This window comes from Epilithonimonas arachidiradicis (assembly GCF_003610695.1).
GTDB classification, from domain to species: domain Bacteria; phylum Bacteroidota; class Bacteroidia; order Flavobacteriales; family Weeksellaceae; genus Epilithonimonas; species Epilithonimonas arachidiradicis.
Window position 1 is genome coordinate 288358 of the sequence record NZ_RAQH01000004.1, and the last position, 57671, is coordinate 346028.

62 protein-coding genes (2 of these 62 only partly in view) are annotated in these 57671 nt (G+C 36.0%); 28 read left to right on the forward strand and 34 right to left on the reverse strand.

Annotated elements, in window-relative coordinates:
* The 10 genes from BXY58_RS09055 to BXY58_RS09100 all read left to right on the forward strand — a co-directional run.
* A protein-coding gene (locus BXY58_RS09055; protein ID WP_120213534.1) for a hypothetical protein crosses the window boundary here: on the forward strand, positions 1-200 show its final stretch. 373 nt of this gene lie to the left of the window's left edge; the window shows 200 of its 573 coding nt (coding positions 374-573); its start codon lies off the left edge, out of view; the stop codon is at positions 198-200.
* 169 nt (positions 201-369) lie between these two features.
* Positions 370-936, forward strand: a complete 567-nt coding sequence (locus tag BXY58_RS09060; protein WP_120213535.1) for a YceI family protein — start codon at positions 370-372, stop codon at positions 934-936.
* An 88-nt stretch (positions 937-1024) separates the two neighbouring features.
* A complete protein-coding gene (locus tag BXY58_RS09065) occupies positions 1025-1666 on the forward strand; it encodes an alpha/beta hydrolase (protein ID WP_120213536.1) in 642 nt (213 codons plus the stop codon).
* Between the two features lie 351 nt (positions 1667-2017).
* Complete coding sequence (locus BXY58_RS09070) at positions 2018-3436, forward strand: L-serine ammonia-lyase (protein WP_120213537.1); 1419 nt, start codon at positions 2018-2020, stop codon at positions 3434-3436.
* A gap of 137 nt (positions 3437-3573) precedes the next feature.
* Positions 3574-5268 (forward strand): DEAD/DEAH box helicase, encoded by a 1695-nt coding sequence (locus tag BXY58_RS09075; protein WP_120213538.1) that lies wholly within the window; start codon positions 3574-3576, stop codon positions 5266-5268.
* A 150-nt stretch (positions 5269-5418) separates the two neighbouring features.
* Positions 5419-6057, forward strand: coding sequence for a DUF47 domain-containing protein (locus tag BXY58_RS09080; RefSeq protein ID WP_120213539.1), 639 nt, complete (start codon positions 5419-5421; stop codon positions 6055-6057).
* Between the two features lie 24 nt (positions 6058-6081).
* A complete protein-coding gene (locus BXY58_RS09085; protein ID WP_120213540.1) occupies positions 6082-7221 on the forward strand; it encodes an inorganic phosphate transporter in 1140 nt (379 codons plus the stop codon).
* 305 nt (positions 7222-7526) lie between these two features.
* A complete protein-coding gene (locus tag BXY58_RS09090) occupies positions 7527-8498 on the forward strand; it encodes a polyprenyl synthetase family protein (RefSeq protein WP_120213541.1) in 972 nt (323 codons plus the stop codon).
* 99 nt (positions 8499-8597) lie between these two features.
* Complete coding sequence (locus BXY58_RS09095) at positions 8598-9548, forward strand: GSCFA domain-containing protein (RefSeq protein ID WP_120213542.1); 951 nt, start codon at positions 8598-8600, stop codon at positions 9546-9548.
* 70 nt (positions 9549-9618) lie between these two features.
* Complete coding sequence (locus BXY58_RS09100; RefSeq protein WP_120213543.1) at positions 9619-10383, forward strand: TatD family hydrolase; 765 nt, start codon at positions 9619-9621, stop codon at positions 10381-10383.
* A 28-nt stretch (positions 10384-10411) separates the two neighbouring features.
* Here BXY58_RS09100 and BXY58_RS09105 read toward each other — a convergent pair whose 3' ends face one another.
* The 6 genes from BXY58_RS09105 to hpt form a co-directional block, all read right to left on the reverse strand.
* A complete protein-coding gene (locus BXY58_RS09105) occupies positions 10412-11662 on the reverse strand; it encodes a DEAD/DEAH box helicase (RefSeq protein ID WP_120213544.1) in 1251 nt (416 codons plus the stop codon).
* Between the two features lie 85 nt (positions 11663-11747).
* Positions 11748-12233 carry a DUF6438 domain-containing protein gene (locus BXY58_RS09110; protein ID WP_120213545.1) on the reverse strand — a complete coding sequence of 162 codons (486 nt, stop codon included), beginning with the start codon at positions 12231-12233 and terminating at the stop codon, positions 11748-11750.
* Between the two features lie 42 nt (positions 12234-12275).
* Positions 12276-12911 carry a porin family protein gene (locus tag BXY58_RS09115; protein ID WP_170144214.1) on the reverse strand — a complete coding sequence of 212 codons (636 nt, stop codon included), beginning with the start codon at positions 12909-12911 and terminating at the stop codon, positions 12276-12278.
* 25 nt (positions 12912-12936) lie between these two features.
* Positions 12937-13920, reverse strand: a complete 984-nt coding sequence (gene obgE, locus BXY58_RS09120) for a GTPase ObgE (protein WP_120213547.1) — start codon at positions 13918-13920, stop codon at positions 12937-12939.
* Positions 13921-13993: 73 nt separating this feature from the next.
* Positions 13994-14572, reverse strand: coding sequence for an adenylate kinase (locus BXY58_RS09125; RefSeq protein ID WP_120213548.1), 579 nt, complete (start codon positions 14570-14572; stop codon positions 13994-13996).
* Between the two features lie 46 nt (positions 14573-14618).
* The gene (gene hpt, locus BXY58_RS09130; protein ID WP_120213549.1) at positions 14619-15173 is read right to left on the reverse strand and encodes a hypoxanthine phosphoribosyltransferase; all 555 of its coding nucleotides are present in this window, start codon (positions 15171-15173) and stop codon (positions 14619-14621) included.
* Positions 15174-15301: 128 nt separating this feature from the next.
* Between hpt and BXY58_RS09135 the strand changes: the two genes are divergently transcribed.
* From BXY58_RS09135 to murI, 5 genes are all read left to right on the forward strand, one after another.
* Positions 15302-16351, forward strand: a complete 1050-nt coding sequence (locus tag BXY58_RS09135) for a PASTA domain-containing protein (RefSeq protein ID WP_120213550.1) — start codon at positions 15302-15304, stop codon at positions 16349-16351.
* Between the two features lie 44 nt (positions 16352-16395).
* A complete protein-coding gene (locus BXY58_RS09140) occupies positions 16396-17460 on the forward strand; it encodes an RluA family pseudouridine synthase (protein WP_120213551.1) in 1065 nt (354 codons plus the stop codon).
* A 19-nt stretch (positions 17461-17479) separates the two neighbouring features.
* Entirely contained in the window at positions 17480-18448 is a 969-nt protein-coding gene (locus BXY58_RS09145; protein ID WP_229728416.1) for a PorP/SprF family type IX secretion system membrane protein, read from the forward strand.
* Between the two features lie 97 nt (positions 18449-18545).
* The gene (hemW, locus tag BXY58_RS09150) at positions 18546-19655 is read left to right on the forward strand and encodes a radical SAM family heme chaperone HemW (protein ID WP_229728418.1); all 1110 of its coding nucleotides are present in this window, start codon (positions 18546-18548) and stop codon (positions 19653-19655) included.
* Between the two features lie 209 nt (positions 19656-19864).
* The gene (gene murI, locus BXY58_RS09155) at positions 19865-20695 is read left to right on the forward strand and encodes a glutamate racemase (protein ID WP_120213553.1); all 831 of its coding nucleotides are present in this window, start codon (positions 19865-19867) and stop codon (positions 20693-20695) included.
* A gap of 112 nt (positions 20696-20807) precedes the next feature.
* Here the strand turns inward: murI and BXY58_RS09160 are convergent, their stop codons facing one another.
* Positions 20808-21704: a LysR family transcriptional regulator gene (locus BXY58_RS09160; RefSeq protein WP_120213554.1), complete on the reverse strand. Its 897-nt coding sequence runs from the start codon at positions 21702-21704 to the stop codon at positions 20808-20810.
* Between the two features lie 101 nt (positions 21705-21805).
* Here BXY58_RS09160 and BXY58_RS09165 point away from each other — a divergent pair, with 101 nt between their 5' ends.
* A complete protein-coding gene (locus BXY58_RS09165; protein WP_120213615.1) occupies positions 21806-22423 on the forward strand; it encodes an NAD(P)H-dependent oxidoreductase in 618 nt (205 codons plus the stop codon).
* 2 nt (positions 22424-22425) lie between these two features.
* On the forward strand, positions 22426-22713 hold the full coding sequence (locus tag BXY58_RS09170; RefSeq protein ID WP_120213555.1) for a putative quinol monooxygenase: 288 nt from the start codon (positions 22426-22428) through the stop codon (positions 22711-22713).
* A 32-nt stretch (positions 22714-22745) separates the two neighbouring features.
* Here BXY58_RS09170 and abc-f read toward each other — a convergent pair whose 3' ends face one another.
* From abc-f to BXY58_RS09190, 4 genes are all read right to left on the reverse strand, one after another.
* Positions 22746-24332, reverse strand: a complete 1587-nt coding sequence (gene abc-f, locus BXY58_RS09175) for a ribosomal protection-like ABC-F family protein (protein WP_120213556.1) — start codon at positions 24330-24332, stop codon at positions 22746-22748.
* A gap of 139 nt (positions 24333-24471) precedes the next feature.
* On the reverse strand, positions 24472-24918 hold the full coding sequence (locus BXY58_RS09180) for a glucosaminidase domain-containing protein (protein WP_120213557.1): 447 nt from the start codon (positions 24916-24918) through the stop codon (positions 24472-24474).
* A 13-nt stretch (positions 24919-24931) separates the two neighbouring features.
* A complete protein-coding gene (locus tag BXY58_RS09185; protein ID WP_120213558.1) occupies positions 24932-25498 on the reverse strand; it encodes an RsmD family RNA methyltransferase in 567 nt (188 codons plus the stop codon).
* 178 nt (positions 25499-25676) lie between these two features.
* Entirely contained in the window at positions 25677-26393 is a 717-nt protein-coding gene (locus tag BXY58_RS09190) for a DUF3822 family protein (protein WP_120213559.1), read from the reverse strand.
* A 339-nt stretch (positions 26394-26732) separates the two neighbouring features.
* On the opposite strand from BXY58_RS09190, the gene BXY58_RS09195 reads away from it, so the two are divergent.
* The 7 genes from BXY58_RS09195 (at position 26733) to BXY58_RS09225 (ending at position 31729) form a co-directional block, all read left to right on the forward strand.
* The gene (locus BXY58_RS09195; RefSeq protein ID WP_120213560.1) at positions 26733-27902 is read left to right on the forward strand and encodes a thioredoxin family protein; all 1170 of its coding nucleotides are present in this window, start codon (positions 26733-26735) and stop codon (positions 27900-27902) included.
* Between the two features lie 2 nt (positions 27903-27904).
* Positions 27905-28525 carry a DUF3575 domain-containing protein gene (locus BXY58_RS09200; RefSeq protein WP_120213616.1) on the forward strand — a complete coding sequence of 207 codons (621 nt, stop codon included), beginning with the start codon at positions 27905-27907 and terminating at the stop codon, positions 28523-28525.
* A gap of 4 nt (positions 28526-28529) precedes the next feature.
* Entirely contained in the window at positions 28530-28727 is a 198-nt protein-coding gene (locus BXY58_RS09205; protein WP_120213561.1) for a hypothetical protein, read from the forward strand.
* 21 nt (positions 28728-28748) lie between these two features.
* Positions 28749-29513 (forward strand): UDP-2,3-diacylglucosamine diphosphatase, encoded by a 765-nt coding sequence (locus BXY58_RS09210; protein ID WP_120213562.1) that lies wholly within the window; start codon positions 28749-28751, stop codon positions 29511-29513.
* 15 nt (positions 29514-29528) lie between these two features.
* On the forward strand, positions 29529-30512 hold the full coding sequence (locus BXY58_RS09215; protein ID WP_120213563.1) for a LuxE/PaaK family acyltransferase: 984 nt from the start codon (positions 29529-29531) through the stop codon (positions 30510-30512).
* A 66-nt stretch (positions 30513-30578) separates the two neighbouring features.
* Positions 30579-31172: a DUF5715 family protein gene (locus BXY58_RS09220; RefSeq protein ID WP_120213564.1), complete on the forward strand. Its 594-nt coding sequence runs from the start codon at positions 30579-30581 to the stop codon at positions 31170-31172.
* An 11-nt stretch (positions 31173-31183) separates the two neighbouring features.
* The gene (locus BXY58_RS09225; RefSeq protein ID WP_120213565.1) at positions 31184-31729 is read left to right on the forward strand and encodes a hypothetical protein; all 546 of its coding nucleotides are present in this window, start codon (positions 31184-31186) and stop codon (positions 31727-31729) included.
* Between the two features lie 48 nt (positions 31730-31777).
* Here BXY58_RS09225 and aqpZ read toward each other — a convergent pair whose 3' ends face one another.
* Positions 31778-32491 carry an aquaporin Z gene (gene aqpZ, locus BXY58_RS09230; RefSeq protein ID WP_120213566.1) on the reverse strand — a complete coding sequence of 238 codons (714 nt, stop codon included), beginning with the start codon at positions 32489-32491 and terminating at the stop codon, positions 31778-31780.
* 164 nt (positions 32492-32655) lie between these two features.
* Here aqpZ and BXY58_RS09235 point away from each other — a divergent pair, with 164 nt between their 5' ends.
* Positions 32656-33648 (forward strand): LLM class flavin-dependent oxidoreductase, encoded by a 993-nt coding sequence (locus BXY58_RS09235; RefSeq protein WP_120213567.1) that lies wholly within the window; start codon positions 32656-32658, stop codon positions 33646-33648.
* A gap of 34 nt (positions 33649-33682) precedes the next feature.
* Here BXY58_RS09235 and BXY58_RS09240 read toward each other — a convergent pair whose 3' ends face one another.
* The 20 genes from BXY58_RS09240 to BXY58_RS09335 form a co-directional block, all read right to left on the reverse strand.
* Positions 33683-35536 carry a CocE/NonD family hydrolase gene (locus tag BXY58_RS09240; RefSeq protein ID WP_120213568.1) on the reverse strand — a complete coding sequence of 618 codons (1854 nt, stop codon included), beginning with the start codon at positions 35534-35536 and terminating at the stop codon, positions 33683-33685.
* A 291-nt stretch (positions 35537-35827) separates the two neighbouring features.
* Positions 35828-37210, reverse strand: a complete 1383-nt coding sequence (locus BXY58_RS09245) for an NADH-quinone oxidoreductase subunit N (protein ID WP_120213569.1) — start codon at positions 37208-37210, stop codon at positions 35828-35830.
* Positions 37211-37304: 94 nt separating this feature from the next.
* Positions 37305-38798, reverse strand: coding sequence for a complex I subunit 4 family protein (locus BXY58_RS09250; protein WP_120213570.1), 1494 nt, complete (start codon positions 38796-38798; stop codon positions 37305-37307).
* Positions 38799-38800: 2 nt separating this feature from the next.
* Entirely contained in the window at positions 38801-40714 is a 1914-nt protein-coding gene (gene nuoL / locus BXY58_RS09255; protein WP_120213571.1) for an NADH-quinone oxidoreductase subunit L, read from the reverse strand.
* A gap of 8 nt (positions 40715-40722) precedes the next feature.
* Positions 40723-41049, reverse strand: a complete 327-nt coding sequence (gene nuoK / locus BXY58_RS09260) for an NADH-quinone oxidoreductase subunit NuoK (RefSeq protein WP_074233208.1) — start codon at positions 41047-41049, stop codon at positions 40723-40725.
* A gap of 4 nt (positions 41050-41053) precedes the next feature.
* On the reverse strand, positions 41054-41551 hold the full coding sequence (locus BXY58_RS09265) for an NADH-quinone oxidoreductase subunit J family protein (protein ID WP_120213572.1): 498 nt from the start codon (positions 41549-41551) through the stop codon (positions 41054-41056).
* Positions 41551-42108 carry a NuoI/complex I 23 kDa subunit family protein gene (locus tag BXY58_RS09270; RefSeq protein ID WP_120213573.1) on the reverse strand — a complete coding sequence of 186 codons (558 nt, stop codon included), beginning with the start codon at positions 42106-42108 and terminating at the stop codon, positions 41551-41553. Before BXY58_RS09270 ends, BXY58_RS09265 begins: the two co-directional genes overlap by 1 nt.
* A gap of 134 nt (positions 42109-42242) precedes the next feature.
* Positions 42243-43307 (reverse strand): NADH-quinone oxidoreductase subunit NuoH, encoded by a 1065-nt coding sequence (nuoH, locus tag BXY58_RS09275; RefSeq protein ID WP_120213574.1) that lies wholly within the window; start codon positions 43305-43307, stop codon positions 42243-42245.
* A gap of 40 nt (positions 43308-43347) precedes the next feature.
* Complete coding sequence (locus BXY58_RS09280; RefSeq protein WP_120213575.1) at positions 43348-44376, reverse strand: NADH-quinone oxidoreductase subunit G; 1029 nt, start codon at positions 44374-44376, stop codon at positions 43348-43350.
* Positions 44377-44421: 45 nt separating this feature from the next.
* Complete coding sequence (locus tag BXY58_RS09285; protein WP_371868469.1) at positions 44422-45147, reverse strand: hypothetical protein; 726 nt, start codon at positions 45145-45147, stop codon at positions 44422-44424.
* A 188-nt stretch (positions 45148-45335) separates the two neighbouring features.
* Complete coding sequence (nuoF, locus tag BXY58_RS09290) at positions 45336-46688, reverse strand: NADH-quinone oxidoreductase subunit NuoF (RefSeq protein WP_120213577.1); 1353 nt, start codon at positions 46686-46688, stop codon at positions 45336-45338.
* A gap of 2 nt (positions 46689-46690) precedes the next feature.
* Complete coding sequence (locus BXY58_RS09295; protein WP_120213578.1) at positions 46691-47317, reverse strand: DUF3226 domain-containing protein; 627 nt, start codon at positions 47315-47317, stop codon at positions 46691-46693.
* On the reverse strand, positions 47317-48342 hold the full coding sequence (locus BXY58_RS09300) for an AAA family ATPase (protein WP_120213579.1): 1026 nt from the start codon (positions 48340-48342) through the stop codon (positions 47317-47319). The genes BXY58_RS09295 and BXY58_RS09300 overlap by 1 nt, the downstream gene beginning before the upstream one ends.
* A 5-nt stretch (positions 48343-48347) precedes the next feature.
* Positions 48348-48857 carry an NADH-quinone oxidoreductase subunit NuoE family protein gene (locus tag BXY58_RS09305; protein ID WP_120213580.1) on the reverse strand — a complete coding sequence of 170 codons (510 nt, stop codon included), beginning with the start codon at positions 48855-48857 and terminating at the stop codon, positions 48348-48350.
* A gap of 136 nt (positions 48858-48993) precedes the next feature.
* Entirely contained in the window at positions 48994-50217 is a 1224-nt protein-coding gene (nuoD, locus tag BXY58_RS09310) for an NADH dehydrogenase (quinone) subunit D (protein ID WP_120213617.1), read from the reverse strand.
* Between the two features lie 75 nt (positions 50218-50292).
* The gene (locus BXY58_RS09315; RefSeq protein ID WP_120213581.1) at positions 50293-50787 is read right to left on the reverse strand and encodes an NADH-quinone oxidoreductase subunit C; all 495 of its coding nucleotides are present in this window, start codon (positions 50785-50787) and stop codon (positions 50293-50295) included.
* A 6-nt stretch (positions 50788-50793) separates the two neighbouring features.
* Positions 50794-51354, reverse strand: a complete 561-nt coding sequence (locus BXY58_RS09320; protein ID WP_120213582.1) for an NADH-quinone oxidoreductase subunit B — start codon at positions 51352-51354, stop codon at positions 50794-50796.
* A 96-nt stretch (positions 51355-51450) separates the two neighbouring features.
* Entirely contained in the window at positions 51451-51822 is a 372-nt protein-coding gene (locus BXY58_RS09325; RefSeq protein WP_120213583.1) for an NADH-quinone oxidoreductase subunit A, read from the reverse strand.
* A gap of 120 nt (positions 51823-51942) precedes the next feature.
* A complete protein-coding gene (locus BXY58_RS09330) occupies positions 51943-52128 on the reverse strand; it encodes a hypothetical protein (protein WP_120213584.1) in 186 nt (61 codons plus the stop codon).
* A 60-nt stretch (positions 52129-52188) separates the two neighbouring features.
* The gene (locus BXY58_RS09335; RefSeq protein ID WP_120213585.1) at positions 52189-53319 is read right to left on the reverse strand and encodes a GNAT family N-acetyltransferase; all 1131 of its coding nucleotides are present in this window, start codon (positions 53317-53319) and stop codon (positions 52189-52191) included.
* 99 nt (positions 53320-53418) lie between these two features.
* Here BXY58_RS09335 and BXY58_RS09340 point away from each other — a divergent pair, with 99 nt between their 5' ends.
* Positions 53419-54129 (forward strand): zinc metallopeptidase, encoded by a 711-nt coding sequence (locus BXY58_RS09340; protein WP_120213586.1) that lies wholly within the window; start codon positions 53419-53421, stop codon positions 54127-54129.
* 3 nt (positions 54130-54132) lie between these two features.
* Here BXY58_RS09340 and BXY58_RS09345 read toward each other — a convergent pair whose 3' ends face one another.
* Positions 54133-54732, reverse strand: a complete 600-nt coding sequence (locus BXY58_RS09345) for an IMPACT family protein (protein ID WP_120213587.1) — start codon at positions 54730-54732, stop codon at positions 54133-54135.
* A gap of 170 nt (positions 54733-54902) precedes the next feature.
* On the opposite strand from BXY58_RS09345, the gene BXY58_RS09350 reads away from it, so the two are divergent.
* Both BXY58_RS09350 and BXY58_RS09355 read left to right on the forward strand, forming a co-directional pair.
* Positions 54903-55982: a 3-oxoacyl-ACP synthase III family protein gene (locus BXY58_RS09350; protein ID WP_120213588.1), complete on the forward strand. Its 1080-nt coding sequence runs from the start codon at positions 54903-54905 to the stop codon at positions 55980-55982.
* A gap of 82 nt (positions 55983-56064) precedes the next feature.
* The gene (locus BXY58_RS09355) at positions 56065-57270 is read left to right on the forward strand and encodes a metallophosphoesterase (protein ID WP_120213589.1); all 1206 of its coding nucleotides are present in this window, start codon (positions 56065-56067) and stop codon (positions 57268-57270) included.
* Positions 57271-57434: 164 nt separating this feature from the next.
* Here BXY58_RS09355 and BXY58_RS09360 read toward each other — a convergent pair whose 3' ends face one another.
* Positions 57435-57671 carry the final stretch of a polysaccharide deacetylase family protein gene (locus tag BXY58_RS09360; protein ID WP_120213590.1) on the reverse strand. 516 nt of this gene lie beyond the right edge of the window, so 237 of the gene's 753 nt are visible here — the last part of the coding sequence; its start codon lies off the right edge, out of view; its stop codon occupies positions 57435-57437.

Here is a 57671-nt window from a genome sequence, read left to right on the forward strand (position 1 = left end):
TAGCAAGTAATGTTGATGTTAACAGACCAGACGGTGGTTTTTATATCAGACCGGAGATTGGCTATCACAATCGTGACTGGAACTTCTTTGTACAGTACAACAAAACATTTACTGGAGACAAAGGACAGATTGCGGACCAAAAATACAATGCCGGTGCAATCGGTGTAGGTTTCGCTTACAACATTCCGTTAGGTAAATAATCAGAATTTTTGGTTTTCTAAGAAAATCTAAAAATATTAATCAAACTATGACACATAATTAACGTCTCCATTAATTTGGAGGCGTTAATTTTTTTTAAAACTTATCATACATCAATTTTTATTTTGAACGATTCTAAGTAGATTTGCATCATTAAAATTATTTAAAACAATGAAAAAGGTATTATTACTAGCTGTATTGGTAAGCGGATTAGCTTTCGGACAAACTAAAAAATTAACAAGCTCAGACGTACACTGGTGGGGTTATAAAATCGCAAAAACGGAAGCATCTTCTCACGATGGGACTGTGAATGTAAAATCTGGAAACCTGGTTCTTAAAAACGGAGCAGTTGTAGGTGGAGATTTCGTATTGGATATGACGTCTATCAACGCAACAGACCTTTCCGGAGAATACCAAGGTAAATTGAACGGTCACTTAAAAAACGGAGATTTCTTCGAGGTTGAAAAATATCCGACTGCCACTTACGTAATCACGTCTGTTAAGAAAAACTCTAATAAAGATTACAATTTTGTAGTAAACGGAAAGTTGACTGTAAAAGGAAAAACAAATCCAGTTTCTTTCCCTGCAAAAATCACTGCTGCAAACGGCGTTGTGACTTTGGAATCTGATAAATTCTCTTTCGACAGACAAAAATTTGACGTAGCTTACAAATCTACAATGCAAGACGTTTTGGTAAAAGACGATGTTGATTTGAAGGTTAAAATCAGCGTAAAATAATTACCACAGTAATACATAAATATCAAGAGCAGAATTTTTTCTGCTCTTTTTGTTTTAAATTTGAATCTCAAAATCCAAACCTCAAATTTTGAAATTATACACCATAAGCGGTCTCGGAGCAGATGAAAAAGTTCTGGAAAAACTGACTTTCAATCCAAATATAGAAGTCGTTCACATTCCTTGGCTCATTCCGGATTTGAATGAGGATTTCCATCATTATGTTGCAAGAATGTCAGAAACCATATATGATTCCGAAGATTTTTATTTGTTGGGATATTCCTTTGGTGGTATTATAGTTCAGGAGATTCATAAATTGAAGCCAGCAAAAAAAGTTGTCATCTTAGGAAGTATCAAATGTGACAAGGAAAAGTCCAAACTCATAAAAGCCGGCGAAAAAATGAATGCTGTAAAATATATCCCGAGACAATTTTTTGGAAGTAGCGGTTCGGTTTTATATATGTTTCTGAAAAAAATATTTGATTCCAAAAACGCCAATCTTTTACAGTACTTCCGTTTCAAAGATCCATATTATCTCAAGTGGTCTATGGACAAAGTGGCGCATTGGAAATTCGATAAAATGCCGGATGTTATTCAGATTCTGGCAGATAAAGACATTGTTTTTCCAGTTAAAAATTCGCAACCTGATTTCGTGATTAAGAATGCCACCCATCTTTTCCCATTAACCAAAGCAAGACAAGTTTCCGAGATTCTAAAGAATATTTTTGTTTAAATTATTTGGGCAGCTTAATCCGTCTTCCGCTCCCAATTTTCACTCCACTTCGTTGCGTAAAAAGGATTTCCGCTCAAGCCGGGCTGCAGACTCAATAAACAATTAAAATTTCTATAAACTTCACGATTTGTCATTCCGTTGGAAATTAATCTGCAAAATTTGCCTAATCTGCGAGAACCTCAAAACCTTATTTGAGTGAAGCGCTTTTGTGAACCCTAAAAATATCTTCAATAATTTCAAAAAACTTTGCACTCTTTGCGTTCAAAAATATCATAAACTAATGCTAACAATATAAAGTTGCGCCGATTTCAAAAATCAATTACATTTACAAACGATAATTTTTTACAATTAATGGAATCTATCAGTGTTTTTGATATTATAAAAATAGGAATCGGACCATCTTCTTCCCACACAATGGGACCGTGGAATGCAGCAAAGATGTTTCTGGATTTGGTCAAACGAAATCATTCTTTACAAGATGTAAAAGAAGTTTTTGTAGAATTCTTTGGCTCGCTGGCAAAAACGGGTGTTGGTCACGGAACTGATATTGCAGGAATGCTTGGCTTAAGCGGAGAAAATTTCCGAACAATCGATACCAATAAGATTGATGAGAAAATTGAAAAAATAAAATCAGAACAAAAAATCCATCTTGGTGGAGAAGTTTGGCTGCCATTTATCTATGGACATCATTTGATTCTTAACAAAGAAAAATCCCTCGATTTCCACCCCAATGGAATGATTTTTAAAATTGTTTTTGAGAACGGTGAAGAGTTTAGTCAGGATTATTATTCAGTTGGAGGTGGATTTGTCGCAACCAAGGAAGATAATTCTATGGAAGACAGATGTGTAAGAACTTTATATCCTTGTCATCACGGTAGTGATATTCTAAAATATTGTGAAAAACTGAATATTGATAAGATCTCCGATTTAGTTTTCCTAAACGAAGAATCTTGGAGAACGCATGAAGAAACGCGTGAAAAAGCCTTAGAAATTTGGGATAATATCAAGGATTGCGTTTATAAAAGCATCAACAAAAAAGGAATTCTTCCAGGCGGTTTGAACGTTACAAGACGTGCTTCCGAAATGAATGAAAAACTACTCGGAACTCAGATTTACAAAAATAAAAATGAGTGGTTCGAAATGGTAAAGAACGAGCAAAAAACGTTCAGTTCGGTTACCAAATGGGTTTCTTGTTTCGCTCTTGCTGTAAACGAGGAAAATGCATCTTTCGGAAGAATTATTACAGCGCCAACCAACGGTGCCAGTGGAGTAATTCCTGCCGTTTTGATGTACGCTCAAACTTTTACAGAGTTCAATTCTGAAGAAGATATTATTAGATTTCTTTTGGTTGCAGGAGAAATTGGAACTTTATTCAAAAAGAATGCAACGATTTCCGCGGCTATGGGCGGTTGTCAGGCAGAAGTTGGTGTTTCGTCAGCAATGGCCGCGGCTGGATTGACCGAGATTTCTGGTGGAACTCCTGGACAGGTTCTGATGGCAGCAGAAATAGCAATGGAACATCATCTTGGACTGACTTGTGATCCGATTGGCGGTTTGGTTCAGATTCCTTGTATTGAACGAAATTCTATGGGCGCAATGAAAGCGATTACTGCAGCATCATTAGCTCTGGACGGTGATCCAACAAAAGCAAAAGTGTCTTTGGATAGTGTCATCAAATCGATGTGGGAAACCGCTTTGGATATGAATTCTAAGTATAAAGAAACTTCCGAAGGTGGCTTAGCCGTAGCCGTGAATGTGGCAGAATGTTAGACAATTTATAGTTTTAAATCTTAAAATTATTTAACTTTCCAATATTAATTTTCCGTAATAAAGAATCGTTAAAAAAGAAGCCTGATTGTTATCAAAAATAAAAATTGTATCTTTGCAGCAAATTAGACGATCTTTAAATGAATTTATTTACGGAATCCAATCTTAGCGCTGAAGTTCTTCAGGCGATTGGCGACCTCGGCTTCGTAGAGCCGACAGAAATCCAAAAACAGACTATTCCTTTTATCTCTACAGATACTCGCGATCTCATCGCACTTGCGGCAACAGGAACAGGCAAAACAGCAGCATTTTCGCTTCCGATTTTGGATATGATAGACGACAATAGTCGTAAAATCCAATTATTGGTGCTTTGCCCGACTCGTGAACTTTGCCTTCAGATTACCAAAGACATCAAAAATTATACAAAATACCTAAAAAACATCAAAACTACAGCAGTTTATGGTGGTAGCAGTATTATGGATCAGATCCGATCTTTGAGAGACAAACCGCAGATTATTGTGGGAACTCCGGGTCGTGTGATCGATATGATTGGCAGAAAAGCTTTAGATTTTTCTGAAGTACAATGGGTTGTTTTGGATGAGGCTGATGAAATGTTATCAATGGGTTTCAAAGATGATTTGGAAACTATTCTTAGCGAAACACCAGAAACCAAGCAGACTTTCTTGTTCTCAGCAACGATGAACAAAGAAGTGGAGCGTATTTCTAAAAACTATTTGACCAATCCACACAGAATTTCTGTTGGATCTATCAATGCGGTTAAGAAAAACATCAAGCACGAATATTATGTAGTTGGCTACAGACAGAAAAAAGAAGCGTTGAAGCGATTGATCGACGCCAATCCGAATCAATATTCAATTATCTTTTGCAGAACCAGAATGGAAACTCAAGAAGTTGCAGACTTCTTGATGCAGAATGGTTATGCGGCTGATGCTCTTCACGGAGATCTTTCGCAAGCACAGAGAGATACGGTGATGAAAAAATTCAGACTGAAAAACATTGATATCCTGGTTGCGACTGATGTTGCGGCGAGAGGGTTAGATGTTGATTCTTTGACGCACGTGGTTCATTTTTCTTTACCAGATGATCCGGAAGTTTTCGTTCACAGAAGTGGTAGAACAGGACGTGCAGGAAAAGACGGGATTTCTATGGCTTTGATTAAACCAGAAGAGTCTAGAAAATTGAAGCAAATCAAATCCGAAACAAAAATCGAGATTGAGGAGAAGAAAATCCCGACTGGAAAAGATATTATCAAAGCTCAGGTTGGTGGTGTTTTCGAAAAATTATTAACGGAGCACGAAGATTTCTTCGAATTTGATGATTCTTTGATTCCGGATCTTTCCAGCTTTACAAAAGAAGAATTGGTTCATCAGTTACTACAATTCCAATTGAAAGATCTTGCGACTTATTATAAGGATAGAAATGACATCCAGCAGCAAGAATTCAATACTAGAGGGGACGACAGAGGTAGCAGAAGAGAGAGAGGAAGAGAGCGTGAGAGAAATGGTGAAAAGAGAGAAAGAAGAGACCGAAACGATAGAAGTGACAGAGGAGGAAAACCAAGAAGAAAGAATGAAGATATGGTAAGATTCTTCTTCAATCTTGGTAAAAGAGACCAGCTGAAAAAAATGGATATGTTGGAGATCATCAATAAAGCGACTTCAAAATCTAAAAAGAGAGCCGACATTGGTGATATCGAAATATTAGACAAGTTCAGTTTCTTCGAAATCGAGAAATCATTCAAGAATGAAGTTTTGGATGGATTAACTAGTATGAAATTTCGGGGAAAAGAAATGCGTGCAGAAGTTGCTAATTAATAGCCAAGCATTCATTTTTAACCTTAAATTAATTTATAAAAACCTGCTAATCAGCAGGTTTTTATGGTTTCTAATCTTAATAATTATTTAACATAAAAATTTTCATCGCCTTTTGTTTTTTATCATATTTGCAGAAATTAACATTAAAAAATGGGAATAGGTAATATTTTCAGAGCATTTCAGCCAAAAGACAAAATCTTTTTTGATTTGTTTCTTCGCGTAGCAGATAACCTGGTAGAGATGTCAAAAACGTTTCACGAAGGTTTATTAGAATTTGATATCAATGATGAAACGCTGTTGAATCAGATGAGTGATTACGAGCACAAATTGGATGATCTTACACACGAGATTTTTGTACAATTGGGAGAAAACTTCATCACACCGTTTGACAGAGAAGATATCAATTATCTGGCTTCTGGTCTGGATGATATCGCAGATTATATTTATGCTTCTGCAAAATATATTTATTTATACAAAAGCCCGGACAACAAGGTTTACTCAGAGTTTTCATTATTGATCCACAAATCTTGTCTTGAGATTAAGAAAGCTTTGGAAAATCTGAAAGATTTCAAAAACCCGGATGAGGTGAGAGAATCTTGTATCAAGATCAATTCGTATGAGAATATTGCGGACGACGTTTTGAGCCAGGCTATCGTAAAATTGTTTGAAACCAATGATGCTATCTTGATCATTAAGCAAAAATCTATCCTGGATTATCTGGAGATCGTTACGGATAAAGCAGAAGATGTTGCCAACACAATGGAAAGCATAGTTATCAAATACGCATAAGCGCGAGACCAAAAAATAAAACGAATGGAATTTCCAATTCTACTAATTATTATTATCGCATTAGCGCTAATATTTGATTTTATCAATGGTTTTCACGATGCGGCCAACTCTATCGCAACCATTGTTTCTACAAAAGTTTTGACGCCTTTTCAGGCAGTTCTTTGGGCAGCACTTTGGAACTTCGCTGCTTTTTTTATCGCCGCTTATGTCGTTGGCGAGTTCAAAATTGGTAATACGATTGCTAAAACTGTCGACGAAAACTTCATCACACTGGAGGTGATTTTCTCAGGATTAGTGGCAGCCATTGCCTGGAATTTATTTACCTGGTGGTTCGGTATCCCGTCATCATCATCACACACATTGATTGGAGGTTTTATTGGGGCTGCATTGATGCATGCTTTGATCACAGATTACCACGTTGTCACGCAGACACATCCGGAATATTCATTTTTTGAGGCCGTAACACAGTCTTTCAAACAGCTGTTCTCACAAAATATTGTTAAGTACAAAGTCGTTATTCCGATTTTCCTTTTCATATTTCTGGCGCCGTTTATCGGGATGTTTGTTTCCATCATCATCACATTAATTATTGTAAACATCTGCAAGAGATCGAATCCGCACAAAGCAGAACGTGCTTTCAAAAAGCTGCAGCTGGTTTCATCAGCGTTATTCAGTCTTGGTCACGGAACCAACGATGCGCAGAAAGTAATGGGAATTATTGGTGCTGCGATGATCTATTTCCACGTTAATATGATCCACGATCCGCAATACCTTAATATTCCGGAAGCAGAAAGATTCGGTTATTTTGCTCAGCATTACCTTTGGGTACCGTTCGTTTCATTCTTAGCAATTGGGCTTGGAACAATGAGTGGCGGTTGGAAAATCATCAAAACAATGGGAACGAGAATCACAAAAGTTACGCCGTTGGAAGGTGTAAGTGCTGAAACAGCCGGAGCTGTGACATTATTTATCACAGACCATCTTGGAATCCCGGTTTCTACGACTCATACCATTACAGGATCAATCATTGGTGTTGGTTTGACAAAAAGGGTATCAGCCGTAAGATGGGGTGTTACCGTCAGCTTACTTTGGGCGTGGGTACTTACCATTCCTATCAGTGCAATCATTGCAGGACTCACTTATCTTTTGGTGATATTGATATAAAATAATTGGGCGTATCCCTTTGCGTTTTGTACGGAAAAGCCTCACAGATTCCAGAATCTGTGAGGCTTTTCCGTACAAAACGCAAGCGGGCCGGTCTACGGCAAGTCGCTTTCCCGGGAAACCTTGCAAGGTTTCCCGGGAAGAGCTCCGACAATTGCCTTCGCCCTTACGCAGTTTCGCCACTTTCAACATTTTTTAAGCAAATAAATCTTCAATAAATAATTTAGATTTAATCCCAGTTTCTTACTGATTCGGTTTTTCGGAACATCGAAAAAATCGTATTTTTGCCCTAAACAAGTTTTTAAATGGAATTTCTAGATCAGTATCAGAAAATTGTAGCGGACGCTATAGAAAAACATTCTTTCACCAACAAGCCGGACGAGCTGTATAGCCCAATGAACTATATCATCTCCCACGGCGGAAAAAGGCTCCGTCCGATTATGGTTCTGATGGCCTGCGACTTGTTTCAAGGTGATCTGGAAAAAGCATTAAAACCATCATTAGCCATCGAGTTTTTTCACAACTTCACATTGATCCACGATGACATTATGGACGAAGCGCCGTTGAGGAGAAACAAACCAACCATTCATACCCTGCACGGTATTAATGTTGGGATTCTTTCCGGTGATGCACTTCTGATCAAGGCTTATCAATTCTTTGAAGATCTGGAGCCGGAGTTATTCAAAAAGTGTATCATAATATTTTCAGAGACGGGCGCTGTTCTTTGCGAAGGTCAGCAGAATGATGTCAACTTCGAAACTCAGAAAAATGTCACTTATGATGACTACATCCATATGATTACCAGCAAAACCGGTGTTCTGAGCGCAGCATCGTTCCAGATTGGCGCTTTGATCGCAGGAGCTTCGGAAGAGGATGCAGAAGCAATGTATAATTTCGGGAAACATATCGGGATTGCATTCCAGATTATGGATGATTACCTGGATGTGTTTGGGAATCAGGAACAATTTGGGAAAAAACATGCTGGTGATATCTACGAAAACAAAAAAACAATTCTTTATCTTTTGGCTCTTGAACACGCTAACGAAGAAGAATTATCTGAACTGAACTATTGGTATTCTAAAAAAACGGATAACGTTGACAAAATCTACAGCGTGGAGAAAATATTCCGCAGAACAAAAGTGGATGATAAAGTGTTGAGGCTCATTCAGAAGCATAACGAGATTGGACAAAGTTACCTTGATAAGATCAATCTTCCTGATGAAAAGAAATTACCATTCAGAGAATTAGCCAATTATCTTTTGAGAAGAGAGAGTTAATTGAAATTGTAAGATCGCAGAATTGTTCAATCGTGAATTGTTGAATTGCTGCATTAGAAATTTTACAGATCAACAAATTAACAGTTTAATAAAATCAAAATGAAATTCAGGACAGAAGTAGATATTAATGAAAGTGAAAAGAAAATAGGAGTCGAAGATTGCATCTTCTCGATCGGTTCCTGTTTTGCAACGGAGATGCACGAGAAATTTTCTGAAGGCCAGATTCAATCTTTGAACAATCCATTTGGAACTATTTTCAATCCTTATTCCGTTTTTCAGGCGATTCAGCAGGTTTATGATGCGAAGGAATATCAGGAAAGTGATCTAATTTTGGCCAATGACAATTATATCAGTCTGGATCATCATTCTTCTTTTGATTCCAGATATGCACATAAGTCTCTAGAGAAAATCAACCAAAATATAGAAGAAAGCAATCAGTTTTTGCAAAATACAAGCTTTGTAATCATGACATTTGGAACATCTTATATTTATGAATTTTTGCCAAAAAACAGATTAGTTGCCAATTGTCACAAGATTCCGCAAAAGTTTTTTGAAAAACGATTGTTATCTCATCAGGAACTGACGAGTTCTATCAATAAAACGATTGAAATTCTAAAAGATATCTGTAAAGATGATGTTCAGATTTTATTTACTGTTTCGCCAGTTCGTCATACAAAAGACGGTATTGTTGAAAATCAGTTGAGCAAATCAAAATTAATAACAGCCATTCACGAGGTAATTTCTGGAAAAGAAAACTGTCAATATCTTCCTGTTTATGAGATCTTGATGGATGACCTTCGGGATTATCGTTTTTATAAAGATGATTTGATTCATCCTAATTCTCAGGCAGTGCAATACATTTGGGAAAAATTTGGAAACGCATATTTTTCGGATGAGACCAAAGTTTTCATCAATGAAAATAATAAGATTGTCACAGCCCTGACCCATAAAACAGCAGATGATAAAAATCCAAAATATCAGGAATTTTTGGATAAAATCAATCTCAGAATAAAGGAACAACAAAAGAAAGTAAAACATAAAATATTTTAGTAATTATTAATTGTCAATGATTAATTGAAAATTTGATTAATCATTAATAATTAAACATTGATAATTAATTATGATAGATACGCACACCCATTTATATTCCGACCAATTTGATGAAGACCGTACAGAAGTTATTCAAAGGGCTTTGGATAAAGGCGTGGAAAAGTTTTTCCTTCCAGCAATAGATTCAGAAACACACGAGAAAATGCTCTCATTAGAATCTGAATATCCTGGGAAAATTTTCTCAATGATGGGATTACATCCTTGTTCAGTGCAGCCAGAATCTTGGAAAAACGAATTACAATTGGTTAAAAATTACCTAGATCAAAGAGATTTTGTAGCAATTGGAGAAATCGGAATTGATTTGTATTGGGACAAATCGACTTTGGATATCCAAGTAAAAGCTTTTGAACAACAGATTGATTGGGCAATAGAAAAAGATCAGCCAATTGTTATCCACACCAGAGAAAGTTTTGATGAAACTTTTGAAGTTCTTGAGAAAAAAAGACATCCAAAACTTCGTGGGATTTTCCATTGTTTTTCTGGAAATCTTGAACAAGCACAGCACGCTATTGACCTTCAATTTATTTTAGGAATCGGTGGAGTAGTGACCTTCAAAAATGGGAAAATAGACCAATTTCTGAATGAAATTCCGTTAGATAAAATCGTTTTGGAAACAGATTCTCCTTATCTGGCGCCCGTTCCTTTCCGTGGAAAAAGAAATGAAAGTGCATATGTGGAATTGGTTGCTGGGAAATTAGTTGATATTTATGGAAAAGATTTTTCTGAAATCGATAGGATTACAACTGAAAATGCTTTGAAGTTGTTTAAAAAATAAAACCGGAAATATTTCCGGTTTTATTTTTTTATTTCTTTCGGAAAAATCCTTTATTCTTAGGTTTCTTAAAACCTACTTCAGTTTTTGCCTGGGGTTTTGGCTTTGGAGTAAAAGGCTTGTTGTTACTATCTCTTTTCTGTTCCACAAGATTATCTGTATGATAAGGATGATCCTTAACCACAGGGATTTTTTTGCCAATCAATTTTTCAGTGCTTCTAAGGTTAGCTAAATCCAATCCATCAACAAACGAAAAAGAAGTTCCTTCCGAGCCGGCTCTGCCGGTTCTCCCGATTCTGTGAACATAAGTCTCGGAAACATCAGATAATTCATAATTCACGACATATTTCAATTCATCGATATCAATTCCTCTTGCCGCAATATCTGTCGCAACCAGAACTCTCGTCTTTTTCGATTTGAAATTGTTAAGTGCATTTTGTCTCGCATTCTGAGACTTGTTTCCATGGATTGCTTCAGCCGAAATTTTGGATTGATGGAGTTTTCTGGCGATTTTATCCGCACCGTGTTTAGTCCTTGAAAATACCAAAACCTGATCCAATTTCGGATCTTGTAAAAGATGTACCAAAAGGTCAGTCTTGTTATCTTTCTCTACAAAATAAATACTTTGCTGAATGGTATCTGCGGTAGAAGAAACCGGAGCAACTTCTACTTTTACAGGATTTACCAAGATCTCAGATGCAAGGTTGGCAATCTCTTTCGGCATTGTTGCGGAGAAGAAAAGGTTTTGTCTTTTAGCAGGAATTATTTTCAGGATTTTTTTCACATCGTGTACAAATCCCATATCCAGCATTCTGTCAGCTTCATCCAAGACAAAAATCTGCAGATGATGGAGTTTAATAATCCCTTGAGAAATAAAATCTAATAATCTTCCTGGAGTAGCAATCAAGATATCAACACCTCTTTTCAGCTGTTGCTCCTGTGCGTGTTGTTTAACACCACCAAAAATCACCAAAGATTTTAGTTTCAGATGTTTTCCGTAAGCTTGGAAATTCTCTTCTATTTGGATGGCTAATTCTCTCGTTGGCGTTAGAATTAGCGCTTTTATTTGGTTTCTGTGTTGGTCTTTTTCAGAAAGGTTTTGTAAGATGGGAATGGCAAATGCTGCGGTTTTTCCGGTGCCTGTCTGTGCGCTTCCCAAAAGATCTTTTTTCTGTAAAATCGATGGTATTGCTTTTTCCTGGATTGGAGTCGGCTGTTCGTAACCTTGGGTTTTAAGAGCGTCTAATATTGGTTTGATTAAACCTAATTGTTCAAAATTCAATTGAAATATTTTTAATTAAAATGAAAATTCCTTCTCACGTCGGAAGGAATTGTATTGTGCAAAGGTAGTTGAAAAATAATTAATCTTATTTTATCTTTTCCCATTGTTGTTTTTGCTTCAATTCAGAGATGTAAGTAATAAGTTTTGTTAGTTTTTCCGGCTTTTCACCTGCGGACATTGCGATACCTTTTTTGCTGCCGTCAGAAAAATAAACTCTCAAATTGGTTTTGGAAGCATCCATGATCCGTTTATCCTCGTATTTGTCATTCAGGGATTTGACATTAGCTGCGTCAGTTAAAGCAATTAATTGATCGTAGTCTTCTTTGCTGACAGTCGATTTGAAAGTTCCTTCTCTTGGTTTGTCAAAATCGCCTTTACCTTCTCCTTGAGAAAAGTTAAAATGTTCTGCTTCCAAAACAGCTGTTCTGTCGGAGTTAATTGTGATTTTATAAATCGGACAAAATCCGAAACAAGGACCTACTTCATATTCAATCTTGGAATATTGGGTTGTCTGAGATGTTGTACAGGACATTAGTCCAATAAAAACTAAAAGGCTTAATATATATTTCATAGTAAATTTTTTCGGAGTATAGCTTTCAATAATTGTTCCGAATTATTTGAATCGGTAGCCCAATCCGATTTGGAAGAAACTCACTCTCGTATCAATTCCTTCTTTGTTGATATTAGAGATTCCAAAATTATATCTGGCGTCAGCAAAAATATTTTTATTAAAATGAAATTCTGTTCCTATAAAAGGAAATACGTTAATGGATTTTACATTTTCCAATTTGTTAGAAGAATTTCCATTGATAGTAAAATCACTTTTAATTTTAGAATCTACATTAAATCCAAAATTAAACCCGCCTAGAACAGAAAACTTATCGATAATATAATACTTTGCTGAGATCGGAACTTGAATTTGTGAATATTTATATTTCAACTCCATTGTTCCGCCTTGTATGATTTCATTTCCTACAAGATCATACAAATCAACAGCTGTTTTACCACCAAGTTCGGTATAAATAAGTTCTCCTTGTAAAGCCAGCTTAGTGGTTAAAAAATGCTCTGCAAAACCTCCAACATAAAAATAAGATTTGGAGTCGAAGTCAGAAAAATCTTCCCAAAATGTATCGGGAGAATCCTTCCAGTCTAAAGAAGAATTGATGTATCCTGCCTTAACTCCAAAATGCGTTTGTGCCAACGTTAAAGATGATACTGCCATTAATAATAGCAAAATGATTTTTTTCATAGTAATAGTTTTTATTAGTTTAAATTTATCCGTGCAATTTTTTCCAAATGGCATCTTTTAATTCCTGAAGTCCTTCACCAGTAACACCGGAAAAAAATAAAGGCTGTCTGTTTTCTGGGAATTCGGCGGCGATTTCTTTTTTCAGTTCATCATCCAGCAAATCTGCTTTGGATACGGATAAAATGAAATCTTTGTCTACCAATTCAGGATTATATTCTTTCAATTCATTTTCCAAAATCTTGAATTCCTGAAAATGATCTTCGGAATCCGCCGGAATGAGGAATAATAAAATCGAATTTCTCTCGATATGTCTCAGGAATCGGTGACCGAGACCTTTACCTTCTGCGGCGCCTTCTATAATCCCGGGAATATCTGCCATTACAAAAGATTTGTAATTTCTCCATTCTACGATTCCAAGATTAGGTGTCAAAGTGGTAAAAGCGTAGTCCGCAATTTTGGGTTTAGCGGCAGAAACCGATGACAATAACGTGGATTTTCCGGCATTTGGGAATCCCACTAAGCCAACATCTGCCAAGATTTTCAATTCAAAAATGACATAACCTTCCTGGCCTTCCATTCCCGGCTGAGCATATCTGGGTGTTTGGTTTGTAGAAGACTTGAAATGCTCGTTACCAAGTCCGCCTTTTCCGCCTTCCATCAAAATGATTTCTTGACCATCTTCCAGGATTTCCCCGATGATTTCTCCGTCCTCATTTTTAGCGATAGTTCCCAATGGGACATTGATGTAAACATCGGCACCATAGGCACCGGTCAATTGATTTTTACCGCCGTTTTCTCCACGTTCTGCTTTCACGTGACGTGTATAGCGAAGGGGTAGAAGAGTCCACTCATTGGCATTACCTTTCATAATCACGTGTCCGCCACGTCCGCCATCACCACCATCGGGACCACCTTTTGGGATGTATTTTTCTCTGCGGAGATGGGCTGATCCAGCACCACCGTGGCCACTTTTACAATGAATTTTTACGTAATCTACGAAATTTGACATATTTTTTTATTGATGGAAGGTGGAAGTCCGAAGGTGGAAAAACTTCCTGCTTCAAACTTCCATCTTCTTGCTTTTACTTAATTTTTTCTACTTCAGCAAATAATTTTTCAGAAATCTCGGAGATATCGCCAATCCCGTTAACTTCTACATATTTACCTTGTTTTTTATACAGTTCTGCAACTTCTGCAGTTTTGGTATAATATTCTTTGATTCTGTTTCTGATGATATCTTCGTTAGAATCATCTGTTCTTCCACTTGTTTCTCCTCTTTTAAGAAGTCTTTCTACCAAAACTTCATCCTCAACAACCAAAGAAAGACAAATACTGATCTCAGTTCCCAACTCTTCTTTTACGATGTTTTCCAAAGCTTCTGTCTGAGTTGCCGTTCTGGGGAAACCATCAAAAATAAATCCGTTGGTTTCTGTCGGTTTTCTCAACTCATCAATCAGCATATCTATGGTTACCTGATCCGGAACGAGTTCTCCTTTGTCGATATATGATTTTGCTAATTTGCCAAGATCTGTATCGTTTTTCATATTGTAACGGAAAAGATCTCCTGTTGAAATCTGTTTCAGATTGAATTTCTCGATAAGATGTTGAGCCTGGGTTCCTTTTCCGCTTCCTGGAGGGCCAAAGAGAACAATATTGATCATAATTTCTTTAATTTATTGATGATTTATTTCTTTCTTTTTTCTTTGATTAATGATTGATTCTGCCTTCTTCTAATTGATAAAGGTCCGGTAGATTTCTACCCAATTCATCATAATCCAAACCGTAGCCTAAAACAAATTTGTTAGGGATTTCTTTAGCAACATAATCAATCGTGAAGTCCTTTTGAAAAACATCCGGCTTCAAAAGAAGAGATGCGACTTTTAATGATTTTGGACGTTGTGTGTTTTTGAAATATTCAAAAAGGTTTTCAAGCGTATTTCCGGTATCCACAATGTCTTCCATCAAAATAATATGACGGTCCACAACATCTTTAGTCAGGTCCATTTTTTTATAAACAATGCCTGTAGATTGTGTCCCGGAATAAGAACTTACCTGCAAAAAAGCAATTTCACATTTCCCAGGATAATATTTTAAAAAATCTGAGAAAAACATAATTACACCGTTCAAAACGCCTACGAAAATAGGTGTTTCATCTTTGTAATCTTCGTAAACTCTAAGGGCTAATTTTTTGATAATTTCCTGAATTTCATCGTGTTTCAGGTAGGGTACGAAACTTTTGTCGTGAACTTGTATAGACTCCATATGTATTTCAAAGCACAAAAATAAGGTTTTTATAACAATTGATCGATTTTCTTTTTTGCAGCGTTCGGAAATTAGGAATACAATTTAATTATTTATATTTGCGTTACTATTTCTGAAAAAGAATCCATATGTTCAAATCACTTTTCCACTGGAAAGTATTAGTAAATATAGTTTTAGCGATGGCCATTTTTGCCGGATTGGTTTGGCTGACATTCCGTTGGCTGGAGTTTCATACCAATCACGGTGAGGAAGTACCCGTTCCTAATGTCATGAATATGACTGTTCACGAAGCGATTAAGATCCTTGATGATTCTGGTCTGGAATACGAGGTGGACAGTTTCAAATATGATCCAAAGTATCGCCCGTTTCAGGTTTTAGCTGTAAATCCAAATCCTGGAGCTAATGTTAAGAACGGAAGAATCATTACACTGAAAGTTAATCCGAGAACTTGGGCGAAAGTAGCTATTCCTGATATTATTGATAGGTATAAAGGGTTGGCATTTAATCAGTTAAATCTTGTTGGTTTGAAAGTCGGTGACACTCTTTATGAACCAAGTATCCAGCGAGATGCTGTTCTTAGAATCATTTATAATGGTACAAGTGTGAAGCCGGGAACACAGATTCCGAGATTTTCGGCAGTAGATTTAGTAATTGGTTCAGGCCCTCTTAGAAATGTATCAATTCCTAATGTTGTAGGCAGAACGGTTCAGGAAGCCAAGAAAATTATTGCACAGGCTTTATTCGAAGTTGGAATTGTAGAACACGAGGACGGTAGAAGTGATGATTCTGACATTGTTTATTATCAGGATCCGGAGTTTGGTTCTCTCAGAGATCAGGGGATGCAGATTGATCTTTGGGCGAGCAAAAAGACACCTGCCGAGTTACAAAATAAAATCAGACAGCTGGATGAGATGTATAAACCTAAGATTGATACTACGTTGGCGCCTGTTGAATATAGAGAGTTACCGCCGCCTGTTGAGCAGCGACCTACGAGTGTAAACAGTCAGCCAGCTGCAACATCTGCGCCTGCGGTTACGAAGCCCAAAGTTTCGACAAATCCATCGACAACGAGTGCGGGTTCTAATCAGCCAGCTGCAAAACAAAATACCAATACACCACAATCTTCTACAGCCAAACCTGTAGAAAAGCCTAAACCCAAGAAAGTAGTAATAGAATAAACAGAGGCTTCAACATATTGTTGAAGCCTTTTTAAAATTAAATTATGCTGGACGATAACGAAGATTTTTTAGAAGACGAATTAACAACTGATGCCTCTGTTGATGATGAAAACAGTGGGCTGTATGAGCATCTTAATATCAAAGTCGATAAAAATCAGGAACCACTTCGTATTGACAAGTTTTTATTAATTCATCGTCAAAATTCATCGCGAAACAAAATATCTCAAACCTGTCGTGCGGGTAATGTTGTTGTTAATGGTAATGCTGTCAAACAAAATTACAGAGTTAAGCCAGGTGACGAGATCAGTGTTTTATTAGCGCATCCGCCAAGAGAAAATGTCATTATTCCGCAAGATATTCCAATTAATATCGTTTACGAAGATGCTGATCTGGTAGTAGTAGATAAAGATGCAGGGATGGTTGTACATCCGGGTTTTGGAAATTGGGATGGAACACTGGTGAATGCATTGGCATTTCATTTTGCAAAAGATCCTGACTATAATTCAGATCTTGACAGAGTAGGATTAGTGCACAGGATAGACAAAGATACTTCCGGTCTGTTGGTGATTGCAAAAAATGAATACGCTCTAAGCCATCTTGCCAAACAATTTTTTGACAGAAAAACCAGACGTCTGTACTGGGCATTTGTCTGGGGCAATGTTCAGGATGATGAAGGAACTATTATTGGACACATTGGCAGACATCCGAAAAACAGAATGCAGATGTACACCTATGCGGATGGTAGCCACGGAAAACATGCAGTGACGCATTACAAAGTTTTGGAACGTTTCCGCTATATGACTTGGGTAGAATGTAAACTGGAAACAGGGAGAACACACCAAATCCGAGCTCACATGAAACATATCGGTCATACGTTATTTAATGATGAAAGATATGAGGGGAATATCATAATGCGGGGCATTAATTTGCCAAAGTATAAACAATTTGTTCAGAATGTTTTCGAAGTTTTACCAAGACATGCTCTGCATGCGCATACATTGGGATTTATTCATCCGGTGACTAAAAAAGAAATGTATTTTGAAAGTCCAATGCCGAAAGATATGCAGGAAGCATCTGAACGTTGGAGAAAATATCTTGATAATAATTAGACTTTTATATATTTGTACTGTGAAGAACAATTACCAATTTTATAAGATATTTCTACTAATAGTTTCAATTCTTTTTGTTGAATCTAAGGCGCAGGAAACATTACCTTTTTATCAGCAATATTTGATTGATGGGGATTTTTTATTCAATCCGGCGTTATTAGGTAAAACTGATGATGTTGTTCTGAATCTTAACTACCAGAAACAATTCTCCCAGCTTAACGAGTCTCCAAATGTTCAGACTATTGGATTGCATGCTAATATATTTGATAGAGTAGGCGCGGGTGTTTCTTTTTTTAGAGATCAGAATGGTCCAATTTCTTCCAATGGATTGATGTTGGGTGCATCTTATTTTATTCCATTATCAGATGAGGAAGATCGTCAGGATCAATTCTCTTTCGGTATCGGAACCAATCTCTATAATATGAATATCGACTATTCCCAACTGAATCCGGAACAACCTGGAGATCCTGTTTTGGGTGAGAATACCAACGATATTTTTTTAGCTTACGCTAATTTAGGAGCAGCTTTTAAATACAGGCATTTCTTTGCCGGAATCTCAGTCATTGATATCCCAATCAGTAATGATTTGCCGATTGTAAATGGAATCGAGCCTTCACCAACTAAATTTTATCTTAATGCCGGGTATGATTGGCATTTTACTGACGGAATTTTCTTAACGCCATCATTAATGATGAATCTGAATACCAATTCATCAAGGATAATGGATTATAATCTGATGGCGACTGTATTTGGAGAACAAAATAATCTTTCTGCTGGTCTAAGTTTCCGAAGTGCAAAAAGTGCAGTAGGAAGCCAAAATCTGGGAATGTCACCAGTTATCAAAGGAAGAGTTGGTAATTTTACATTTGGAGCGGTTTATAACTTTGGCGTTTCAGAATTGACTGAAAATTTTGGAAATAGTTTTATGTTATCGATTGGATTTAATATTGATAACTTTATCAACACAAGAGGTTTCCGATATAGATAGTTTTATTAAATTGCTAATGTTTAATTGTTAATGATTTTCAATTTATAACTAACAATTCATAATTAATCATTTATAATTCAGCTTGATTTACCTCCACATTCCTTTTTGTAAGCAAAAATGTAGTTACTGTAATTTTCATTTTTCAACTTCTTTTAGTTTGAAAGACGAGATGCTGTCAGCTATAAAAAAAGAAATCCAACTCAGACATACTGAACTAGAAAATAAAAGCCTTAAATCACTTTATTTTGGTGGAGGAACACCTTCGGTTTTAAGTGTTGATGAAATCAAATCTCTTTTAGACGAATTTCAAAAATATTTCAGTTTTGATGACAATATAGAAATTACATTGGAATCTAATCCAGATGATTTGAATAAAAATTTCCTAAAAGAATTATCCCAGACAGAAATTAATCGTTTATCCATCGGAACCCAAAGTTTTTTTGATGAGGATTTGAAATTGATGAATCGAGCACACAATGCTTCCGAAGCAGAAAGTTCAATCAAAAGAGCGCAGGATTTTGGATTAGAAAATATCAGTATCGATTTGATTTACGGTTCTCCCACTTCCAACTTCGAAATCTGGAAAGAAAATCTCAACAAAACAATTGAATTACAAGTTCCTCACGTTTCATCTTATGCTCTAACTGTTGAGCCCAAAACAGCTTTGGAAAAATGGATTGAAAATGGAAAAGTCAGTTCTCCCGAAGAAGCGGAACAGAATCAAGAGTTCTATTATATGAAGGATTTCTTAAAAGATAATGGATTCGACCATTACGAGATTTCAAATTTTGGAAAACCCGGATTTCACTCCAAGCATAATTCTGCTTACTGGAAATCTGAACCGTATTTAGGGATTGGTCCTTCGGCGCATTCTTATAACGGAAGTTTGGAAAGAAGCTGGAATATTGCCAATAATCCAGTCTATATCAAAAATCTGAATCAAAATATTCTTCCAAAAGAAACCGAAATCCTTTCTGAAAAAGACAGATTCAACGAAATGATGATGATCGGACTCAGAACAATTTGGGGCGTAGATTTAGATAAAATCAATCAAAATTTTTCTTCAGAAATAATCGATTATCTTAACCTAGAAATCAAGTCAAAACTAGAATCCGGAATTCTGAAAATCGAAGATAATTATCTCAAAATTCCTGAACAGCATTGGTTTTTAGCAGACGGAATTGCGAGTGATTTATTTATAGTCTAAAGACTTCGACAAGCTCAGTCTGACAATGCACAATTACTATCAGAGTTGTCACATTGAGCTTGTCGAAATGTTTTTCAGAATAAAAAATTCCCTACTTTTGTAAAGTTAAATCTTTGCTGAGTTTTACGCCTTTGCGAACTTAAAAACATTGCAATTATCAAAAAAACTTTGCGAACTTTGCGTTCAAAATAACAGATAAATATTATCTCTTGAAAAAGAAAAAAGCCGACTACACGCATCTTTCAGCCAATCAGCCAATAGGGATCTTTGATTCCGGAGTTGGTGGATTAACGGTGGCGAAAGAAATCAAAAGATTGTTGCCCAACGAAGATTTGATTTATTTTGGGGATACAAAACATCTTCCTTACGGTGAAAAATCCCGTGAAGCTATCGTCGGTTATTCTACAAAGATTACCAATTTTTTGCTTGAGCAAAATTGTAAAGCGATTGTAATTGCTTGTAACACCGCTACAGCAAATGCTTTGCAGGAAGTTCAGGCATTGGTTGCAGATAGAGTTCCTGTGATTGATGTAATTAATCCGGTTGCAGAAAAAGTTTCTTACGAAATTCACAATAATGTTGGCGTGATTGCGACCAAAGCAACAGTTAATTCCGGACTTTATAAAAAATCAATCCGAAAGCATAACAAGTTTATTAAGGTTGATGAATTGGCAACACCGCTTTTAGTTCCGGCAATTGAAGAAGGTTTTAAAAATCATCCGATTACACATTCGATTATTTATAATTATTTGAGTAATAGCAAATTAAAAAATATCGAAACTTTGATTCTCGGTTGTACGCATTATCCGCTTCTGATTGACGAAATCAAACAATACTACGGCAACCGTGTTCGCGTCATTGATTCTCCTAATATCGTTGCCAATCAGCTGAAAATGATTCTCGACAAGCATCATCTTTTGAACGAAGAAAATCATCAATCCACTTATCAATTTTTCTTATCGGATATTACCAAGAATTTCGAAAAAATCTCGAAAAAATTCTTCGGAAAATCCATTGATTTAGAACTTAAAGTTCTTTGATAATATTTAGTAAAACTCCTTCGACTCCGCTCAGGATAACATCTCTGAACTAATATTGAAATTGTTAGGTTGAGCAGAGTTCAAGCCTTTTGTGACTTTTGTGGTTTAATAATTAAAAATTCTCATTTCGAAAAATGTCCTTGATTCTGTCAATCTCATTTTGAACATTATTTTTCACACGTTCGCCAAAGTGTAGTGTGTTTTCAATTTTGTTGTTACCTTCCCACGTAATCTCGATCCCGCCGTTGGCAATCTCTTTTTTGCACAGAAAATCGGGAACGATGGAAAACCCGGAATTCCCACTTAAACAACGGACAATCGAGCAGATATTCGGGACAATATAATTCGGTTTGAAGTCTGGATGCCTGTTAAAATTCGCTTTCCAAAAGTTATTCAGATGTTCCATATCCGCCGCAGTGCTGTACCAGATTTGCTGTTTCAGCCAGTTTTCTGCTTCTTCGATTTTATTGGCTTTAATTAAATTTTGAAACTCAGAAGTATCAGTTCCTGTTCCATTAATCAGAACAATTTTTTCTTTGGAAAAAGCTTCGAAATTCAGGTTTTTAAGGTTGGTTTTTCTTGGTGTGATAATCAAATCCAACAATCCGTTATCCAGATCCGAAAACATCTGTTCATACAATCCAAAACGGATAATTACATTGAAATCAAATGTCGGAATATGCTTTTCCAAAGTGAACTGAAAGGTCTCAAAACACATCCCAACACTTACAGTTGGACGCTCGGTTTTCGTTGTTTTATGAAAAGTTTGTTCGGCGGTTTCTAACTTTAGAAGCGGTTCCAAAGTAAAATTATAAAGAATCTTCGCTTTCTCTGTCGGAATTAGTTTCTTTGAAATCCTTTCGAACAAAGAATAGCCAACATAAGCTTCCAGCGAACCAATATGAAGGCTCACGCCGGGTTGGGAAATATACAATTCCTTCGCTGCTTTGGTGTAAGACTGCGTTTCATAGACACTTTTAAAGGTTCTAAGCCATTCCAGATTGATCATTTTGTATTATAATTATAATACAAATATATAATTTATATTATTTTTATAATTAATTTTTCTGTCGGAACTTTGTATCATTAAATTATTAAATGAAAAAATCAATGAAAATATTTATAATCAACGGCGGACAGAAATTCGCACATTCCGGCGGCAGTTTTAATAATACCATTACAGAATGGACAAAGGAAACACTTGATAAGCAAGGTTTTGAAATTAAAATAACTAATATTAATGATGATTTTAACCCAGTTGATGAAGCAGAAAACTTCAAATGGGCGGATGTTGTCATTTATCATTTTCCGGTTTGGTGGTTTCAGGTTCCTAATCGTTTGAAATTTTATATTGATGAAGTTTTCACTGCCGGACATAACAACGGGATTTACAAAAGCGATGGTCGCTCGAGAGTTAATCCAGCCATTAATTACGGAACTGGCGGTTTGATGCACGGCAAGCAATATTTTGTGACAACAAGCTGGAACGCGCCGGAAACAGCTTTTACTTTGGAAGGTGAGTTTTTCGATCAACATTCTGTGGATGAAGGTGTGTTGTTCGGTTTTCATAGAATGAATGCTTTTACAGGAATGAAAAGTTTGGGAAGTTTCCATTTTCACGATATGGAGAAACAGGCGACACAGGAACGAATCGATAATTATGAAAAAGAATATAAAAATTATCTGAAAAGTGTTTTCTTTAGTGTTGAATCTGAAATTCTAAATTAATTATGTCTATCTATTTAACAGCAATTTTAAAAGCAAAAAAGGAATCAGTTCAGGATTTGAAATCAATTCTTGATCATATGGTTCTGAATACGAGAAAAGAAGAAGCTTGCGAAAAATATGATTTGCAGCAAGGTTTGGAAGATGAAACGGTTTTCATATTTCACGAGATTTGGAAGAGCAAAGAAGGTTTGGATGCTCATAATCAACAATCTTATATCAAAGAGTTTGTAGAAAAAGCGCCTGATTTATTGGAAAAACCGGCAGAGATTTATCTGGTGAAATTAGTTTAAAATAGAAACGCCTCGATTAATTGAGGCGTTTTTTATAACGAAATAGTCTTATTAATATTAATGTCTTCCAAAAAACGATTATCGTGAGAAACCACAATCAAAGTTCCTTGGTAATCGTTGATTGCTGATGTTAAAATCTCAATATTTTGGATGTCTAGATTATTGGTTGGCTCATCCATAATTATCATATCTGGCAAAATATTTTGAATAGAAAGACAGCAGAGCAGGAGTTTCATCTTTTCGCCACCACTCAGGAATTCACATTTTTTGTCCCAATCATTTTTCCAGAATAGAAATCTTGCTAAAATGGTTTTGACCTCGTGTCCTTCAAGATTTTTTAAATTAAATTGCTGAGCTTGTTCATAAACTGAAAGTTCATTTTTAATCAAAGAATATTCTTGGTCGATGTAAATTGTTTTCTTTTCTGATAAATAAATTTCGCCAAAATTAGGTTTAATTTCTCCCAAAATCAGTTTTATCAAACTTGTTTTTCCTGAACCGTTATCACCTTTTATTGCAACTCTTTCTCCACTCAGAATTTGAAAATCGAGATTGTTTTCCCAAAGATTTTCTTGATGATAATTGAAATTAATTTGTTCGGCTTTGACCAAAATTTTCCCTTTATGAAGATGAGAATTATCGAAATTAATTTTCATCTTATCGATTCCGGAAAGATTATCTTTCAAACTGTGAAGATTTTCTCTGATATTATCAATTTTTTCAGAATGAACAGATTTTAGTTTTGATGTACTGTTTTCCGCTTTGTTGCGAAGTGTGTTCATCATAATTCTGGAAACGCCCGATTTCTCCTGCTTTCCTTTTCCTCGGGAATCCAATTTGTTTTGCCTTTCAATCGTTTCGCGTTCTTTTTCTTTGGCTTTTTTCAGTTCTTTTTCTCGGTTTTGAATATTCTGTTCAAGCGAATTTTGTTCAATTTTTTTCTGCTCAGAATAGAAATCGTAATTTCCTCCATAAACTGAAATTCCATTTTTGTTGAGTTCGCAAGTTTTGTCTAAAAGATTGAGCAAAACTCTGTCGTGACTTACAATCAAAAGACTTTTCGATGTTGATTTGATAAACTCATAAAGCAAATTTCTACTTGCCAAATCCAGATGATTCGTCGGTTCATCCATTAGAATCAAATCCGGCTGATGAATCATCATTCCAGCTAGAAATAATTTGGTTTTTTGTCCGCCACTCAGATTTTCTAATTTCAAATTCAAATCGAAATCAGGCAGATTCCAATACTTGAAAGCTTCTTTGATTCTGTCTTCGATTGTCCAATCGTCGTTTAAGATTTCCATATTTTCTTCGGTTACAGAACCGTTTAGAATTTCCTTTAAAGCATTCAGTTTTTTATCAATGTTTAAAGCTTCAGCAATATTTAAATGATTATACTGACCGAAAATCTGCGGAATGTAATAGATATTAGAATCAGATTTAATCATTCCTGATTTTGGTTGTAATTCGCCAGCAATTATTTTGAGCAAAGTCGATTTTCCGGAACCGTTATTTCCGATTAAAGCTATTTTTTCCTGATAATTAAGTGTAAAGTTGATGTCCGAAAAAAGAACATCTTTATTGGGATGTTGATAAGATATATCTTGTAAAATTAACATAATTTCTTTTTTAAGATGAACAATAGCAGACGAGTTGGTCTGCAGAAGATTGCCTGAAAGAAATTATATTTTACATTATAATTTTAGAATTTTATTTCTGCAAAGTTAGAAATTATTTTTGAAGTAGAATTTTATGAATTTAAAATCCGATTTTCTTCATAACGAGATTCAGTTTTTGCTTCCATTCCATAGGTTTTGTAGAATATCCGGAGGAAGCAATGGCAACAAACCATTCGTTGTGATTTTGCGAACCTTTTAGTTTTTCATAGAATTTTCTTTTCGAAACCCATTCACAAAAGGCACGATAAGAAGCCTTAGAATCAGTAAAACTTTTGAATCTGGAACTGTTGATGGCATTTTTTCCGGTCATTCCAAAATGGTTGTTCAACACTTTACAAGCCGAACTTGTACCGCCGCCGGTTTCCATATAAGCAATGGAAAGAATAACTGAAATTGGAATCCCGAATTCCTGAGAAAGCTCTGTCGCAAAAGGTTTGTATTGATTGATGTAAGAATTCTGTGCAGAGATTTTCAAACTGAAAAACAAACTGAAAATCATTAATAATCTGATGTGGAAATTCCTCATATAGCAATCAATTTTATTCAGAAATCGGTTCGCTTTGGAAGAAAGAAAAACTTACATTCCCGTATTTTCTTGTGTCTTTCAAGTTTGGATGAGAGAATTTTAGTCTGCTCTGATGTTCCAGAATGAAAACGCCGTTGGGTTTCAATAATTCGTTATTCAGAACCAAATCAATTAATTCATTGTATTTTTTTTCTTCCGTTTCGAAAGGTGCATCAGCGAAAATGATTTCGTACTTTTTGTCGTGATTTCTTTTCTTTTTCAGCCATTCAAAAACATCAGCTCTCTGAACATTTACCTGCAATCCCATATCCAAGTCGTTGGCTGTCGAGTTGATAAATCCGGCGTGTTTTGGATTCAGTTCCACGGCCGTGATGTCTTTGCAATCGCGCGATGCAAACTCCAAAGTTATTGAGCCAATTCCTGCAAATAAGTCCAAAACAGAGCAGAATTCAAGGTCATATTTGTTGTCAATAATGCTGAATAATGCTTCTTTGGCAAAATCGGTGGTTGGTCTTACATCGAAATTTTTTGGCGCCGCAATTTTCTTAGCTTTCCATTTTCCGGATATGATTCTAAACATAGATGTTTTTTTGATAGATAATAATTTAAACTTAAAATCTTAAATCAATCACAAAGTCGCAAAGATTTTATTGATTTTAAGTTTTTCAAAAGGATAAAAAGTTCAGTTATTCCTTTTTTACTCTTTTCGAGTTTTAGTTTTTCAAATTTCTTCTTTTGTAACTTTTGTGGTTTAAATATTAATTTAAAACGAAATTCTTCTTGTGAAGATTATCGAAAACGATTTTCAAATTTGGGACAAACTTCTGCATTTCCGAGATGAAGGTTTCATTTTCAGTTGTTTCACCATAGATGTAAAAATACGTTTCAGAAATTCCAAAATCGATTTTACTCAACGTAAACATAATGAAATATAGAAAATCCACTTCCGAAGCTGCATCCAGATTGTTGTAAAGAATCACTTTTTTATTCTCAATAGCGAAGAATTCTGCTTGCTGATGATAGAGATTCACGTGGATTTCTTTTCGGTTTTTCACGTTCAGAGAATTCAGAAACTTCTCGCCCGAAAAATTGAAATGTGTAGGAACTCCCAATTCCTTGATTTTCTGATAAAAATCTTTCGGAAAACTATAATAAAACTGAATCCCAAATTTCTTGTTCACAGATAACATTAATTCCTCAGAATTTCTCTTTATATCGGCGTTGTAGGAAATCAAATGGTAACCTAAATCGTGCTGGTCAAAACCTTCTTCCACAATCGAAAAATGATTGATTGCAGAGATCACGGAGATTTCAGAAAATTTTTCGGAAGCCAAAATTTCGTTCAGTTTTTCTTCAACCAGATTTTTCGGTGTTTCTTCATCTTTCAGAAAGATTTTTTCTTCCAGAACTTTTCTGGATTTAGAAATCTGCCATTGCAAACCATCTTTCGTAAAAAGCAAGGATAATTTCCTCATATTTTAATATCAATAAAATTAATTTTTTTGGGCAGCTTAACTCCCAAACCAAACCTAACGAAGTGTGGTTCGACGTAGTCAATCTTTTCACTCCACTACGTTGCGTAAAAAGGATTTCCGCTCAAGTCGGGCTGCGCTTCGCAAAGTTGAAACATTCTACATATGAACAACTTTACAACATCAATAAAAGAAATATTTGAAAGTCTTTTATCTTATGTCTTTTATCTCAAAGTCTATTCAGAGATTTGCAAAGTTAAAAAATTAAAACTTTCGGTTTTCAAACTCTGTCAATTCTTATATTATAGTTATCTTCGCAAGATAATTCGATTTATTTTCAGGATGAAAAAAATATCATTTTTCTTTATATTATTCGTTTCACAGCTGATTTTTTCTCAGCAGTCCATTAAGTTTGAAGATTCTAATTTTGCAGCCATTTTAGCCAAAGCGAAAGCCGAAAAAAAGTTGGTTTTTATGGATGCTTACGCGTCTTGGTGCGGACCGTGTAAATTAATGGAAAAAAATGTTTTCACAGATAAAGATGTTGCTGATTTTTATAATAAAAACTTCATCAACGCCAGAGTGGATATGGAAAAAGGAGAAGGAAGAGATTTGGCGATGAAATATGGCGTTAGAAGTTACCCGACATTTTTGTTTCTGAATGGCGAAGGCGAAATTGTAGGAAAGGAATTGGGTTACATCCAGTCCAAAGAATTTTTAGCTTTGGGACAAAAAAATAACAATCCGGAATTAGTCAGCACAAACCTGAAAGAAGAATTTCTGAAAGGAAAACTAGATCAGACCGGCTTACTTAATTTTATCAATCTGTATGCTGGCAAAGACCCTGCTCTGGCAAAGCAAGCCTCAGAAAAATATTTTGCCAACAAAAAAGATAAGACGTTCACTGGTGAAGAAGTCAATGCGCTTCTGAGTTTCACACAGTCTGTAGACGATGCCAATTATAAAGTTTTCGTAGCAAATAAAGCTGAGATTACAAAGCTTCTGCCGGAGAATAATTACAAGCAATTTGATAATTATCTCAAGTTGATGAAACTGGTGACTTCTGCAACTGACGAGAAAACCAAAACCATTGACGATGCCAAAGTTTTGAAAGACGGCGAAGGATTATTTCCTAAAGATGAATTGGTAAAAAGTCTGAATGTTTATAAATTGAATTATTACTCCGCTCACGAGAATTTCCCGGCTTACGAAAAAACGGCTTTAGAATATTACAAAAACCCGGATGAATTCAATAACACCGAATTGTTGGCAGCAGCAAGCACAATTGGTGAAAAATCGACTGATGTCAAGTCACTTCAGACGGCGGCCAGATGGGCAGAAAAAGTAGTGATGTCGCAAGAAAGCTATGATTCTACAAGTATTCTGGCAACATTGTACGATAAATTAGGTAAAAAGGAAGAAGCTAAAATGTTTGCAGGAATGGCAGCCAATTTCGCTAAAGAAGAGAATAAAGATGCCACAAAAATGAATGAAATTCTGAACAAAAAATAATGATGAAAAAACTTTTTTTGCTGAGTTTCATTGGCATTATCACTTGTGGTTTTGCGCAAAAAAATGAAACGTATATCAAAGCCAATGCATTATTTCTTCCAGTCGGAATGCTAAATGTAGGCGTAGAACACGGTTTCACGGAACATATCACAGGTCAGGCTGATTTATTTATTTCTCCCTGGAAATCTTTTGCAGGCAAACACGCTCAGGTTTATATGTTGGGATTCAACGGCAGATATTATTTTAATGAGGCTTTCAAAAAATTCTATGTTGGCGTTGACTTTTCATTGGCGAGATTCAACATCCAAAAATGGGGTTATTGGAATGATAACTTTTATGTTCACAAAAATGGAGTGGTGACACCTTATATCAATTCTAACCTATATCAGAGAGGTTATTCTTTTATGCTTGGTGGAATTGCTGGTTACCAATTCACCCTAGGCAATCGCTGGAACCTTGATCTTTATCTTGGACTTGGGACAATGCAGAGTTTTTATAAAGGTTATGATAAGTTGAGCGGGGATCGTTATGATACGGAAGGCGATTCTATGGGAAGAGAAATTAACAGAAGTGGAGAATGGCTTCCTTACAAAGGTGGGTTAATGATTTCTTACAAACTTTAGGATTATGAATTTTAAACCAAAATATATCGTTTTCGGACTCATCACCTTTATCATTATATTTCTTATGAATTATCTTGGAAGTGATGCACCGGACAAGTTATCCAGAGCACTGATGACCGCTGTTGCAGCCGTTATCGGTTTGGGAATAGGAATGTGGTTTTATAAAAGAGATAAAAACAACAATCATCCTGATTTTGATTAATTAATTTCTAATTCAGATTTTATGAAAATTGATCTTGATCCCGGGAAAAAAATATATTTCGCTTCTGATCAGCATTTTGGCATTCCGAATGCTGCAGAGAGTAAAAAACGCGAAGAAAAGTTCATTCGTTGGCTGGATACTATCAAAAAAGATGCACAGGTTTTATTTCTGATGGGTGATCTTTTCGATTTTTGGCATGAGTGGAAACACGTAGTTCCGAAAGGCTATATCAGAGTTTTAGGAAAAATTGCTGAACTGAAAGATGCCGGAATTGATATCTATTTTTTTGTAGGAAATCACGATCTGTGGATGAAAAATTATTTCGAAGAAGAATTGGGCGTTCCGGTTTTCTTTGAAAAAAGATATTACGAAGTTAATGATAAAAAATTACTGCTGGCGCACGGCGATGGACTTGGACCTGGCGACAAGGGTTACAAAAGAATGAAAAAAGTCTTTACCAATCCTCTTGCTCAATGGGCTTTCCGATGGCTGCATCCAGATATTGCCATGAAAATTGCTAACTATATGTCACAGAAAAATAAAATGATTTCCGGTGTCGAGGATCAAAAATTTTTAGGTGAAGATAAAGAGTTCCTGATTCTCTATTCAAAAGAAAAGTTGAAGACAGAAAAAATCGATTATTTTGTTTACGGTCATCGCCATTTGCCAATGGTTTTGGATTTGGAAAAAGGTGCTAAGTATATCAATCTTGGCGACTGGATTTCTTATTTTACCTATGGTGTTTTTGATGGAGAAAATTTTGAATTGAATAAATTCGAAGGATAAAATTAAAGTTGGAAAATGAAGCAGACTATTTTTGATATTAAAACAGAAGAAGGATTCCAGGCGGCTTGTTTGGAAACTTTTATTTATCAATATGAAAATGTTGAAGTTTACAGAAAGTTTGTAGATTATCTCAACATTGACCCATTAACCATAAAACAAGCTTCTGAAATTCCGTTTTTACCGATTGAGATGTTCAAAAATCATTTGGTTTTGGATAAACATTTTGTGGCTGAAAATTATTTTCAAAGTTCCGGCACAACTCAAATGAATCGTTCCAAACATTATATTGCCGATTTTTCTCTCTACGAAGAAAGTATTTACAAGAGCTTCGAAGAATTTATTGGAAAACCTGAAGATTATATTTTTTTAGGTTTACTTCCGAATTATTCCGAGAATCCACATTCGTCTTTGATTTATATGATTGATTATTTGATTAAGAAATCTGATAAAGCGGAGAATGGCTATTTCCTCTACAATCATCAGGAATTATTTGATTTGCTTCAAACTTTGACTGATAAAAAAGTGATTCTTTTCGGAGTTTCTTTTGCATTGCTCGATTTCTTGGATTTCTGTACTTCAAACTCTCTAGCACTCCAATTCTCTGACTCTCTAACTGTAATTGAAACAGGCGGAATGAAAGGCAGAAAAGAAGAAATGACGAAAGATGAATTGCTGAAGATTTTTCAAAATGGTTTCAAAACGGATAAGATTTACTCAGAATATTCGATGACAGAGTTGTTGTCTCAGGCTTATTCTTTGGGCGAAAATATTTATAAAAGCCCTAATTGGATGCGAATTCTCATTAGGAATACAGAAGATCCTTTTTCATATATTGAGGACGGAAGAACAGGCGCAATTAATATCATAGATTTGGCTAATAAACATTCTTGTTCCTTTATTGCGACTCAGGATTTAGGAAATGTTCAGGATGACACGTTTCAGGTTTTGGGAAGAATCGATCATTCTGATATCCGAGGCTGCAGTCTTCTGGTTTCCTGAATTTTAATTAAATTTAATTTAAAAACACAATTTGATTTATTTAAAGTCTAATTTAAAATCTGCCTAATGAGGTTTTTATCATTAATTTTTCTACTTTCTTTTTCTCTTTTCAAATCTCAAAAATGCTATGATTTGAAGACAGTTTTGAAAGTTGAGCCAACAGAATTATACAAACCCCATTTATTAGCTTCGCAGAATTTCGGAGTTAATATTCTAGAAAATACAAAATCAGTTGATAAGTACATTGCGAAAGGAAAATTTGTAAAGGTTAAGAAAAAATCCAGAGGTTACAGATTACAGACTTTAGAATACAGCCGGCCTTATTTGGTTAAGAAGGCAAGAACAACTTTGGAAAGGATGGCGAATGATTTTGCTGCGAAAACAAAAAGTTTCTTTGTTGTTTCATCTGTTACCAGAACTTTGGAAGATCAGTGCAGATTAAGAAAAGTGAATTCTAATGCGTCTTTGGGAATCAGTTCTCATAACTACGGCGCTGCGTTTGATATTTCGTATGTTAGATTTGACCACAAACTGAAAGTCAATCCAAAACTGGAAAAAGAATTGGAGAAAGTGTTGACAGAATATAAAAATCTTGGTAAAATATTTTATATCAAAGAAAAGCAGCAAAGCTGCTATCACGTTACTGTCCGTAACTATTAAAGTTTGAATTGATGCTGAAAATAGAAGAACTGGTTCACGCTTTCGTCACTGTCAATTGTGATTTTGATAAGGAAATTGTTTTGACCAATTTTTTCCATTCCGATTGGGAAGCCGATATTCTATTGATTAATAATGAAGGTTTTAGTCACGAAATTGAAATTAAATTATCGAAGTCCGATTTCAAAAACGATTTCAAAAAGAAATACACTAACCAACAAACTGGAGAAAAGTTTCTGAAGCACGATAAGATTGGTTGTGGCGATTATATCTGCAATTCATTCAGTTTTCTTATTCCAATGGGAATGGTTGACCACATGGATATTCCGGAACATTGTGGAATTATTGAGTTTTACCACGACGAAGATAATTGGGCAACGACTTTTTACAAAATCCGGGAACCAAAAATGATTCATAAAGATTCTTATTGGAAACTTTGTGACAAAGACTATTTTCTAAGAAATCTTGCCAGAAACCTTCTCGTCAAAAAATTTGAATTGAAAGGGAAAAAAGAAGAATTAATTTTCAAAAGTCCATTTGAGATTAAGAATAAAAAATAAATCCTACTTAAATAAAGTAGGATTTATCTTTAGAAAATGATTCTACGCTTATAGTTTTTCAGGTTTTTCAATCAATAAATTATAAGTGAAGGATGCGAAAACTCCACCTAGAATTGGTGCTACAATAAACAGCCAAAGTTGTGACAGTGCTTCTCCACCAGCAAATAGTGCTGGACCAATACTCCTTGCAGGATTTACAGAAACACCTGTAATTTTGATTCCAACAATGTGGATCAGAACCAAAGAAAGTCCAATGGCCAGACCAGCAAAACCTCCATGGATATTCTTAGTAGAAGTAGATCCCAGAATTACCATCAAGAAGATAAATGTGAAAACAAACTCAGCAACCAAAGCAGCTAAAGTTGTATATTCATCCAGATAGCCTGTTCCCCAGCCATTAGAACCCAGAGCCCAAGGTCCTAATTCAGCGCCCGGATGATTGGTAAAAATGACATACAGAATTCCTGCACCAATAATAGCGCCGATTACTTGTGCAACAACGTAGTAGAAAGCTTCTCCGAACTTCATTCTGCCAGCAGCAACCATTGCCAATGAAATAGCAGGATTGATGTGACATCCGGAAATGTGCCCGATAGCATACGCCATTGCGACCACACTCAAACCAAATGCAAAAGAAATTCCCAGAAGCCCGACACCTGTTGTTCCGTCAGCGCCGGCAATCACTGCACTTCCGCAGCCCATTAATACAAGAACCATTGTGCCAATCATTTCGGCAACAAATTTTGAAGTTGTTGATACCATTTGTTTTGTTTTTTTAATAGTTTATTAAAACAAATCTAATAAAATTTTTAATTAGTTGTGAATAATTCAAAAAATATTTGTTGACTGACAAAATTTCCAATTATTTTTGACATTCGTATAATGGTTTGTTTTTTGAGCTAAACATTCGTATAAATTTTAGAATTATGGCTTTAAAATATTCAATTCTCGATTTGGCAACTATTGTCAAAGGCGATGATATCAATAAAACGTTTCAGAAATCGGTGAAATCTGCACAGCACGCAGAACAACTTGGATTTACAAGATATTGGTTCTCGGAACATCATAATTTTCCTAATGTGGCAAGTGCTTCAACTTCTATATTAATTGGGCATATCGCTTCTCAAACAACAACTTTACGAGTTGGTTCCGGAGGAATCATGTTGCCCAACCATTCTACTTTATCTGTCGCAGAGCAATTTGGAACTTTGGATGGATTATTTCCTGGCAGAATAGACCTTGGTTTGGGAAGAGCGCCGGGAACTGATATGCTGACGGCGACTGCCTTAAGAGGTAATAATTTCAACCCCAATTATAATTTTGAATTCCATATCAAAGAACTTCAAAAATATTTATCTAATGAAAATGCTGAAGCAAAAGTTAGAGCGATTCCTGGAGAAGGCGCAGATGTTCCGCTTTATATCTTGGGAAGTTCTACAGATTCAGCTTTTTTAGCGGCCAAACTAGGTCTGCCTTACGCTTTTGCAGCCCATTTTGCGCCTTCACAATTGGAAGTGGCTTTGGAAATCTATGGGGAACATTTTCAGCCGTCTGAATTTCTTGATGAACCTTATGTGATGATTTGCATTAATATTATTGCGGCAGATTCTGTAGATGAAGCTCATTATTTATCAACGTCGCATTTCCAGGCTTTTGTCAATATTTTGACTGACCAAAGACAACCACTTTTACCACCAGATGAAACCGAATTGGCTGATATTTCAGATGAAGTAGCTCTTCATCTGAATAGAATGGCTGCTAAAACATTCGTGGGAGACAAAGAAACGTTGAAAGAAAAACTCACCAAGTTTAAGAAGGATTACAAACCAGATGAGATTATTGTATCAGGAAACATCTTCGATTTTGATAAAAAGCAAAGGTCTTATGAGATCGCTTCAGAAGTTATCAAATCATTATAATTAAAAAGCACAAACCTAGGTTTGTGCTTTTGTTTTATTTCAGAACGTCAACTTCAATTGTACTGCTGTTGTAAACTTTGATATTGGCTTTTGTATAATCTTCCTTGTTTGCTTTGTAAGGATTTTCAAGGAATTTCTGAGGATTGATGGCCATCAAAGGAAACCAAGTACTCTGAACCTGAATCTGGATTTTATGTCCTTTTTTGAAAGTGTGCAAAACATCTTGCAATTTTACATTCACGACTTCTTCTTTATTTGGAGTCAAAGCTTCCGGTTTTTCAAAACTATTACGGAATCTTGCCGGCATTATTTCGCTTCTTACCATTTGATGATAGTTGGCATAAACGACATTGGGTTTGTCTGGATTTGCTTTCTCATCAGAAGGATAAACATCAATTAATTTAACAACAAAATCTGCATCGGTGGAAGTGGTAGCTATTTTCAGTTTAGTTAAAATTTCTCCGGCAAAAGTAACATCGCTATCTAGAATATCCGTTGTAAAAGTTAAAACGTCTGGTCTGTAGCTTGCGAATCTTTGGTCTTCGCTCATATAATTCCTTGGTGTGAATCCATTCATATCTTTGTAATTCTCGCTGCTTAAAACAGGTTTGTTAGGATCAGAAGTATATTCTGAAAATGCAACTTGGTTCAGAATGTTTTTAGCTAATGTTCCAGAATTATCAAAATAAAAAGTAACTTTTTGAGTTTGTTTTGGCGGCCAGTTTTCAAATTTTTCCCATTCTTTTTTTCCGGTGTCAAACATATAAGCTTCCGGAAGTTTTGCCGCAGTTTTAGAATCTTCTTTCAAGTAATGATGAAAGAAAGGCTGTTCTATATTTTTCTGATAATAAGTAGCGATGCTGTCTCCAAAATAGATATCATTATGAAAATGTTTCCCTTCTTCTCTGTTCCAGCCTCCGTGGGAGAAAGGTCCCATCACAATCGTGTTCTTTGCTTTTGGACTGGATTTCTCAATTGTTTTGTAGATGTTAAGCGGACCAGCCAAATCTTCTGCATCAAACCAGCCGCCGACTGTCATCACAGCGTGGTTGACGTTTTTAAGATGAGGTAACAGATTTCTTTTTTGCCAGAACTCATCATAGTTGGGATGATTCACAACTTCTTGCATAAAAAAATTGTCTTTATAGTATTTATCCACACCATCTTTCAATGTTCCCATATCTTTGTAGAAGAGGTAACCGTCATCAGAAGTCGGCTTTATCATTTTATCAGCAAACCAGCTTTTGTCTTCCACTTTTGTTTTTGGAACTCCGAACACTGGAAACGTTTTGAAATAACCCATCAAGAATGCTCCATTGTGATGGAAATCGTCAAACCAAAAATCTGAAATTGGAGCTTGAGGAGACGAAGCCACCAAAGCCGGATGATTCGCTAAAGTTCCGACTGCTGTATAAAATCCAGGGTAAGAAGTTCCGTATTGCCCAACTTTTCCGTTATTGTATTGAATATTTTTCACCAACCAATCTATAGTATCATAAGTGTCGGTGCTTTCGTCCACATCTTTTTTGGTTTTGTGGTCCACTTGTGGCGTCATATTCGTGAAAGTGCCTTCACTCATATATCGTCCGCGAACATCCTGGAATACAAAGATGTATTTTTCTTTTTCGATGAAAGGATTTGGACTTAATTTTTTTCTGAAATTATTTTCGCCATAAGGTGCAATACTGTAACAAGTTCTGTTCATAATGAATGGATACTTATTGCTTTTTGAAATGTCTTTTGGTGTGTAAATAATCGTAAACAGTTTGGTTCCGTCTCGCATCGGGATATAAACTTCTTTTTTGGTGAAGTTGTCTTCAACAGAATTGGTTTGTGCAAAACCGAAACTAACTGTGATAAAACAGAAAAACACTAAGAACTTTTTCATTGAAAATATATATTTGAATAAAATTAGGGTTTTTGAAGGAATTGACAGTGAAAATATTGTTAAATAGAATGTTTATTTTGTACTGAAATCTGCGCCCCGGCTTGAGCGGAAATCCTTTTTACGCAACGAAGTGAAGTGAAAAGATTGGGAGCGGAAGACGGATAATGGCGCCCAAATTTGTTTGAGAATTTTAGAGTGGGAGAGTTGCAGAGTTTGCGAGTTTAAGATTAGTACTAAATACAAAAACCTGACTCAATCTGAATCAGGTTTATATTTTGTTTTGTTGAATTTCTATAATCCGAAAATTTTCGCAAATAAATCTGGAACAATTCCCATAGAAACCAAAGCTAAAATAATCACTACAGAAACGATATTATAAGTAATGCTCGCTCTTTCCGTATTATGAAAGTTATCTTCTTTGTAGAAGAATATTGCGATAATTAATCTCAAATAATAAGCGATACTCAATGCAGAACCTAGAACAGCTACCAGAACCAAGAACTCATAATGCCCGCCAATCGCCTGGTTGAAGATTCCTAATTTTCCGATGAAACCAGCCGTCAAAGGAATCCCCGCCATTGATAACATTGAGATGGTAGAAACAACTGCTAACAAAGGTTCTCTTTTTCCTAATCCGTTGAAAGCGGTAAATGAAGTTTCTTTTTTGATTTTCTCTACCCAAATCAAACTGATGAAAACACCAACTGTTGCCAATGAATAAGCGAACAGATAATATCCTAAAATGTATGTTGAGAAGTTGTTGATTCCGAAGAATATTAAAGCGATATATCCTGCGTGAGAAACGGAAGAGTAGGCCAACATTCTTTTTGCGTTGGTCTGAACCAATCCCATAACGTTTGCCAAAAGTAAAGTAAGGATGATGAAAACGCCTAAGATATTAATCCAGTCTCCAGCAATTCCGCCGAAAGCAATCGTCATTAATTTGAATAAAGCGAAGAATCCGGAAATCTTAACTACTGAAGCCATAAAAGCCGTAATTAATGAAGGTGCGCCTTGATAAACATCTGGACTCCACATATGGAACGGCGCTAATGAAACTTTGAATGCCAATGCAGACAACATCAAAATAGCTCCCATTATAAGCATTAGATTCTTTGGATTGTTGTAAGCAAAGTCGTGAATCTCGTAAAGGTCAAAACTTCCTGCGCTACCGTAAACCAAAGCTACTCCGAACAAAAGAAATCCTGTTGCGAAAGCTCCCATCAAGAAATATTTCATAGAAGCTTCTGTAGAACGAAGGTCTGTTTTATTAGCTCCAGCCATTACATATAAAGGAATTGATAAAATTTCGATTCCGATGAATAATGTTACCAAGTTTTGGAATCCGAACAATACAATCCCACCACAAAGTGCAAATAACATCAATGCATACAATTCTGATTGATGACTTCTGTGATTGCTGAATGCAAATCCTCCTAAAAAGAACAATAACAAAGTAACAGCCACCGATATTTTTGTAAACAATTCGGCATTGTAGCTGTATTCGTACATCGATTTGTACTGAGCAAAAAATTCGCAATCAGGAAGAAAACTAGTCGCCAGACCAATGATTAATCCCAAGATTCCGATATATCTTGCGTATTTGCCTTTCTCGAAAACACCTGAGAATAATACCAGAATTGCCGTAAGGAATAAAACTATTAAAACACTCATTTCTTTATTTATTTCGTAGGAAACCGGAAGTCCGATGTCCGTTTTGAATTTTATTTAATATTTCTTTTTATCTGAATTGATTTCAAATCCATTCTTAGTTAAGCATAGAAGAGTAGATGAATCTTACAGAACTTGTTACCATTTCTATAACTGGTTGAGGAAAAACGCCTAAAACAATTACGAAAACTGATAAACTTGCCAGTACTGTGAACTCCACTGAGCTGATGTCTTTGGTTGTAGCCAAAACAGCGTCGTCTCCTTTTCCAAACATTGTTTTTCCGTAGAATCTCAACATATAAGCTGCAGCTAGAATCAGTGTTAATCCTGCTAAAACTGTCATTATTAGATTGTATGAGAAAATTGATTTCAATAAGATAAATTCTCCGATGAATCCGTTCGTCAATGGAACTCCCGTTGCACCAAGCAAGATAATCATAAACAAGATGGCGAATTTCGGAGCGACTTTTGCCAAACCTCCCATTTTTCTGATATCTCTTGTTTTGAATCTTTTGTAAAGAATATCTGCGCAATAGAACAATCCAACTACGTTAATACCGTGAGCAAAACTTTGAATCATTGCACCTTGAGCACCTTCGAAGTCTAATCCAACTCTCATTGTTACAACAGCTGAAGCAAAGATTCCCGCTACAATTAATCCAACGTGAGAAAGGGAAGAATAAGCAATCAATCGCTTAGTATCTGTAGAGATCATGGCGATTAAAGCGCCATATATCACTCCAATTACAGAAAGGATAATCACGATTTCTCCGGAAATTCCGCCAATTGCTAATGGTGTAATTGGTAACAAATATCTCATAACACCATAAACTGCCATCTTCAACATAATACCCGATAACAACATCGAACCTTGCGTTGGAGAATAAGTATAAGTGTCTGGCTGCCAAGTATGGAAAGGAAAGACCGGCAATTTCACCGCAAAAGCAAAGAAAATAAACCAGAATATTACAGTTTGTTCGTTTACATTTAGGTTAGCATTGTACAAATCTGTCAAAGCAAATGATGCTGCGTGATTGTAAACGTAAATCAATCCAATCAGCATAAACAAAGATCCTACAAATGTGTAAACAAAGAACTTGGTTGTGAATTTGATTCTTTTATCTTCCTGACCCCAAAGACCGGCGATTAACCAGATTGGAATCAATGTTACTTCCCAGAAAATGTAGAATAACAATCCGTCCAAAGAAGTGAAAACACCCAACAATCCGAATTGCATCAATAATATCAATGCGTAGAAAGAATTAGGGTAACCTTTTGACTCGTTGAAAGATGATAAAGTAATGATTGGAACCAAGATGTTGGTCAACAGGACCATTAGCATACTCATCCCATCAATCCCGAAGTTGAAGCTACTTTTGATATAGCTTGACCAAGGATAAGTGATTTCGTATTGCAAAGGTGCATCTACAGTTGGGTTGAAATCGAAATTCCCTAACATATAAAATGCGATGAACATCTGTACAAAGCCAAAAGCCAATGCAATATATTTACTGGAAGAACTCTTCCAGAAAAATAGTAAAACCGAACCTACGAGAGGTAATAGTAATAATGTTAATAGTAAATACGACATTATTATTTCAATATAAAGTTAACAATCAATACAATTCCTATCGCTAATGACATAATCAGCACATAGTTTTCTACATTTCCGTTTTGGAGACGTTTCGCCGCACGTCCAGAATCTGCTGCTCCTAATCCAATGAAATTCACAATCGGGTCAAGAACTGCTTTATCAAACATTGCGGCTGCTTTTCCAGCTTCTTCGAAAGGTCTTACAATCATTGCATTGTAAATCTCATCCACGAATAATTTTTTAGCAGACAGTTTCTCCCAACCTGTATATTTATCTTCAGGAAGCGCCATTTTTTTCTTATTAACGTAAATGTTTTTAACAATGAACCAAACGCTAAAGAACATTACAATCGTTGCTCCAAGAAGAATCATTTCTGTATTAAAATCAACACCAGAAAGAGTCGCTTCCATTTCGCTGAAACTTTGCTCCGTCAATACAGGCTTCAACCATTCCATTAATTTTGCATAATGACCGTGACCGATGAAGTGCGGAAGATTGATAAAACCTCCAACGACTGAAAGGACAGCCAAAACGATTAATGGCAAAGTCATATTCAATGGACTCTCGTGCAAATGATGTTTCTGTTCTTCTGTACCTCTGAACTCGCCGTGGAAAGTCAGATAGTACAATCTGAACATATATGCTGCGGTTGTTGCTGCCAAAACGAATAACATTACCCAATAGATAGGACTTTTCGCATAAGCTGCAACCAAAATTTCGTCTTTAGAAATCATTCCCGAAAGTAATGGGAAACCTGAAATTGCTAATGTTCCGATAAGGAAAGTAATGTGCGTGATTGGAACATATTTTTTTAGTCCACCCATAAAACGCATATCCTGCTCGTTGCTCATCGCATGGATAACAGAACCAGCTCCCAAGAACATCAAAGCTTTGAAGAAAGCGTGCGTCATTACGTGGAACATTGCTGTTGTATAAGCGCCCAAACCTAAAGCGATGAACATAAATCCAAGTTGCGAAACTGTAGAATAAGCCAGCACTTTTTTGATGTCGTTCTGACGAAGTGCATAAAATCCAGCTAAAGCGGCAGTCAGAAACCCGATGAATAGAATCCCATCCTGAACAGTTGGCGCTAAAGTGAATAAGAAGTTACTTCTTACTACTAAGTAAATACCAGCCGTTACCATCGTAGCTGCGTGAATCAAAGCTGAAACTGGCGTTGGTCCAGCCATCGCATCCGGTAACCAAGTATATAATGGAACCTGAGCTGATTTACCAGTTGCTCCAATGAATAAACTTGCCGTGATGAATATAATAATATTGCTGTCTAAAGCGAATTTTGAAGCATTCTCCTGTACGCTCAAATAATCAATAGCGTTGACTTGAGAAGCAATTGTGAAAATACCAATCAACAATGCCAAGTCACCAATACGGTTCATAATGAAAGCTTTTCTAGCCGCTTTTCCATAATCTTCGTTGGTGTACCAGAATCCAATCAATAGATAAGAACAAAGTCCTACACCTTCCCAACCGATAAACAAAATCAGATAATTGCTTCCTAAAACCAAAAGCAACATTGAAAAAATAAAAAGGTTAAGGTAAGTAAAGAATTTGTAGAATCCTTTGTCGTGGCTCATATAGCCAATAGAGTAGAGGTGGATTAATGATCCGATTCCGGTAATAATCATTACCATCATCAATGATAATTGGTCAACTTGGAAACCAAAATTAACCTGAATCCCATTCACTCTAAACCATTCAAAAGCTTTTACGATAACAGGTGCGCTATCACTTTTGAATCCTAAAAATATACTGGTTGCGATAACAAATGAAGCGAAAACTACTAATGTTGCCAATCCTCCAACAAAAACTTTCGGAAGATTCTTTCCAAAAAGTCCGTTAATCAGGAATCCGGCTAAAGGCAAAAGTACAATTGCGTAAACTAAATTTTCCATTCCTTTTATTATCCTCTTAATTTATTAAAAATACTCACGTCCACAGATTTGGTATTTCTGTACATCATTGCGATAATTGCCAATCCTACAGCTACTTCCGCTGCTGCAACCACCATAATGAAGAAAACCAAAAGCTGTCCGTTACCATCACCTTTGTAAGCAGAAAATGCTGCTAATAAAAGATTTACGGAATTAAGCATCAATTCTACACATCCCAAAATCACGATAGCATTTTTACGAAGCAAAACTCCCAAAACACCAAGGCAAAATAAAACGGTACTCAGAATAATGAAATATTCTAAAGGAACCTGTTGTATAAATGTATTCACTTCCATAATCTTATAAATCTTTTTTACCGATAAGAACAGCGCCCACGATACCTGCTAAAATCAGAATCGAAGCCAATTCGAATGGCAATACATATTCGTTAAACAATAATCCTCCCAGATTTTTGGTCAAACCAACCGAGTGGTCGATGTTGTCTGCAACCGTTGTTTTCCCAGAAAGACCTCTGTAAGCGCCTAGCATTCCTACAAATAAGATACAAACAGAAATAATCCCAATGAACTTTGGAAGGCTTCCTTTCTTGCTTTCGTCTTCTTTGTTCAAGTTCAACATCATCAAGATGTAAAGGAACAAAACCATAATGGCTCCTGTGTAAACTATGATTTGAACAATACCTAAAAACTGCGCATTAAGAAGAATGTACATTCCCGCAATAGAGAACATTGTTACAATTAAAGAAAGAATGGCATATAAAGGATTTCTTGCAAATACAAAGTAAACAGCACTTGCAATGGCGATAAACGCTACGATAAAAAATAAAATCTGGTCCATTATTTTACTGCCTTTTTTTGTTTCTCAGATTGTCTCTCTGTGATGTCAATCCTTGCATTGATTTTTTCGACCAATTTATCTTTTCCATAGATGAAAGAGTTTCTGTTTTGTTCCACATCTACCAATCTGTCCGTAAGATAGATAGCAGATTTTGGGCAAGCTTCTTCACACATTCCGCAGAAGATGCATCTCAACATATTGATTTCATAGATGGATGCATATTTTTCTTCTCTGTAAAGGTGTTTTTCTTCCTTAGTTCTTTCCGCAGCTGTCATTGTTATCGCTTCTGCAGGACAAGCTACTGCGCAAAGTCCGCAAGCTGTACATCTCTCTCTACCTTCTTCATCACGCTTCAAAACGTGCTGTCCTCTCCAGATTTCTGCTCTCGGTTTCTGAACCTCCGGATAAGAATATACTGCAGGAGCTCCTTTCAACACAGTTCTTACAGCGTGTTTGAAAGTGATTCCCATACCTTTGAAAATCGCCGGCAAATAGATTTTTTCACCCAGAGTCATTTCTTTATTAGAAACAACTTTTGATCTATTAGTAAGTTTCATTTTTATATTTTTTTGGTTTGAAGTCGGAAGTTGGATGTCCGATGTTTCAAACTTTATGCGTATTTTATTTTCAATTTTGAATTGTTCCGAATTACAATCTTCAGACTTCCATCATCTAGCTTGGGACAATTTTTTTAATTTCCAAATGCTAAAATCACAGCACCTGTAGCAATTAGATTCACCAAAGCTAATGGAATCAAAGTCTTCCATCCAAGGTGCATCAATTGGTCATATCTGAATCTCGGAAGTGTCCATCTGATCCACATAAAGATCAAAATTCCGATGATTGTTTTTGTTAAGAAAGCTAGGATACTCAAAACACCTGCAACATTTTCTCCCCAGTTGTGCGTGACCCAATCGATTCCAGGATAATTGTAGCCTCCGAAGAAAAGAACCACCATAAATGCATTGGAGATAAACATATTCACATATTCTCCAAACATATACAGTCCTAACTTCATTGACGAATATTCGGTAGAATAACCAGTTACCAATTCAGATTCACATTCAGGTAAATCGAATGGGTGACGGTTGGTTTCTGCCATTGCAGCAATGAAAAATATTAGGAAAGCTAAAGGTTGATACAGGATATTCCAGTTGATTCCGGAAATGGCAGGAATGAATCCCCAAATTTTCCCAGCAGATTGTGCTTCTGTAATTAATTTTAAATCCAAACTTCCGGACATCATAATGATTGACAACAATGATAATCCCATTGCCAATTCATAAGAAATCATTTGAGAAGAAGCTCTGATGGCGCCTAATAATGAATATTTGTTGTTGGAAGCCCAACCTCCAATCATAATTCCGTAAACTCCGATAGAAGCCATTCCGATGATGAACAAAACACCAACATCAATATTAGCAACCTGTAAATCGTAAGAAATACCTCCGAAATTCAATGTTTTTCCCCAAGGAATTACTGCTCCGGTAATTAATGAGATAAACATTACCAATGATGGTCCTAAAATGAAAAGGAACTTCTCCGCATTAGCCGGTGTAAAATCTTCCTTAAAGAAAAATTTGCCACCATCTGCCAATGGTTGTAATAACCCGAATGGTCCTGATCTGTTAGGCCCGATTCTGTCCTGCATTATTGCCGCCACTTTTCTCTCTGCCCATGTAGAGTAGGCTGCGATCGTAAGCGCTAAAAGGAACAGTGCTAATACTAATATGATTTTAAAAGTCAGTAATTCCATATAGATTTATTTGATATTTGAGATTTGAAGTTTCAGATTATCAAATCGTCTCACTATCTAATTTATTAATTTCTTTTTCGTCTGCTACACCAATTTCTTTAGCTTCCGGATTATCCAGAACATTGTAGCTATCTGTTTTTTTCTCGTAGTGGTTAAGGGAAATTACAGAATGTCTGTCGATATGTCTTGGTCCTTCGATGTTCCAAAGTGCAGTATCTTTTTTCTCAAAACGGCACTCGTTACAGATCCAGTCTTCAACCTCACCGTATTGGTCTTTTCTGGCTGTTACTCTTACCACTTCATCACCTTTCATCCAAAGTACAGCTTTTCCGCTACATTTTGTACACGTACAAGTCGCATTGTAAGGTTTTGTAAACCAAACTCTGCTTGCAAATCTAGCAGTTCTGTCTGTCAAAGCTCCCACTGGACACACATCAATCACGTTTCCGATGAAATCATTATCCAAAGCTTTGTTCAGCATTGTTGATATCTCTGCGTGGTCACCTCTGTAAAGGATTCCGTGTTCTCTTTTTTCAGTCAACTGATTGGCAGCCAATACGCATCTTGCACAAAGGATGCAACGATTCATATTTAATTTGATATATGGACCGATGTCGTCTGCATCGTAAGTATTTCTTTCGAATTCGGTTCTGGTTTCAAGATTTCCGTGTTCGTAACCCAAATCCTGAAGATGACATTCTCCAGCCTGGTCACAAACAGGACAATCCAACGGGTGATTTACCAAAAGGAATTCCGTAACCGCTTTTCTGCCTTCCTGCGCTTTTTCAGAAGTTAAGTTTTTTACTTCCATTCCGTCCATCACACCTGTTCTGCAGCTCGCCACCAGTTTTGGCATTGGACGTGGGTCTGCTTCAGAACCTTTGGAAACTTCTACCAAACACGTTCTGCATCTACCACCACTGGTTTCCAGCTTGCTGTAGTAGCACATTGCAGGAGGTACAGACTTTCCACCAATTTGTCTAGCCGCTTCCAGAATAGAAGTTCCAGGCAAAACTTCGGTAGTTTGTCCGTCTATGGTCACTTTAAATTTTTTGACTTCTTCGCTCATATCTTATGCTTTTGGCTATATGCATTCAGCAATAGTCTTCTGTTTTTATTTTAATTTTCTATTAAAAATGTATCCTACTCCAAAATTTACCTGGTAGAACACAAAGTCCTGACTGGCTTTATCAGGTTTGTTATTAAGAGTAGTTTTGATATCCGGCATATTGATATAGCCAAATTTTCCTTCCACTCTCGCCATAATGTGATCCCAAAAAACAAAATTGATATTGGTTCTTGCATCCAATCCAAATCCTGCCAAGTGGTATCTGTCACTTCTCTCATTTCCAAAAAGTTTGACATTACTTTTAGGCATCAGTGCGCCAATGCCGCCACCGTATGCCCAGAAAATATCAAAATTCTTTTTGGATAAAATGTTTTTGTATTTTTCTAATCCTGCATTGATGTAATTCAATCCATCCGTATGTTCAAATGTCAGGAACTGCTCATCAGTCAAATCAACCTGGCCATTTTGTACCATTCCAGCATAAGTCGGATTAGAGATATGTCCGCTGAAACGAGCGGTCTGTTCCTGGTCCATCACATACTTCATATGATCGGTACCGACAACTAAGGCTAGATTATCCTTCAAAAAATAGGCATATCTGAAATTAAATTCCGGTGTCGATAATTTCCCAGGATTGAAGTAATCCAATCCAAACGGTGAAGGTCTGTCGTGCGCCACCACATTGTGCAGCGTAAAATCATAACCATTCCCCTTGAAGCGAATGTCAGACTTGCTGAATCCTTCCCGATTCCAACCCCAAAAAATGAACATTGTTCCTTTTTTTAAACTGGACCTGTTGCTAAAATCGTAATTGTCTGATATTTCTTGAGTTGTATGATTACTTTGCCCAAAAACAAAATTAATCCCAACAAAAAATACAAAAACTAATTCAAAGAACTTCTTCATTTTTTTCTTCTCGAAAAAATCTATAAAAATCTATATAGACTGATATTAAATAATTAATTACTTACTACAGGAATAGGATCCGCATAGTTGGCAATTCCGTAATTTTGAGTCTGGCTCAACTCTGGGTTGTTCACGTGCCATTCAAACTCATCTCTGAAGTGTCTGATGGCAGCAGCAACCGGCCAGGCAGCAGCATCGCCTAAAGGACAAATGGTGTTACCTTCGATTTTTCTCTGGATGTCCCATAGCAAATCGATGTCTTCCATTTTTCCCTGTCCGTTTTCTATTTTTTTCAAGATTTTGTACATCCAGCCTGTACCTTCCCGGCAAGGCGTACATTGTCCGCAACTCTCGTGGTTGTAGAATCTTGCTAAAGTCATTGTATGATTAACGACACACTGGTCTTCATCCAAAACAATAAATCCTCCCGAACCCATCATTGTTCCGGTAGCAAAACCACCGTCAGCAAGGGATTCATAATTCATATATCTTGGTTCGCCATTGATGGTCTTCAATAAAAGATTAGCTGGAACAATCGGAACAGAACTTCCTCCAGGAATACAAGCTTTCAGCTTTTTACCATTCGGGATTCCGCCACAGTATTCATCAGAGTAAATGAATTCCTCAACCGTAATGGTCATATCGATTTCATAAACGCCTGGTTTGTTGATATTACCACAAGCCGAAATCAATTTAGTTCCTGTTGACCTTCCTACACCAATTTTAGCATATTCAGCACCGGTAATGTCAATGATTGGGACAACTGCTGCAATGGATTCAACATTGTTAACAACCGTTGGTCTTTCCCAAAGACCTTTCACAGCTGGGAAAGGTGGTTTTAACCTTGGATTTCCTCTTCTGCCTTCAAGCGATTCGAGAAGAGCGGTTTCTTCACCGCAAATGTATGCGCCGCCACCTCTCTGAACATAAATTTCCAAATCGAAACCGGTTCCTAAGATGTTTTTACCGAGAAATCCTGCTGCTTTGGCTTCTTCAATGGCTTCCTCCAAAATATCAGGAATCCAAGAATATTCTCCACGGATATAGATGTACGAAACGTTGGAGCCCAAACAGTATGACGAAATTAACATTCCTTCAATCAAAAGGTGGGGAAGAAACTCCATCAGATAGCGGTCTTTGAAAGTTCCGGGCTCGGATTCATCAGCATTCACAACAAGGTGTCTTGGAACGCCTTCCGGCTTTGCAAGGAAACTCCACTTCATTCCCGTTGGGAAACCGGCGCCACCTCTTCCTCTAAGTCCGGAAATTTTTACTTCTTCCAGAACTTCGTCGGTTGTCATTTTAAGCGCTTTTTCTGCTGCTTCGTAACCACCGTGTTTACGATAAGTCTCGAAATAACGAATTCCTTCTATATGTGCATTTTTAAGTAAAAGTTTTTTACTCATTATTAATCATTAAATAAATTATCTTCTATAAACTTTAAAAGTTTATCTAAATTTTCATTTTTATCTCTCTCGAAATTCCAAATGCTCAAACTGTGGTAAGGAATTTTCGATTTACTTTCTTCAACATCTTGAACTTTATATTTGCTGAACAAATCAATTTTCGAATATAGAAAACCGTGTTGAGCAGGAATATTAAGCTTTTCCATTTCACTTACATTAATACATCCAATCATTGAACTCCAACAATCATCAAAAAAATTAAATTCTTCTTTAAAACATTTATTGATTAAATCTTCTAACATTCCTTCATTCTCATCATCAGATGGTAATAAGAATATAGAAAATTCAGTATTTAAAAGAGTTTTAATCTCTTGAAGTTCTTTTAATCTTTCTTCTCGTCCTCCTTTTTTCTCAATACTATCTGTATCAAAAATTATTAGATTTTTAGAATTTTCAGAACGCCTTCTCTCATTAACAAGTAATGGACTATTCTTTAATTTATCTTTTCCTTCAACATCAATCACAATACTTTTGTCATCGATTTCGAAGAAGTGCAAAAGTAGAAAATCTATAAAAATTTTATCTGATTTTCCTTCTACAAATATTTTATTTTCGCCATACTTTTTCATTAAGCACGCAATTCTATATTTGAATATAAACCTGCTTCTATATTTTCAAAAGTATAGGTTGTAGTATAAATTTTTTCCTTTTCGCCTTCTTGTAAACTTATCAGGCGAATATCTTTTTGCTCATTTAATTCTTTGCTAGCTTCATAAAATGCTTGAATACATTCATTGGAATGAGTTGTTGCAAAAAGTTGAACATTTAACTCATTGCATATTTTAAGAATATTAATCCAAAAATATTTTTGTCTTGAATGATGAATACCTGTTTCTATCTCATCAATCATAATTCTTTCTCCTTTAAGCGATAAAACTTTAAGAATTATATAAAAAATTCTTTTAAAACCATCGCCTAAATAATTAACAGGAACAAATTCATCTTTATCTTTAAAACTTAATAAAAAAACATTTTCTAAATCATCAAAATTCTGGCGAAGTTCAACATCAATAATTTTATTATTAATAACCTGAATTGTCTTTATTAAATTCTCTTTATCTTTTTTTGATTTTAGATTATTATATAAATCAAAAATATCATTTTCAAAAATTGAGTTAAAAGCAATAAAAGGAAAGTTAAAAACCTTTTTTTCACTTAAAACATAGTTTTGTATTATTTTATAAAAAGATTTGCTAAAGAAAGTTGTCCAGTAATCTTCTTTATCTCCAATTTTAATTCGACTGCTCAAATCTTCTTTAAAGTAGAAAGAAATAGATTCTTTATTAAATTTTAAAAAATTCTTTTTAAATAAATTAGTGAATTTATTGGCAATAACTTCATTACTCCTATAGTTGGAATTAAGTAACTCATTAAGATTTTCAGATTTTATTAAATTTCTTTTCTTTAAAATATTTATCCAGCTATTTAATAAAGATGAATCATCTGAATCACTTAAAAGTGCTTCTAATAAACACGTTTTACCCACATTATTATCCCCAACAATCAAATTAAATTGACCAATATCTTTTACTTCAAGAGAATCAAATTTCTTGAAGTTTTCTACTTTAAAATAGGTTAGATGTTGGTTTTCCATAATATTTAATCTAAAGCAATCGCTCCCTGTCTGCAAAGCTCAAGGATTTCGTCCACTTTTTCTATTGTTAAATTTTCGTGAAAAAATTTGCCCAACTGCATCATTGGTGCATAGCCACAGGCTCCTAAACATTCAGCTGGCTTCAAGGTGAATAAGCCGTCTTCTGAAGTTCCGCCGTCTTTGATATTCAGTTTTGTACGGATGTGGCTCAGGATATTGTCGCTCCCATTCAGCATACAAGGCCCGGTGCGGCAAACTTCCAAAACATATTTGCCTACCGGTTTCATATTGAACATCGTATAGAACGTAGCTACTTCATAAACTTCAATCGGGGTGATGCTTAATAATTCCGCCACATAATCCATCACCGGAACGGATAACCAACCGTCAAATTCTTTCTGTGCTATATGCAGAACCGGAATCAGCGCAGATTTTTGTCTGCCTTCCGGATATCTTGCCATAATTTTATGAACCTGCGCTAAGCTTTCAGGTTTAAAAGCAATTGTTTCGCTCATATTTAAAGATTTTAGATTTTAGATTTTAGATTTTAGATGAAAATCAAAGTCTAAAAATCTTATCAATTTTATAATTATTTATTATTAATAACTTCAGATTAATTTATAATTCATAATCTAAAATTTATAATTTCAATTATGCGTCTAATTCTCCCGCAATAATATTCATGCTACACATTGTTACAATCGCATCAGAGATAACGGAACCAGTTATCATTTCCGGATATGCCTGGTAATAGATGAAACAAGGTCTTCTGAAATGTAGTCTATAAGGACTTCTTCCGCCATCGCTAACAAGATAGAATCCTAATTCGCCGTTGCCACCTTCTACTGCGTGGTAAACTTCACCTTTCGGAACATCTGTTTCGCCCATCACGATTTTGAAATGGTAAATCAGCGCTTCCATCTTTTGGTAAACATCTGCTTTTTCAGGGAGATAGAATTCCGGAACATCTGCGTGGAAAGGTCCTTCTGGAAGGTTTTCGTAAGCTTGTTTGATGATTTTGATGGATTCCCAAACTTCCTGCTGACGAACCATAAAACGGTCGTAAGTATCTCCGGCAGTTCCTACAGGAATGATGAAATCGAAATCTTCATAAGAAGAATAAGGTTGCGCCACTCTGACATCATAGTCAACGCCGGCAGCACGTAAATTTGGACCTGTGAAACCATAGCTCAAAGCTCTCTCTGCCGAGATGGCTCCTGCGCCAATCGTTCTGTCCATAAATATTCTGTTTCTCTCCAATAGATTACAAAATTCCTGGAATCTTGGTGGGAAAGTTTTTAAGAAGTCCTTCAACAACTCGTGGAACTTAGGTGTGAAATCTCTTTCAAATCCTCCGATTCTTCCCATATTGGTTGTCATTCTCGCGCCACAGATTTGCTCATACAAATCGTAAATACGCTCTCTTTCGATGAACATATAAGTAAGACCTGTAATTGCTCCAGAGTCCATACCTGTTACACCATTACAAATCAAATGATCACCGATTCTTGCCAATTCCATCAGGATAACACGCATATAATCTACACGTTTTGGAACTTCTACACCAATCAGTTTTTCTACAGTCATATGCCAGCCAAGATTATTGATAGGCGCCGAGCAGTAGTTCATCCGGTCTGTAAGCGTCGTAATCTGAGAAAAGTTTCTTCTCTCAGAAATCTTCTCAAAAGCTCTGTGGATATAGCCAACAGTCTGCTCAGCGTGAAGAATCCTTTCTCCGTCCATTGTAAGAACGTTCTGGAAAATCCCATGTGTTGCAGGGTGGGTAGGCCCCAAATTCAACGTGTACAATTGTCCGTCGATTTGTTCCTTGCTGTCGTATTGGTTAAGTATATTAGATAATGAGTTGTCTTTCATATTCATTATAATTGATAATTGATATTTGATAATCGATAATCATTTATCTCTCATCATTTATCATTTATATTTATCTTATCTTCCGAACATTGCATCGTTCTTATCAGTTCTTGTCCCGTCCTCCAAACGATATTCCTTCAGCATTGGATGATATCCAAGGTCTTCCATATTAAGGATTGGTCTCAAATCAGGATGCCCCTTGAATTTAATTCCATAAAAGTCAAAAGTTTCTCTTTCCATCCAGTTGGCACCTGCGAATAATTCGGTTAAAGAATCTACTTCTATGTTTTCTCTCGTCATAAAAATCTTAAGACGCAATCTGACATTAGCCATCAAATTATGCAAGTGATAAACGACACCGATTTCTTTTTCAGGCGTCTCAGGATAATGGATTCCACAGATATCCGTCAGGAAATTAAATTCCAAAGTTGAATCTTTCAAATAATGAATCACTTTCTTGATGTCATCTTTTTTAATTTCAATCGTCAGCATCCCGTAAGGTTCTGAACTGGAAATCACTGAATCCGGAAATTCTCTTGTGATGGCTTCTAATACAAATTCGTTCGTCATTGCTCCTTAGTTGTCGATGTTGTAAGAATCTAACAAATGCTGATATTCCGGCATATCTCTTCTTCTGATGCTTTCGCTTTCTGCCAAAGCCTGAACCTGCATTACACCTTCGATGATTTGCTCTGGTCTTGGCGGGCATCCAGGAACGTAAACATCAACAGGAATGATTTTGTCAATCCCCTGAAGAACGGAGTAAGTATCAAAAATACCGCCGCTGGAAGCACAAGCTCCAACAGCAACAACCCATTTTGGCTCAGCCATCTGGGTGTAAACTTCTTTCAAAACCGGACCTAATTTTTTGGAAATAGTTCCGCAAACCATCAACATATCTGCTTGTCTTGGCGAGAAAGAGTTTCTTTCCATCCCGAATCTTGATGCATCGTATGTTGGGTTCAATGTAGCCATAAACTCGATACCGCAACAAGAAGTAGCGAACGGTAACGGCCAAAGAGAATATTTTCTTGCCATCCCGATAACACTGCTCAATTTAGTTGCGAAAAATCCTTCTCCTTCAAATCCTTCAGGAGCTGGTGCATCTGTTCTTATTACTGGTTTTTTATCTGACATTTTTAGTGATTTTAGATTATAAATGTTAGATTATAAATTACTGTTAATGTTAACTTTAATTTAGAATTCTACATTTAAAATTTCTAATTATTTTAATTATTTATCCCAATCCAGAGCGCCTCTTTTCCAAACATAGAAAAAAGCCACAAAGAAAATAGCTACGAATATAAGAACTGCTAAAAAGCCTTCCATTCCAAATTCTCTGAAGTTAACAGCATAAGGATAAAAAAATACGATTTCTATATCGAATAGTACAAACAATACTGCAGTCAGGAAATATTTGATGGAAAATGGCGTTCTTGCGTTTCCTTCTACAGCAACTCCACATTCCCAGCTCTGGTTTTTAACAGAGTTCCCTTTCTTTTGTTTTGGCCCAAGGAAATGAGCACCTAATAAAGAAATAATGACAAAACCAAGTCCAACTGCTGCCTGAATTAGTATTGGAATATAATTTTCCGGTAAATTCATAAGATCTAAATTTAACTATGCAAAAATACTAAATAAAGATTTAATATATTAAATTATCCGGCTTACGAAAAGGAGAGAAAAGTCTGTTTTTATAAATTTAGAATAATTATAAATAAGGGATTATTTTTCTTTATTACCGATTCTCTTGAGAACAAGATAGGCAATGTAAGCGATATATAGAAATAAGACGCTGGCAAACAGGATGTTGATGATTGTATCTGTTTTTTTGTCTTCGATTGGATTCAGAAAGTTGTATAGGACAAACAGAATGATAAGGATGGCGTAGATGTATAATTGCTTTTTCAAATCGGAATTGATTTTAAGGTTGAACTATAATTTCGAAAAATAAATTCGTTAAACGATTGTTTAGTTTTTGATTTCTAATGAATACGTTCTTCTCCGCTTGTGATTGACAGGATTGTAGTCCTGCCAGAGAACCTGTACGTTTTTATTCTCTTCCAGTTCCGGATTAGTTTCAGCAAACTTAATTCCCATTTTTGTAAAGCGATCAAATATTTCCTTAAAAATAATGGCTGTAACACCACGTCTTTGATATTCCGGATGAACGCCGATCAAATAAAAATTAGCTCTGTCGTTTTTCTTTCCGGCTTGCAGAAAATGCCACCAGCCAAAAGGAAAAAGTTTGCCTTTGGATTTTTGCAAAGCTTTTGAATAGGAAGGCATTGTTATCGCAAAAGATACGAGTTCGTTATTTTCATCGGCTACACAAATAATGTAATTCTTATCAATGAAAGGGAAATATTTTTCTTTGTAAGTTTTGATCTGTTCTTCCGAAATTGGCGTGTATGTCGAGAGATGTTTATAGGTTTCGTCTAGTAATTTGAACATCGGATCAACGAGAGGAAGTATCTCTTGTTTTGATTTGAAGTTTATGACTTTCAGTTTGTATTTCTCGGCGATCAAGCTACTGAATTTTACCACTTTTTCCGGTAAAACTTCCGGGAAATTAATTTCGAATTCTACCCATTCCTTTTCTTTGGCAAGGCCAAGATTTTCAAGATGTGTAGGATAATATTCAAAGTTATAAAGACCGATCATAGTTGCCAATTTGTCAAATCCCATTGTCAGCATTCCGGCTTTATCAAGATTGGTAAAACCCATTGGTCCTTCGATCTTGTCTATATGATTGTCCTTTGCAAATTGTATTGCCGTATCGATTAAAGCTTTGGAAACTTCCTGATCGTCGATGAAATCCAGCCATCCGAATCTCACTTTTTTGACTCCAAGCTCCTGCGCTTCTTTATTATTGATCATTACGGCAATTCTACCAACAACCTTATCGTTCTTATAAGCAAGAAATTGTTTAGCAACAGAATATGACAAAGCCGGGTTTTCTTCTTTTTTCCAAATGTTCTTTTCTTCGTTAATCAATGGCGGGACATAATTGGGATTGTTTTTATACAATTCCATCGGAAATTTTATGAACTTCATCAGGTCATTCTCCGTAATCACTTGCTTTATAACAACATTTTCCATATTCTTGCTTATCAATAACACAAAGATAGGTTTTAAGGCAAAATAAGCAATGTTTTGGCATAATTTTTCCTTAAAATCACATAATTATTTTTTATAAAAATGACAGGCTATTATTTAATTATTGGGATTTCGATGCTGTTTAGCTGGATTGTTTCCGCAAGGCTCAAATCGAAGTTCGAGCACTACTCCAAAGTACATCTCAGAAACGGGATGTCCGGAAAAGAAGTGGCAGAAAAAATGTTGAGGGATAATGGGATTAATGATGTTCAGGTGATTTCCGTTCCGGGACAATTAACAGATCATTATAATCCGGAAAATAAAACCGTGAATCTTTCCGAAGCGGTATATATGCAGAGAAATGCAGCGGCAGCGGCAGTTGCGGCTCACGAATGCGGACACGCTGTCCAGCACGCCGTCGGTTACTCTATGTTGCAGTTGAGATCAAAAATGGTTCCTGTTGTTAACATAAGTTCCAGACTTTTACAATTTGTTTTGTTCGCTGGTATTGCAATTATGGTAGGAACAAGAACTATTGATAATCCAAACGGAAATACAACTGTTTTAGCAATAGGTGTTGCGCTTTTTGCAGTGACCACATTATTTGCATTTATAACATTGCCGGTTGAATATGATGCCAGCAACCGTGCATTGAAATGGTTGAAATCTACAGGGACAGTTACAGCGGAAGAATATGAAGGCGCAGAGGATTCTCTCAAATGGGCAGCCAGAACTTATGTTGTTGCAGCATTGGGATCGTTGGCTCAGCTTCTTTATTTTGCTTCGATGCTTATGGGAAACAGAAGGGATTAAAAGTTATGAAAAATTAAATTCCAACAGCAGCATCTCAGACAATTCGTTTGAGATGTTTTCTTTTTTAGAAGTTTTAATATTAGCTTTGATGATACAGATTTCCTTTGCGTCAAACTCAATGATTTTTGCGTCGTATTTATTCAGCAGGGTGAAGATTTGATTTTGCTGAGAAAATTTGAACTGAATATCTAATTCGGTTTCTAATTCTTTGGTAATGATTTCTGCTTGTTCCAATGTGTATTTTGCAGATTCTTTATAAGTTTTAACCAAACCGCCAACGCCTAATTTTGTCCCTCCATAATATCTGATAACGACCACCAAAACGTTTGTGATCTGATGAGCAAGAAGCTGATTGTAGATAGGTAAGCCGGCACTTCCGGAAGGTTCACCGTCATCATTGGCCCGGTAATTTTCTCCATTGATTCCTAATCTGTAGGCGTAACAGTGATGTGTTGCTTTAGGATGGATTTCGTAAAGATGATTCAATTGTTCCTTGATGTCAGTTTCAGAGTTAACAGGATAAGCGAATCCAATGAACTTGCTTCCTTTCTCTTTTAACAGGACATCTTCTATTGGCTTTTTTATGGTTTGGAATTCAAACATTTGTCAAAAATAGAAAATTCTTAAATTAAAATCTTTCCAATTTGCTAAAGTAAAAAAAACATTCCTGCCAATAATAGCAACGCTTTTGCGTAAGTCTCAAAAAATCAGAAAAAATAAAATTCCGTCAATTAATTTTTATGTAATTTTGCATTTAAAATTTTTTAATATCAATGCCTAATACATTAATCATTGGCTCCGGAAGTTATGTTCCGGAAAACGTAATAGAAGGTTCTCATTTCAAAGATGCTGTCTTCTATGATGATAACCATCAGTTGATCGAAAAACCAACAGAGGAGATTATCGAGAAATTTGTGGACATTACAGAGATAGAAAGAAGAAGGTACGCCAATCCGGAAGATTTTAACTCAGATTTGGCTCACAGAGCGTCTCTTGAGGCTATTGAAGATGCAGGTATTGATAAGGAAGAAATTGATTATATTATTTTTGCTACCAATTTTGGTGAGGTAGATGTAAACGGTATTCCGAATTTTATGCCGTCGATGTCAGCAAGACTGAAAGGTAAATTGGGCATCAAAAGAAGAGATTGTATCAATTATGATATGATTTTCGGATGCCCGGGTTGGGTAGAGTCTCTTATTTTAGCTGATACGATGATCAAGGCTGGAAAAGCTAAAACCGTTTTGGTTGTTGGCGGCGAAACATTAAGCAGAGTTACCGACCCTTATGACAGAAATAAAATGATTTTTGCGGATGGCGCCGGTGCTGTTGTGGTGACTGCTACCGAAGATTCTGCAGTTGGTGTTTTGGCGGATAATACGCTTTGCGATAACGGGGAAGAATTGTGTTATTTGGAAAACGGACCATCTTTGAATCTGGAGCACGATCAAAGCCAGTTATTCATCAGAATGAGAGGTCGTAAAATCTACGAATATGCACTTAAAAATGTTCCTGACGCAATCAAAGCGACAATTGATAAAGCTGGTCTTGATATCTCTGATATTGGTAAAATATTGATTCATCAGGCCAATGCCAAGATGGATTACGCAATGATCGGCAGATTGTTCAAATTATATGGACAAAAAGATTATGATCACGCGATTTCTCCGATGACAATCCAGGAGTTTGGGAATTCTTCCGTTGCTACGGTTCCGACTTTGTTTGATCTTATCAGAAAAGGTAAAATGGAAGGTCAGCAATTCACACCGGGTTCTCATATCTTGTTTACGTCTGTAGGAGCCGGGATGAATATCAATTGTGTGGTTTACAAATTTCCGGAAGGGAAAATTTAAATTACAATAAAGTAAATCTATATTTTAAACGTCAATAAGAAAAAAGGAATAGTTCTTATTCCTTTTGTTTTTTTATAATATTATGCAAAAGACTATCTTATTTCTTCTCGGTATATTTTTACTTCTGGAAATTTATGTTTATCAGGCTTTTAAAACGCTTTATTCTAATCAGAATGCAAGATTAATTTATTGGATCCCAACGATTCTGGTTTATGCTTTTTTGTTTTACTCGATTCTCACTTTTGACAGAGCTTCGCACAAGTATCTCAATCTTCAGATTGTATTTTCTGTGATTTTGATTTTTGTATTACCAAAGCTCTTGGTAGCCATTTTTCTTTTGATCGAAGATTTAATGAGACTACTGAATTTCGGTTACAATTATGTCGCAACAGAGAATCACGGTTATCCATCAAGACGAAAATTCATAAGTTTGGTTGGACTTGGTTCAGGAGCTATTTTGGCGGGAATTATTTTGGATGGAATTATCTTCGGAAAATACCGCCATAGAGCAAGGGTAGTAAGGCTTAAACTAAAGAATCTTCCGGCAAGTTTCAAAGGTTATAAAATTGTTCAGATTTCTGATGTACATAGCGGCAGTTTCCAGAATCCAAAGCATCTGCAACATGCTATTGATTTGATTAATGAACAGAATGCAGATTTGGTTCTTTTTACTGGTGATATGGTGAATAATTATGCAGACGAATTTGTCCCGTTTATCGATTTGTTTTCCCAGATCAAAGGGAAAGATGGCAAGTTTGCAGTTCTCGGAAACCACGATTATGGCGAATATGGCGTTTGGAAAAACATTGACGATAGAAAAAATAATATTCCTAAACTTATCGAAAATGAAAGAAAAGCTGGTTTCGAGATGTTGCGGAATGAACATCGTGTCATTGAAAGGAATGGTGAAAAATTATATATTCTTGGGGTCGAAAACTGGGGGATTCCACCGTTTCCACAATTTGGAGATTTGGATAAAGCTTCGGAAAATGTGCCTACAGATGCAGTTAAAATCCTGATGTCACACGATCCTTCCCATTTTGATGCGGTAGTTAAAAAGCATCCTAAAAACATCCAATTAACACTTTCCGGGCATACACACGGGATGCAGTTCGGTATTGACTTGAAAAACTTCAAATGGTCACCTGTGAAATACAAATACCCGAAATGGGCAGACCTCTATGAGAGTGAAGGCAAATATCTATATGTTAACCGTGGTTTTGGAGTGATTGGTTATCCTGGTAGAGTAGGAGTGTTGCCAGAGATTACTGTTTTTGAATTGAGTTAATTTATCAATTCTTTTTTTAATAATAGAAAAGCCTGTTGATCGAATAGATGATAACAGGCTTTTCTATATGGTTGCTGTACACTTCCTTTACCTTGGCTTTATTTCAAGCTTGTTATAAATAATTGAAAAATAAATCTTTTTATTTGATAAATCTTTAATCTTTATTAAAACAAATAATCCTTCATTCTCGAAACAGCTATTTCATTTTCATCGATGAACTGGAAAAGCTGCTCAATACGGTCTTCGAATCTGCGACCAATGTTGATCCTTTTATAAAACGGAAGTTCAAACGGTGACTCGGCGGAATTGAAGAACTGCCAGGCATTGGCATAGATCATAACGTGTTCATTGTTCTTCAAGCTTTCCAGAAGCATACTTTCATAATACTTCATTGGTGTTAC

Bases quoted from the DNA above. Each gene is read 5' to 3' on its own strand.
- BXY58_RS09060 (WP_120213535.1), top strand. From the start codon at position 370: ATGAAAAAGGTATTATTACTAGCTGTATTGGTAAGCGGATTAGCTTTC.
- BXY58_RS09070 (WP_120213537.1), top strand. From the start codon at position 2,018: ATGGAATCTATCAGTGTTTTTGATATTATAAAAATAGGAATCGGACCA.
- BXY58_RS09075 (WP_120213538.1), top strand. From the start codon at position 3,574: ATGAATTTATTTACGGAATCCAATCTTAGCGCTGAAGTTCTTCAGGCG.
- BXY58_RS09080 (WP_120213539.1), top strand. From the start codon at position 5,419: ATGGGAATAGGTAATATTTTCAGAGCATTTCAGCCAAAAGACAAAATC.
- BXY58_RS09085 (WP_120213540.1), top strand. From the start codon at position 6,082: ATGGAATTTCCAATTCTACTAATTATTATTATCGCATTAGCGCTAATA.
- BXY58_RS09090 (WP_120213541.1), top strand. From the start codon at position 7,527: ATGGAATTTCTAGATCAGTATCAGAAAATTGTAGCGGACGCTATAGAA.
- BXY58_RS09095 (WP_120213542.1), top strand. From the start codon at position 8,598: ATGAAATTCAGGACAGAAGTAGATATTAATGAAAGTGAAAAGAAAATA.
- BXY58_RS09100 (WP_120213543.1), top strand. From the start codon at position 9,619: ATGATAGATACGCACACCCATTTATATTCCGACCAATTTGATGAAGAC.
- BXY58_RS09110 (WP_120213545.1), bottom strand. From the start codon at position 12,233: ATGAAATATATATTAAGCCTTTTAGTTTTTATTGGACTAATGTCCTGT.
- BXY58_RS09115 (WP_170144214.1), bottom strand. From the start codon at position 12,911: ATGAAAAAAATCATTTTGCTATTATTAATGGCAGTATCATCTTTAACG.
- obgE (WP_120213547.1), bottom strand. From the start codon at position 13,920: ATGTCAAATTTCGTAGATTACGTAAAAATTCATTGTAAAAGTGGCCAC.
- BXY58_RS09125 (WP_120213548.1), bottom strand. From the start codon at position 14,572: ATGATCAATATTGTTCTCTTTGGCCCTCCAGGAAGCGGAAAAGGAACC.
- hpt (WP_120213549.1), bottom strand. From the start codon at position 15,173: ATGGAGTCTATACAAGTTCACGACAAAAGTTTCGTACCCTACCTGAAA.
- BXY58_RS09135 (WP_120213550.1), top strand. From the start codon at position 15,302: ATGTTCAAATCACTTTTCCACTGGAAAGTATTAGTAAATATAGTTTTA.
- BXY58_RS09140 (WP_120213551.1), top strand. From the start codon at position 16,396: ATGCTGGACGATAACGAAGATTTTTTAGAAGACGAATTAACAACTGAT.
- BXY58_RS09160 (WP_120213554.1), bottom strand. From the start codon at position 21,704: ATGATCAATCTGGAATGGCTTAGAACCTTTAAAAGTGTCTATGAAACG.
- BXY58_RS09165 (WP_120213615.1), top strand. From the start codon at position 21,806: ATGAAAATATTTATAATCAACGGCGGACAGAAATTCGCACATTCCGGC.
- BXY58_RS09170 (WP_120213555.1), top strand. From the start codon at position 22,426: ATGTCTATCTATTTAACAGCAATTTTAAAAGCAAAAAAGGAATCAGTT.
- abc-f (WP_120213556.1), bottom strand. From the start codon at position 24,332: ATGTTAATTTTACAAGATATATCTTATCAACATCCCAATAAAGATGTT.
- BXY58_RS09180 (WP_120213557.1), bottom strand. From the start codon at position 24,918: ATGAGGAATTTCCACATCAGATTATTAATGATTTTCAGTTTGTTTTTC.
- BXY58_RS09185 (WP_120213558.1), bottom strand. From the start codon at position 25,498: ATGTTTAGAATCATATCCGGAAAATGGAAAGCTAAGAAAATTGCGGCG.
- BXY58_RS09190 (WP_120213559.1), bottom strand. From the start codon at position 26,393: ATGAGGAAATTATCCTTGCTTTTTACGAAAGATGGTTTGCAATGGCAG.
- BXY58_RS09195 (WP_120213560.1), top strand. From the start codon at position 26,733: ATGAAAAAAATATCATTTTTCTTTATATTATTCGTTTCACAGCTGATT.
- BXY58_RS09200 (WP_120213616.1), top strand. From the start codon at position 27,905: ATGAAAAAACTTTTTTTGCTGAGTTTCATTGGCATTATCACTTGTGGT.
- BXY58_RS09205 (WP_120213561.1), top strand. From the start codon at position 28,530: ATGAATTTTAAACCAAAATATATCGTTTTCGGACTCATCACCTTTATC.
- BXY58_RS09210 (WP_120213562.1), top strand. From the start codon at position 28,749: ATGAAAATTGATCTTGATCCCGGGAAAAAAATATATTTCGCTTCTGAT.
- BXY58_RS09215 (WP_120213563.1), top strand. From the start codon at position 29,529: ATGAAGCAGACTATTTTTGATATTAAAACAGAAGAAGGATTCCAGGCG.
- BXY58_RS09220 (WP_120213564.1), top strand. From the start codon at position 30,579: ATGAGGTTTTTATCATTAATTTTTCTACTTTCTTTTTCTCTTTTCAAA.
- BXY58_RS09225 (WP_120213565.1), top strand. From the start codon at position 31,184: ATGCTGAAAATAGAAGAACTGGTTCACGCTTTCGTCACTGTCAATTGT.
- aqpZ (WP_120213566.1), bottom strand. From the start codon at position 32,491: ATGGTATCAACAACTTCAAAATTTGTTGCCGAAATGATTGGCACAATG.
- BXY58_RS09235 (WP_120213567.1), top strand. From the start codon at position 32,656: ATGGCTTTAAAATATTCAATTCTCGATTTGGCAACTATTGTCAAAGGC.
- BXY58_RS09240 (WP_120213568.1), bottom strand. From the start codon at position 35,536: ATGAAAAAGTTCTTAGTGTTTTTCTGTTTTATCACAGTTAGTTTCGGT.
- BXY58_RS09245 (WP_120213569.1), bottom strand. From the start codon at position 37,210: ATGAGTGTTTTAATAGTTTTATTCCTTACGGCAATTCTGGTATTATTC.
- BXY58_RS09250 (WP_120213570.1), bottom strand. From the start codon at position 38,798: ATGTCGTATTTACTATTAACATTATTACTATTACCTCTCGTAGGTTCG.
- nuoL (WP_120213571.1), bottom strand. From the start codon at position 40,714: ATGGAAAATTTAGTTTACGCAATTGTACTTTTGCCTTTAGCCGGATTC.
- nuoK (WP_074233208.1), bottom strand. From the start codon at position 41,049: ATGGAAGTGAATACATTTATACAACAGGTTCCTTTAGAATATTTCATT.
- BXY58_RS09265 (WP_120213572.1), bottom strand. From the start codon at position 41,551: ATGGACCAGATTTTATTTTTTATCGTAGCGTTTATCGCCATTGCAAGT.
- BXY58_RS09270 (WP_120213573.1), bottom strand. From the start codon at position 42,108: ATGAAACTTACTAATAGATCAAAAGTTGTTTCTAATAAAGAAATGACT.
- nuoH (WP_120213574.1), bottom strand. From the start codon at position 43,307: ATGGAATTACTGACTTTTAAAATCATATTAGTATTAGCACTGTTCCTT.
- BXY58_RS09280 (WP_120213575.1), bottom strand. From the start codon at position 44,376: ATGAGCGAAGAAGTCAAAAAATTTAAAGTGACCATAGACGGACAAACT.
- BXY58_RS09285 (WP_371868469.1), bottom strand. From the start codon at position 45,147: ATGTTCATTTTTTGGGGTTGGAATCGGGAAGGATTCAGCAAGTCTGAC.
- nuoF (WP_120213577.1), bottom strand. From the start codon at position 46,688: ATGAGTAAAAAACTTTTACTTAAAAATGCACATATAGAAGGAATTCGT.
- BXY58_RS09295 (WP_120213578.1), bottom strand. From the start codon at position 47,317: ATGAAAAAGTATGGCGAAAATAAAATATTTGTAGAAGGAAAATCAGAT.
- BXY58_RS09300 (WP_120213579.1), bottom strand. From the start codon at position 48,342: ATGGAAAACCAACATCTAACCTATTTTAAAGTAGAAAACTTCAAGAAA.
- BXY58_RS09305 (WP_120213580.1), bottom strand. From the start codon at position 48,857: ATGAGCGAAACAATTGCTTTTAAACCTGAAAGCTTAGCGCAGGTTCAT.
- nuoD (WP_120213617.1), bottom strand. From the start codon at position 50,217: ATGAAAGACAACTCATTATCTAATATACTTAACCAATACGACAGCAAG.
- BXY58_RS09315 (WP_120213581.1), bottom strand. From the start codon at position 50,787: ATGACGAACGAATTTGTATTAGAAGCCATCACAAGAGAATTTCCGGAT.
- BXY58_RS09320 (WP_120213582.1), bottom strand. From the start codon at position 51,354: ATGTCAGATAAAAAACCAGTAATAAGAACAGATGCACCAGCTCCTGAA.
- BXY58_RS09325 (WP_120213583.1), bottom strand. From the start codon at position 51,822: ATGAATTTACCGGAAAATTATATTCCAATACTAATTCAGGCAGCAGTT.
- BXY58_RS09335 (WP_120213585.1), bottom strand. From the start codon at position 53,319: ATGGAAAATGTTGTTATAAAGCAAGTGATTACGGAGAATGACCTGATG.
- BXY58_RS09340 (WP_120213586.1), top strand. From the start codon at position 53,419: ATGACAGGCTATTATTTAATTATTGGGATTTCGATGCTGTTTAGCTGG.
- BXY58_RS09345 (WP_120213587.1), bottom strand. From the start codon at position 54,732: ATGTTTGAATTCCAAACCATAAAAAAGCCAATAGAAGATGTCCTGTTA.
- BXY58_RS09350 (WP_120213588.1), top strand. From the start codon at position 54,903: ATGCCTAATACATTAATCATTGGCTCCGGAAGTTATGTTCCGGAAAAC.
- BXY58_RS09355 (WP_120213589.1), top strand. From the start codon at position 56,065: ATGCAAAAGACTATCTTATTTCTTCTCGGTATATTTTTACTTCTGGAA.